At 70.2% G+C, this 57,671-nt stretch carries 41 protein-coding genes and 6 pseudogenes (1 of these 47 running past the window's edge); 18 read left to right on the top strand and 29 right to left on the bottom strand.

Translation table 11 applies throughout. The features are described from left to right. Together BCD49_RS34600 and BCD49_RS34595 are read left to right on the top strand one after the other, a co-directional pair. Positions 1-483 carry the final stretch of an integrase core domain-containing protein gene (locus BCD49_RS34600; protein WP_007515034.1) on the top strand. The gene continues 555 nt to the left of window position 1, outside the view, so only the last 483 of its 1,038 coding nucleotides appear in the window; the start codon falls outside the window, past its left edge; it ends in the stop codon at positions 481-483. 118 nt (positions 484-601) lie between these two features. After that, positions 602-1,114, top strand: coding sequence for an integrase core domain-containing protein (locus BCD49_RS34595; RefSeq protein ID WP_007515033.1), 513 nt, complete (start codon positions 602-604; stop codon positions 1,112-1,114). 53 nt (positions 1,115-1,167) lie between these two features. Here the strand turns inward: BCD49_RS34595 and BCD49_RS34590 are convergent, their stop codons facing one another. The 4 genes from BCD49_RS34590 to BCD49_RS34575 form a co-directional block, all read right to left on the bottom strand. Beyond that, complete coding sequence (locus BCD49_RS34590) at positions 1,168-2,670, bottom strand: FAD-dependent monooxygenase (protein ID WP_232794135.1); 1,503 nt, start codon at positions 2,668-2,670, stop codon at positions 1,168-1,170. A 384-nt stretch (positions 2,671-3,054) separates the two neighbouring features. Continuing rightward, positions 3,055-3,798 carry an integrase core domain-containing protein gene (locus tag BCD49_RS34585; protein ID WP_071042355.1) on the bottom strand — a complete coding sequence of 248 codons (744 nt, stop codon included), beginning with the start codon at positions 3,796-3,798 and terminating at the stop codon, positions 3,055-3,057. A 798-nt stretch (positions 3,799-4,596) separates the two neighbouring features. After that, positions 4,597-4,932: a MerR family transcriptional regulator gene (locus BCD49_RS34580; protein WP_007515027.1), complete on the bottom strand. Its 336-nt coding sequence runs from the start codon at positions 4,930-4,932 to the stop codon at positions 4,597-4,599. 472 nt (positions 4,933-5,404) lie between these two features. Continuing rightward, positions 5,405-6,130, bottom strand: coding sequence for a TetR/AcrR family transcriptional regulator (locus BCD49_RS34575; protein ID WP_007515025.1), 726 nt, complete (start codon positions 6,128-6,130; stop codon positions 5,405-5,407). Between the two features lie 121 nt (positions 6,131-6,251). Between BCD49_RS34575 and BCD49_RS34570 the strand changes: the two genes are divergently transcribed. Continuing rightward, complete coding sequence (locus tag BCD49_RS34570; protein WP_007515023.1) at positions 6,252-7,385, top strand: FAD-dependent oxidoreductase; 1,134 nt, start codon at positions 6,252-6,254, stop codon at positions 7,383-7,385. 94 nt (positions 7,386-7,479) lie between these two features. On the opposite strand, the gene BCD49_RS34565 is transcribed toward BCD49_RS34570, so the two are convergent. After that, the gene (locus BCD49_RS34565; RefSeq protein ID WP_007515022.1) at positions 7,480-7,848 is read right to left on the bottom strand and encodes a hypothetical protein; all 369 of its coding nucleotides are present in this window, start codon (positions 7,846-7,848) and stop codon (positions 7,480-7,482) included. A gap of 340 nt (positions 7,849-8,188) precedes the next feature. After that, positions 8,189-8,719: an integrase core domain-containing protein gene (locus BCD49_RS34560; RefSeq protein WP_007515021.1), complete on the bottom strand. Its 531-nt coding sequence runs from the start codon at positions 8,717-8,719 to the stop codon at positions 8,189-8,191. Positions 8,720-8,844: 125 nt separating this feature from the next. Here BCD49_RS34560 and BCD49_RS34555 point away from each other — a divergent pair, with 125 nt between their 5' ends. Both BCD49_RS34555 and BCD49_RS34550 read left to right on the top strand, forming a co-directional pair. Continuing rightward, a complete protein-coding gene (locus tag BCD49_RS34555) occupies positions 8,845-10,107 on the top strand; it encodes an ABC transporter substrate-binding protein (RefSeq protein WP_007515020.1) in 1,263 nt (420 codons plus the stop codon). Between the two features lie 523 nt (positions 10,108-10,630). Beyond that, the gene (locus tag BCD49_RS34550; RefSeq protein WP_007515019.1) at positions 10,631-10,936 is read left to right on the top strand and encodes a hypothetical protein; all 306 of its coding nucleotides are present in this window, start codon (positions 10,631-10,633) and stop codon (positions 10,934-10,936) included. Here BCD49_RS34550 and BCD49_RS34545 read toward each other — a convergent pair whose 3' ends face one another. From BCD49_RS34545 to BCD49_RS34535, 4 genes and pseudogenes are all read right to left on the bottom strand, one after another. After that, the gene (locus BCD49_RS34545; protein ID WP_241832455.1) at positions 10,937-11,983 is read right to left on the bottom strand and encodes an integrase core domain-containing protein; all 1,047 of its coding nucleotides are present in this window, start codon (positions 11,981-11,983) and stop codon (positions 10,937-10,939) included. Next, entirely contained in the window at positions 11,928-12,377 is a 450-nt protein-coding gene (locus BCD49_RS46010) for an enoyl-CoA hydratase-related protein (protein ID WP_269799835.1), read from the bottom strand. Before BCD49_RS46010 ends, BCD49_RS34545 begins: the two co-directional genes overlap by 56 nt. Before the next feature lie 56 nt (positions 12,378-12,433). Beyond that, a pseudogene (locus BCD49_RS46005) lies at positions 12,434-12,775 on the bottom strand (enoyl-CoA hydratase-related protein); the annotation flags it as partial. A 221-nt stretch (positions 12,776-12,996) separates the two neighbouring features. Beyond that, entirely contained in the window at positions 12,997-15,093 is a 2,097-nt protein-coding gene (locus BCD49_RS34535) for an MMPL family transporter (protein WP_241832454.1), read from the bottom strand. A gap of 635 nt (positions 15,094-15,728) precedes the next feature. On the opposite strand from BCD49_RS34535, the gene BCD49_RS34530 reads away from it, so the two are divergent. Next, entirely contained in the window at positions 15,729-16,124 is a 396-nt protein-coding gene (locus BCD49_RS34530) for a hypothetical protein (RefSeq protein WP_007515014.1), read from the top strand. A 207-nt stretch (positions 16,125-16,331) separates the two neighbouring features. Beyond that, a pseudogene (locus BCD49_RS34525) lies at positions 16,332-16,532 on the top strand (IS6 family transposase); the annotation flags it as partial. Between the two features lie 94 nt (positions 16,533-16,626). Here BCD49_RS34525 and BCD49_RS34520 read toward each other — a convergent pair. Continuing rightward, positions 16,627-17,052 carry a winged helix-turn-helix transcriptional regulator gene (locus BCD49_RS34520; RefSeq protein ID WP_241832453.1) on the bottom strand — a complete coding sequence of 142 codons (426 nt, stop codon included), beginning with the start codon at positions 17,050-17,052 and terminating at the stop codon, positions 16,627-16,629. 110 nt (positions 17,053-17,162) lie between these two features. Between BCD49_RS34520 and BCD49_RS34515 the strand changes: the two genes are divergently transcribed. Both BCD49_RS34515 and BCD49_RS34510 read left to right on the top strand, forming a co-directional pair. Then, on the top strand, positions 17,163-17,834 hold the full coding sequence (locus BCD49_RS34515; RefSeq protein ID WP_007515011.1) for an NADPH-dependent F420 reductase: 672 nt from the start codon (positions 17,163-17,165) through the stop codon (positions 17,832-17,834). A 126-nt stretch (positions 17,835-17,960) separates the two neighbouring features. After that, positions 17,961-19,019: an integrase core domain-containing protein gene (locus BCD49_RS34510; RefSeq protein ID WP_027140903.1), complete on the top strand. Its 1,059-nt coding sequence runs from the start codon at positions 17,961-17,963 to the stop codon at positions 19,017-19,019. A gap of 382 nt (positions 19,020-19,401) precedes the next feature. On the opposite strand, the gene BCD49_RS43825 is transcribed toward BCD49_RS34510, so the two are convergent. The 7 genes and pseudogenes from BCD49_RS43825 to BCD49_RS46630 form a co-directional block, all read right to left on the bottom strand. After that, complete coding sequence (locus tag BCD49_RS43825; protein WP_007515009.1) at positions 19,402-21,078, bottom strand: hypothetical protein; 1,677 nt, start codon at positions 21,076-21,078, stop codon at positions 19,402-19,404. 58 nt (positions 21,079-21,136) lie between these two features. Then, on the bottom strand, positions 21,137-21,283 hold the full coding sequence (locus tag BCD49_RS44620) for a hypothetical protein (RefSeq protein WP_206744938.1): 147 nt from the start codon (positions 21,281-21,283) through the stop codon (positions 21,137-21,139). A gap of 65 nt (positions 21,284-21,348) precedes the next feature. After that, entirely contained in the window at positions 21,349-25,548 is a 4,200-nt protein-coding gene (locus BCD49_RS34500) for a hypothetical protein (protein ID WP_007515007.1), read from the bottom strand. 5 nt (positions 25,549-25,553) lie between these two features. Then, the gene (locus BCD49_RS34495) at positions 25,554-29,675 is read right to left on the bottom strand and encodes a hypothetical protein (protein WP_071042353.1); all 4,122 of its coding nucleotides are present in this window, start codon (positions 29,673-29,675) and stop codon (positions 25,554-25,556) included. Further along, the gene (locus tag BCD49_RS34490; RefSeq protein WP_007510690.1) at positions 29,672-33,862 is read right to left on the bottom strand and encodes a DUF6603 domain-containing protein; all 4,191 of its coding nucleotides are present in this window, start codon (positions 33,860-33,862) and stop codon (positions 29,672-29,674) included. The genes BCD49_RS34495 and BCD49_RS34490 overlap by 4 nt, the downstream gene beginning before the upstream one ends. Beyond that, entirely contained in the window at positions 33,859-34,530 is a 672-nt protein-coding gene (locus BCD49_RS34485; protein WP_007510692.1) for a peptidoglycan-binding domain-containing protein, read from the bottom strand. Before BCD49_RS34485 ends, BCD49_RS34490 begins: the two co-directional genes overlap by 4 nt. A 357-nt stretch (positions 34,531-34,887) precedes the next feature. After that, positions 34,888-35,572 (bottom strand): annotated as a pseudogene (locus BCD49_RS46630) (integrase core domain-containing protein). Between the two features lie 350 nt (positions 35,573-35,922). Between BCD49_RS46630 and BCD49_RS34475 the strand changes: the two are divergent. Continuing rightward, entirely contained in the window at positions 35,923-36,939 is a 1,017-nt protein-coding gene (locus tag BCD49_RS34475; RefSeq protein ID WP_007510697.1) for a 2OG-Fe(II) oxygenase family protein, read from the top strand. Positions 36,940-37,222: 283 nt separating this feature from the next. Next, positions 37,223-38,017, top strand: a complete 795-nt coding sequence (locus BCD49_RS43820; RefSeq protein WP_007510698.1) for a hypothetical protein — start codon at positions 37,223-37,225, stop codon at positions 38,015-38,017. Between the two features lie 172 nt (positions 38,018-38,189). Here the strand turns inward: BCD49_RS43820 and BCD49_RS34460 are convergent, their stop codons facing one another. From BCD49_RS34460 to BCD49_RS34435, 7 genes and pseudogenes are all read right to left on the bottom strand, one after another. After that, on the bottom strand, positions 38,190-39,743 hold the full coding sequence (locus BCD49_RS34460) for a sensor domain-containing diguanylate cyclase (RefSeq protein ID WP_071042352.1): 1,554 nt from the start codon (positions 39,741-39,743) through the stop codon (positions 38,190-38,192). A gap of 236 nt (positions 39,744-39,979) precedes the next feature. Then, positions 39,980-40,183 carry a hypothetical protein gene (locus tag BCD49_RS34455; RefSeq protein ID WP_007510702.1) on the bottom strand — a complete coding sequence of 68 codons (204 nt, stop codon included), beginning with the start codon at positions 40,181-40,183 and terminating at the stop codon, positions 39,980-39,982. A 185-nt stretch (positions 40,184-40,368) separates the two neighbouring features. After that, positions 40,369-40,805 (bottom strand): annotated as a pseudogene (locus BCD49_RS42720) (aldehyde dehydrogenase family protein); the annotation flags it as partial. 57 nt (positions 40,806-40,862) lie between these two features. Next, positions 40,863-41,354: pseudogene (locus BCD49_RS34450) on the bottom strand (transposase); the annotation flags it as partial. Between the two features lie 821 nt (positions 41,355-42,175). Next, the gene (locus tag BCD49_RS34445) at positions 42,176-43,231 is read right to left on the bottom strand and encodes an aldo/keto reductase (RefSeq protein WP_007510705.1); all 1,056 of its coding nucleotides are present in this window, start codon (positions 43,229-43,231) and stop codon (positions 42,176-42,178) included. Then, positions 43,228-43,998 carry a TetR/AcrR family transcriptional regulator gene (locus BCD49_RS34440; protein WP_007510707.1) on the bottom strand — a complete coding sequence of 257 codons (771 nt, stop codon included), beginning with the start codon at positions 43,996-43,998 and terminating at the stop codon, positions 43,228-43,230. Before BCD49_RS34440 ends, BCD49_RS34445 begins: the two co-directional genes overlap by 4 nt. 32 nt (positions 43,999-44,030) lie before the next feature. Further along, a complete protein-coding gene (locus BCD49_RS34435; protein ID WP_071042351.1) occupies positions 44,031-45,101 on the bottom strand; it encodes a hypothetical protein in 1,071 nt (356 codons plus the stop codon). 134 nt (positions 45,102-45,235) lie between these two features. Between BCD49_RS34435 and BCD49_RS34430 the strand changes: the two genes are divergently transcribed. From BCD49_RS34430 to BCD49_RS34405, 6 genes and pseudogenes are all read left to right on the top strand, one after another. Then, positions 45,236-46,639: a hypothetical protein gene (locus BCD49_RS34430; protein WP_071042350.1), complete on the top strand. Its 1,404-nt coding sequence runs from the start codon at positions 45,236-45,238 to the stop codon at positions 46,637-46,639. After that, positions 46,640-48,133 (top strand): acyl-CoA reductase, encoded by a 1,494-nt coding sequence (locus BCD49_RS34425; protein WP_007510712.1) that lies wholly within the window; start codon positions 46,640-46,642, stop codon positions 48,131-48,133. 297 nt (positions 48,134-48,430) lie between these two features. Further along, the gene (locus BCD49_RS34420; protein ID WP_071042349.1) at positions 48,431-49,714 is read left to right on the top strand and encodes an aromatic ring-hydroxylating oxygenase subunit alpha; all 1,284 of its coding nucleotides are present in this window, start codon (positions 48,431-48,433) and stop codon (positions 49,712-49,714) included. Positions 49,715-49,742: 28 nt separating this feature from the next. Next, positions 49,743-50,069 (top strand): hypothetical protein, encoded by a 327-nt coding sequence (locus BCD49_RS34415; protein ID WP_007510716.1) that lies wholly within the window; start codon positions 49,743-49,745, stop codon positions 50,067-50,069. A gap of 168 nt (positions 50,070-50,237) precedes the next feature. Further along, positions 50,238-51,071: a TauD/TfdA dioxygenase family protein gene (locus tag BCD49_RS34410; RefSeq protein ID WP_007510718.1), complete on the top strand. Its 834-nt coding sequence runs from the start codon at positions 50,238-50,240 to the stop codon at positions 51,069-51,071. Positions 51,072-51,218: 147 nt separating this feature from the next. Next, positions 51,219-51,955: pseudogene (locus tag BCD49_RS34405) on the top strand (SDR family NAD(P)-dependent oxidoreductase). Positions 51,956-52,568: 613 nt separating this feature from the next. On the opposite strand, the gene BCD49_RS34400 reads toward BCD49_RS34405, so the two are convergent. From BCD49_RS34400 to BCD49_RS44450, 3 genes are all read right to left on the bottom strand, one after another. Then, positions 52,569-53,855 carry a cytochrome P450 gene (locus BCD49_RS34400; RefSeq protein ID WP_071042348.1) on the bottom strand — a complete coding sequence of 429 codons (1,287 nt, stop codon included), beginning with the start codon at positions 53,853-53,855 and terminating at the stop codon, positions 52,569-52,571. 922 nt (positions 53,856-54,777) lie between these two features. After that, positions 54,778-55,401: a DUF4982 domain-containing protein gene (locus tag BCD49_RS45515; RefSeq protein ID WP_007510726.1), complete on the bottom strand. Its 624-nt coding sequence runs from the start codon at positions 55,399-55,401 to the stop codon at positions 54,778-54,780. Beyond that, positions 55,365-55,778: a hypothetical protein gene (locus BCD49_RS44450; protein ID WP_007510728.1), complete on the bottom strand. Its 414-nt coding sequence runs from the start codon at positions 55,776-55,778 to the stop codon at positions 55,365-55,367. Before BCD49_RS44450 ends, BCD49_RS45515 begins: the two co-directional genes overlap by 37 nt. Positions 55,779-56,010: 232 nt before the next feature. Here BCD49_RS44450 and BCD49_RS45510 point away from each other — a divergent pair, with 232 nt between their 5' ends. Next, positions 56,011-56,268: a LacI family DNA-binding transcriptional regulator gene (locus tag BCD49_RS45510; RefSeq protein ID WP_007510729.1), complete on the top strand. Its 258-nt coding sequence runs from the start codon at positions 56,011-56,013 to the stop codon at positions 56,266-56,268. Between the two features lie 795 nt (positions 56,269-57,063). Here BCD49_RS45510 and BCD49_RS34380 read toward each other — a convergent pair. Continuing rightward, on the bottom strand, positions 57,064-57,671 hold a 608-nt coding region (locus BCD49_RS34380), incomplete at its 5' end, for an IS630 family transposase (RefSeq protein ID WP_116439458.1).

Below are 57,671 nucleotides of genomic sequence, written 5' to 3'. Positions count from 1 at the left end.
GTCATGGAGATCCAGACCCGCCGTGTCCACGTCCTAGGCGTAACCGCCCGTCCGACCGCGGCATGGGTCACCCAACAGGCACGCCACCTGGCCATGGACCTGGACGGACGCCTCGACCGGTTCCGGTTCCTCATCCGCGACCGGGACGCGAAATACCCTCAGGCATTCGACGACGTGTTCGTCTCCGAGGGCGTGCAGGTCGTGCGCACGCCGCCGCGGACACCACAGGCGAACTGCTACGCCGAACGGTTCATCCGCTCCATCCGCCAGGAGTGCACCGACCGGATCCTCCTCCACGGGCAATGCCACGCCACCGCGGTGCTCGACGACTACGCCCGCCACTTCAACGACCACCGGCCCCACCAAGGGCGAGACCAGCGCCCGCCGAACCACGACCCAGCCACCGTCATACCCCCCGACGGCCCGATCCGCCGCCACAAGATCCTCGGCGGCGTGATCAACGAGTACCACCGGGCCGCCTGACCAAACAGCGAAACCACAGGCCAGGCACCCGAATCGAGTTCCGGCACGCTACAGGCAGTTCCTACGATCCCTGGCCTCGACGACGCTGGCCGTTGACTTCTTCCACGTGGACTGCACGGTGACGCTGCGGCGTCTGTACTGCTTGTTCGTCATGGAGGTCGGCTCCCGTTACGTCCACATCGTCGGCGTCACCGCCCACCCGGACGGGCCGTGGACCACCCAGCAGATCCGCAACGTCCTCATGGACCTTGGGGACCAGGCAACCGAGTTCCGCTTCCTAATCCGCGACCGCGCCGGACAGTTCGCCGCCTCGTTCGACGCAGTCCTCGCCGACGCAGGCATCACCGCGGTGAAGATCCCGCCTCGAGTTCCTCAAGCAAATGCCTACGCGGAACGGTTCGTCCGCACGGTTCGGGCCGAGGTCACCGACCGCATGCTGATCTTCGGCGAACGGCGCCTGCGGGCCGCCCTGGCCGAATATGCGCTCGACTACAATGGGCGACGACCCCGCCGCAGCCGTGATCTCAAGCCGCCGCGGCCCGACCACCCCATCGCCGACCTGACCAGCGAACGGATCAATCGCCGGCCCGTCCTCGATGGTTTGATCAGCGAATACGAACGAGCCGCGTAAAAGCCCAGCTCAACGCAGGTGGCCGAGTTCTGGAACCCCACAGGTGCGGCGGCTCAGCTTCCCGTGCAGGTCGCGAGAGCGGTCTGGATGTCCGCGGACGGATCGGTGGATGCGGCTCGGCTGCGCCACGCGACATGTCCATCGGGACGGACGAGCACCGCCCCGTCGGGCGCGACGCCATACAGGCCCGGCCAGGTCGGTTCGGCGACGACCCGGCTGTCGACGAACGCCCCGGCGGTGCGCGCGGCGGCGTCGCGCCAGACGTGGCCAGGCTCTGCGGTGAGCAGCACGAAGCGCTGGTCGAACAGATCGATGGTGGACGTGCCGTCGGCCAGCCACAGATGCGGCGCCCGGCAGCCGGGGGCTGCGGTCGGCTGGTAGTCGGCACCGGGCGGGTCGGCGTCGGGGCTGCCGTCGTCGGCGACGACCGGCGACGTGTACTGATAGCCCATGTCGATCTGAGCCAGGCCGCGTCCGCTGAACGGCGCGCCGCTGCCGGCGAAGACCCGCGCCCAGGCAGCGCCAGTCTCGTCGGCGTTGCGCAGCCCGACCGCTTCCCGCTCGACGGCGTAGCTGTCCAGCAGCCTCTGGCCGCCATGTCCGCGGACGACGGCGGCGATCTTCCAGGAAAGGTTGTGCACGTCGTGCATCGCGGCGCTGACCCCGGTCGCGCCGACGGGCGGGAAGCGATGCGCGGCGTCGCCGACCAGGAAGACCGGGCCTTGCGCATACTGGTCGGCCGACTGGGCGCCGGCCGTCCAAAGGCCGGTGGCCGTTACCTGCACGGCCAGGTCGGGAAGGCCGAGGATCCGCTGCACGACCGTGGCCGGATCCTCGCCGGCGGCGATGGGGCCGGGTTGGTTGATCACCCAGCGATCGTCGGCGTGGGTCCAGATCAGCGCCGCGCCAGCGGCGGCGAGAAAGTAGATCCCCCGCGGCCGAGGACCGGTCAGCGCGCTCAGGTCGGCCCGGAAAGCGATCATCTTCTGCTGGCCGAGGTCGTCCGGCCCGTTCATGCCGATCTGCAGGTCCTGGCGTACGCCGCTGCGGGCTCCATCGGCAGCGATCATCCATCGGGCCCGGATCTGGACGCGACATCCGGACGCCTGCTCGACGACAGTGGCCTGTACACCGTCCTCCACTGCGCGGAACGAGTCCAGCAGCATGCCCGGGCGCAGCCGCGCGTGCGCGTGGCTGCGGGCGTGGTCTCGCAGGACCGCCTCGAACACGTCCTGCGAAACTGCCAGTCCCTCGCACGGGCTCACGGTGGTGGGACCGGGTGACGGCACGTCCTCGTGCAGCGGGGGGCTCGCCAGATCGACTCGCCATTCCGCGCCCGGGGTGATCGGCAGCTCCACTGCGCGCAGGTCCGGTTCGACACCGCAGACGCGCAAAATCTCCATCGCTCGGGAGTGCACGCCGCGGGCCCGGGGCAGCGGCGACGCCTCGAGCCGTTTGTCGATCAGCACGGAGTCGACGCCGTGGCGGGACAGCAGGAGGGACGCGGTCAGTCCAGCCGGGCCGCCGCCGACGATCAGCACAGTCGTCTCGACCACGCCAGAATTCATATCTCTGCTCGCTTCGTCAGAGTGCAACTATGATATCTGGCGAGATACTATCCGCCTCCGGAGGTCTACCACGCCCTCTTCATCGAATGGAGCTGGACTGCCGCGTGGTATGAACACTGGCTCGCCGGCACCCTGATCACAAAATTCATTTTCCAGAAACCCCGGCCTCGTCGGTACCCCGCGCAGGGACGGTCAGGCCGGCCATCGCCGCCGGGCGGCATTTCGGGTCAAAAATACACGATTGCGATCGGGGACCTCACCGCGAGTGGTCACGATGACCATCGTCTCGTCAGGAGAGTTCAACCGGGACGTGAACGCGGTCAAGCGAGCCTGAAGGGTGCAAGTGTGCGATTTCACCGGTCGGAGCCTTGATCATGCGGCTCGTTGGTATTCGTGGAGGAGGYCGCCGAGGCGGTCGATGCGTCTGATCGGGCCAGCCGGATCGCCGGTCGGGGTCTGCGCGGTGGGGGTGTCGAGGTCGATGCCTCGGTGAGGTCGAGCGGTGTTGTAGTGCTTGACGTAGGTCGACAGGACCTGGTCGGCGTGGCGCCGGTTCCAGATCAAGTTCCAGTCCAGGCGCTCGGCGCGGACGGTGCGGATCCAGCGTTCGGCGAAGGTGTTCGCCCGCGGCGCCTGGACCGGCGTCCTGAGGATCCGAATGCCCTCGTCGGTGAAGACCTCGTCGAAGCCGGCGACGAGCTTGGCGTCCCGGTCGCGGATCAGGAACCTGTACGGCCCGGCGGCGTTGTCGCCGAGCTGATAGGCGAGGTTTCGGGCTTGTTGAGTGATCCAGGTGGTGGTGGGGTGGGCGGTGACGCCGGCGAGCCAGACGTGGCGGCGGTCGGGCTCTACGAAAAACCGGACGTACAGCCTGGCCATGGTGACGGTGCCGAGGGTGAGGAAGTCGCAGGCGAGTATGCCGCGGGCCTGGCTGCGCAGGAACTGYGACCAGCTGGGACCTGCGTCGCGGCGGGGGGCCGGGCCAATACCGTGGCGGCGAAGGATGTTGCGGACCGACGTGGCCGACACGTGGACCTGCAGCTTGCGGCATTCTCCGACGATCCTGAGGTAGCCCCAGCGGGGATTCTCTCGGGCGAGCCGGAGCACGAGCTGCACGTCGCGTCCTCGAGCCGGCGACCGTGACGCCGCTGCGGGTGGGTCCAGTGACGCCGGACCAGCTCGCGGTGCCAGCGCAACAGGGTTGCGGGGGTGACGAGAAACGTCGACCAGCGTGGGCGGGGGAGGAGCTGGGCCAGGCTGGCCAGCAGCATCCGATCGGACGGCGAGTATCGCGGCCGGGCGACCTGGCGACGTAGCACCGCGATCTGATGGCGCAGGACGGCGATCTCGACGTCCTTCTCGTCCGGCCGCCCGCCCAAGCCGGCCATGCCAAGCAGCCTGCGCACCATCAGGAATACCACCGTCGACACCATGACTCGTCATGGTCCCCGACGACCATTCGCCCAGATCAGCGCCCCTGACCGTCCACCTGCACCCCCAGGACGGAGTGGTTCGCCGGCCTCGGAGCCCGGATGACCTACCAACCGGTGCACGATCTCAGCAGTAGCCGGACGAAACACCGGTATGTCCACACCGACTGCGCGCGACACCAGGGCGCAGTGCGATCCGCACCCCACAGCGCGGAGGAAGCACCGAGCGACGCGGCTTGAGCCCGATGCGGGGACGACCCGCACGTCGGGTTCTGAGGGAGCCCTGGCGCAGCAATGCGCCGGGGCTACCCGGCTCATCCGCCATCTCGGCGGACAGCGAAGCCGCAGGTCAAAGGGTCGCCCACGATGATCACGTACGGCGGCCGGTCGTCGATGTCGCCATCCACTCTCTGCACGGGCGACATCGACGGCCAAGCCGGGCGGATCGCTTTCCTGTTGTCAGTCCGTCAGGACGGCTCGACGGTCAAGGCTGACCGGCTGGCTGGTTGTTGCGTAGTTGTTCGTTGATCTTTTGGGCTTCCGCGAGTTGGTCTTCGAGGATGACGATGCGGCAGGCGGCCTCGATCGCGGTGCCCCCGTCGACGAGCTCCCGGACGCGGGCGGCGATGCGCAGCTGGTAGCGGGAGTAGCGGCGGTGGCCGCCTTCGGAGCGCAGGGGAGTGATCAGGCGGGCTTCGCCGAGGGCCCGCAGGAAGGCGGGAGTGGTGCCGAGCATGTCGGCCGCACGGCCCACGGTGTAGGCGGGGTAGTCGTCGTCGTCGAGGCTGTCGGCCGGTTTGCGGGTGGTTCCAGGAGTCACTGCACCTCTCGGGACACGTTGAAGGGGCCCTGGTGCCAGACGGCACCAGGGCCCTAAGGGTTCAACACCATCTACCGGCCAGGTGGGCCGGATTCCTGGGTCCGCGCCGCCTCAGAGGGAGGGTGCGCGGAGATCGCGTATGCGTGACCGGGAACCACCTTCCAATCCGGGGTCTGCGGTGCCCGAGCGGGCTAGACCATCGCCCGGGCGATCCTGGTGGCGTCTGCTCCTCTCGCTTTTCGCTGTCTATGGGTACCGCCGAACTTTCACGGTGGTGCTCGGCGGCCCGTCTGGCCGCCGTCCCGCTCGCGACAGTTCCTGTCTGCCGCGACCATGGACTCTCTTGCCTACGAGAGGAAAGCTACCCGGCGCAGGGCCCGATGTCTACTGCAGCGGGAGCAGATTTTTCGGCTCTGAGCAGACAGGTTTACCGCTGTGGCCGGGGCACGGCCGGGAGCTGAAGGCCTCAGGCTCAGGTGGCGGACGAGGTGCACACCTGTCCACCGGGCGGGTGCAGAGCGGTGACGCCGGTGAGGACGAGATCGATCCCGGCGAGGAACTGCTCGCGGTCGTCGTGGTCGCGCAGCTGGTCCGCGACGGCCCGGGTAAACGGGTAGTCGTCGGGGTCGAGCTCCTCCCATGCCGTCGACACGGAGTCGAGGAACTCGGCACGGTCCACGTCGGGCCCGACAACGCGGGCGTTCGCGGCGTTCTGGCCGGCGGCGCCGAGGATGTAATGCACCAGCACCGAGGTCGCCGTGAACCAGCTGCCCTCGGGCACACCGAGCGCGCGGACCTGCCGCCCGATGCTTTCGAGGATCCGCGGCGTCACCGACCCCCAGGGGCTGCGGGACAGCTGTGTCGAGAGCTGCGTGGCGAGCCACGGATGCTCGTCGATCGCGTCGAACAGGCCGAGCGCGACGGCGCGGATCTCGTCCTGCGGCGAGTGCGGAGATTCGGCGGGCTCGATGGCCAGAGCGGCGGCGACGACGGCGTCGGTGGCGGCGCCGAGTAGCTCGCCCTTGTTCGCGACATGCCAGTAGATCGCCCCGGGCCCGGTGTTGAGGCGCTCGGTCAGCACCCGGAAGGTCAGGCCGCCCTCGCCGGCCGCGTCGAGCAGCTCGACGGCGGCCTCGACGATGCGCTCGCGGGAGAGCGCCTCTGTGCGCCGCTGTGACCGGCGCGTCCGCGTTGCCATGCCGCCATCTTGACATGCCTGGAGCAGCGTTCCAATATGGAGCCCTGTTCCAATCTTGGAACGACATACCAGAGAGACTGGCCGAACCTCACCGGGCGGCCTCGATCCCGAAGGAGTCACGATGCGCACCCCCGTCACGATCATCGGCGCCGGACTCGGCGGCCTCACGCTCGCCCGCGTCCTGCACGTCCACGGCATCCCGGCCACGGTCTACGAGGCGGAGCCCTCCCCGACGGCGCGTACGCAGGGCGGGATGCTCGACATCCACGACTACAACGGCCAACCAGCTCTGCGGGCGGCGGACCTGATCGAGGAGTTCCGCGGCCTCATACTGGAGGGCCACGAGGCGACACGGGTCCTCGCCGCGGACGGGACCGTTCTGCTCGACGAACCCGACGACGGCACGGGTGGACGCCCCGAGGTGCAGCGCGGCGCGCTGCGACAGATCCTGCTCGACTCACTCCCGGCCGGCACCGTCCGGTGGGGCCACAAGGTCAGCGGCGTCCGCGCCCTCGGCGACAGCCGCTACGAGGTGACCTTCGCCGACGGCACCACCGTCGTCACGAGCCTGCTGGTCGGCGCGGACGGCGCGTGGTCACGAGTCCGGCCACTGCTCTCCGACGCCACACCCGAGTACGTCGGCAGGTCGTTCATCGAGACCTACCTGTTCGACGGCGACACCCGGCACCCCGCCAGCGCGAAAGCGGTCGGCGGCGGATCGCTGTTCGCGCTCGCGCCGGGAAAGGGGATCCAGGCCCACCGGGAGAGCGGCGGGACCCTCCACACCTACGTGGCGCTCACCAAGCCGCAGGACTGGTTCGCCGGTATCGATTTCACCGATTCCGCCGTGGCCACCGCGCGGATCGCACAGGAGTTCGACAGCTGGGCGCCGGAGCTCACCGCTCTGATCACCGACAGTGACACCGCGCCGGTCCTGCGCACCCTCAACGCCCTGCCCATCGGGCACCGGTGGGACCGGGTACCGGGGGCGACCCTGCTCGGCGACGCCGCCCACCTCTCGGCCCCGAACGGCGAAGGCGCCAACCTGGCCATGTACGACGGAGCCGAACTCGGCAGGGCCATCGCCGCGCACCCCGATGATGTCGAGGCCGCGCTCACCGAATACGAGCAGGCCCTGTTCCCCCGCAGCGCCGCGGCTGCCACCGATGGCGCCCACCTTCACGAGCTCCTCTTCGACGACAACGCACCCCACAGCCTGATCGACATGCTCACCGGACATGGACAGGCCCAATGAGCCATTCAAGCCCGAACTGATGCTCTCCTTCTCGCCCTCGCTCAACCCGCACCTCCTGGGCGTCTCCGTGCGCACGGCCCTTGACGGACAGGCGTTACAGAAGCGCCGAACCGGGCAGCCCGGCGGAGCTCCCCGACGGCTTGGGGAACACCGGCCTGGGCAGTGCCCAGGCCGTCGCGGGGCCCGAGGCGATCAGACCGAGGCACAGCGCCGATCCCGGCAGCGCGAGCCACCACGGGGCCCGGCGCGGCGAGCGGTCATCGCGTAGGGGCAGTAGCGGAGCGAGGGCGAACGAGGTGGCCGCAGCCGCGCCGACGAGTACCGGCACCACCTGCCAGCGCAGCCCCACCACGCCCAGCACCAATCCAGAGGGCGCGACGGTTGCCACCGAGCCGAACGTCAGTGGCCGACGGGCAGCCGCGGGGAGCCAGCGCGCCACCACCAGGGCGACCGCGCCGAGCACCAGCAGGACTTCCAGGGGGACATCCGCAGTCCCTCAACGATCTGGGTCACGTGCACCATGCTGGATCCTGTGAGGTGCCAGCACTGCGTCACGGGGTTGACCTGGGGTTTTATGCGGCTGGTTCGTACTGGTTGATCAGTCCACCGGGGACGGGTCGGCGCTTGATCCTTTTGGTGGTGAGGTCTGTGACGGGGTGATCGGGCCGGGGTGGTCGGAGATCGCGGCTGCGGTGGGGTCGTCGTCCGTTGTAGTGGGCTGTGTATTCGGTCAGGACGGTCCGCAGGTGCCTGTAGCGTGCCAGAACTCGATCCGGGGCGTGACCAGCGATGTCGCTGTTTGGTCAGGCGGCGCGGTGGTACTCGTTGATCACGCCGCCGAGGACCTTGTGGCGGCGGATCGGGCCGTCGAGGGGTGTGACGGCGGCCGGGTCGTGGTGCGGCGGATGTTGGTCTCGTCCTTGGTGTGGCCGGTGGTCGTTGAAGTGGCGGGCGTAGTCGTCGAGTACGGCGGTGGCGTGGCGTTCGCCGTAGAGAAGGATCCGGTCGGTGCACTCCTGGCGGACGGAGCGGATGAACCGCTCCACGTAGCAGTTCGCCTGTGGTGTCCGCGGCGGCGTCCGAACGACCTGAACACCTTCGGAGGCGAACACGTCGTCCCCGGGGTAGCAGTCGGGCCAGCGCGGCCAGGAGGGCACGGTCGGGCCAGCTGAACCGGGGCCGCTCGACCTGGCGACGCAACACGGCGACCTCCTGGCGCAGCACCAGCAGCTCCGCCGTCCTCGCCGCGTCGCCGCGTCGCCGCGGGTCAGCAGGACGAGCCAACCGAACACCCGGACCGTGACCAGATACACCAGCCGCACCACCACACCCACGATCATCCACCGCCACGGCGAACAGCGAAACCGCAGCTCAACACCCTGAATCGAGTTCTGGCACGGTACAAGGTTAGAGTCGACTCTCATTTTTCATGTGGATCATCCGATCGAGGGGACACCTGATGACTCGTCAACGTATAGGGGTGCGGACGACCACGGCGGCGGTCGCCGCAACACTGATCGGGTTGCCTGTCGCCCTCACCGGGTGCGGACAGTCGCACCCGCCCGCGACAGGCGCCGCGGCCTGCCCGATCAACGCCCCAGGCGTGACGGCCAACTCCATCAAGATCGGTTACATCTACCCCGACACAGGGCCCGGCGGGGTCGCGTCCGCTTTCAGAGACGCCCGCAGCGGCGCGCAGGCCCGCGTCGACCAGCAGAACGCGCAGGGCGGCATCAACGGCCGCCAGATCGACCTCGAGTGGCGCGACGACCAGTCCGAGCCGGAGACCTTCTCCGTAGTCGCGCACGACCTGGTCAACACCCAGAAGGTTTTCGGTCTCATCACGACCTCGATCGCGCTGGACAAGTCCGCCCCCTGGTTAGCCCAGCAGGGCGTGCCGGTCACCGGAACCGCCACGAGCGTCGCTTACAGCGACTACCCGAACATCTTTCACTCCGGCAACCTGTTCAATACTGGCGGCTCCACGATTTATGGGGACTTCGTCAAGGCCGCGGGTGGCCACAAGGCAATGATTCTCATTGACCCGACGGTCTCGACTTCCGCGACCCTCGCGGCGCAGCTCGCGCCGAGCCTGCAAAGTCGCGGTATCGAGGTCGTCGGCTCGGTCACCTACGTCGCGAACGTCACCGACACGACGCACGTCGCCCAACAACTGAAGCAGTCCGGAGCGGACACGCTTATCGGCGCTGCCCAGCCCGAGCCGTTCATCGACATCTACTCGGCCGCCAAACAACTCGGAGTGAACTTCACCGTCGCCCTGAACTCCAGCGGCTACAACGCGACCCTGCTCGCGACGCGGGGCACCGACATGGCCGGGATGTCGATCCCGTCCAGCATCGCGCCTCTGACGTCTCCTCCCATGATCGCCTATCGCACGGTGATGAGCACCTACGCCCCCGAGGTCTCGGACCCGACCGACGAACTGGCAGTCTCCGGCTATGTCGCCGCCGACGAGATGATCACGGGCCTGCAACGCGCCGGTACCTGCCCCACCCGCCAGGCATTCATCGCCAACCTCCGCAAGGAAACCGACTACACGGCGGGTGGCATCTCAGCGCCGACCGATCTCACCAAGCCGAAGCAACCGACGCTCTGTCGGATCTTCGTCAAGGTCGACTCGGCGGGCAATCAATTCATTACGATGCAACCGCCCGCCGCGCTCAATAAGGACGGTTACTGGTGCGGCGAGCCGCTCCAGTAGCACCGGCGGGGTCCATTCTGGGTAGCCGCGCGACGCGGCCACCCAGTGATCATGCCGGCTTGCGCCGGCCCCCTGTCCTGATGAGCCCGGTGGCGCCGTCCGGTCCGACGTCGTGGCGCCTTGGTGCTGTGAGCCCGTAGGTCAGTGTGGCGCGGAGGTCCTGAGGAATCCTGTCCTGCTGCCATGAGCGCGTACCTCAAAATCTTTGGTGACAGGTCCTCCCCGGGCGGTCTGTGTCGGTCGCGGGTCGAGGGGACGGAGCTGGTCTTTGATGGATGTGCTGATCGGCCGGGTCGCAGGGCTGGATGTGCACCGGGACACGGTCGTGGCGGCGGTGCGGCTGCCTGGGCGTGGGGGCGGTCGGCGGGGCGAAGTACGGACGTTCACGACGACGGGTGCCGGACTGGGTCGACTGGCCGACTGGCCGACGGCGCAACGCTGTGTGTGCCGATAATGCCATCCGCCCTGGTCAGGGTGGCCGCAGCCGTCGGGGCCGGTGGCTGCGCGAGGATGCCACCTCATCGTGCTTCGGCTGACCTATCTCGGTGTCACGAACGCGTTCGCGCTGCTGCGCCTGCTGCCCCGCAGCGATCACGACAAGGACATCGAGATCCTCACCCTGCGACACCAGATCGCCGTGCTGCACCGCCAACTCGACGGCCACCGGATCCAGCTCCAGCCCGCCGACCGCGCCCTGCTCGCCGCACTCCTGCACACGCTGCCGCGGCCAACCCTGCGCGACCTGCGGCTACTCGTGCGCGCGGAGACGGTGCTGCGCTGGCGCCACAACCTGATCGCTCTGAGGGGTGCAAATGGACGGTTTCGCTGATCAGGCCGCTCGCTGATATTCGTGGAGGAGGCCGCCGAGGCGGTCGATGCGTCTGATCGGGCTGGTCGGATCACCGGCCGGTGTCGACGGGTCGGGCGTGTCGAGGTCGATCCCGCGGTGGGGTCGGGCGGTGTTGTAGTGCTCGACGTAGGTCGACAGGACCTGTTCGGCGTGGCGCCGGTTCCAGATCAGGGACCAGTCCAGGCACTCAGCGCGCACGGTGCGGACCCAGCGTTCCGCGAAGGCATTCGCCTTCGGCGCTTGGACCGGTGTCCTTAGGATCCGGATGCTCTCGTCCGCGAAGACGCCGTCGAAGCCGCGGACGAACTTGGTGTCCCGGTCGCGGACCAGGAACTTGTACGGCCCACCGCCGTTGTCGCCGAGGTGGTAGACGAGGTTCCGCACCTGCTGCGTGACCCACGCGGCGCTGGGGTGTTCGGTCACGCCGGCGAGCCAGACCCGGCGGCGGTCAAGCCCAACGAAAAACAGCACGTACAGCCTGGTCAACGTCACGGTGTCGACAGTCAGGAAGTCGCACGCCAACACGCCCCGGGCCTGATCGCGCAGGAACTGCGACCAGCTCGGACCGCCACCGCGACGAGGCGCCGGACCAAGACCGTGGCGGCGCAGGATGTTGCGCACGGAGGTCGCCGAGACCTGGACGTGCAGCTTGCGGCATTCGCCGACGATCCGCGGATAGCCCCAGCGGGGATTCTCCCGGGCCAGCCGGAGCACCAGCTGCGCGACCACATCGTCGAGACGCCGGCCACGACGCTGCTGCGGGTAGGTCCAGTGGCGCCGGACGAGGTCTCGATGCCAGCACAGCAGCGTTGCAGGCGTGACGAGAAACGCCGACCAGCGCGGGCGGGGCAACAGCTGAGCCAGCGAGGCCAGCAGCATCCGATCAGATGAGGTGTACCGCGGCCGAGCGACCTGACGGCGCAGTACGGCCAGCTGATGGCGAAGGACCGCGATCTCGACGTCCTTCTCGTCAGGCCGCGCACCCAGGCCGACCACGCCGAGCAGCCTGCGCACCAGCAAGAACATCACCATCGACACCATAACCCGGCATGATCCCCGACGCGCTGTTCGCGCAGCTCAGCGCCCCTAACCGACTAGTTGCACCCCACACGGCCGGCGCAATGCGCGGCAGGGCCTGCAGCACGGCGAAGTTCGCCTGCGGGGCGTTACGGGCGATCTTCCGCGCGAGGTCGAGTGCCGCGGTGCCCACGGTGCCCGTCTCGACCACGTACTGCGTCAGGCCCGCGGCCTGGCCCTCGTCCGCCGTCAGGCGCCTGCCGGTGAGCATGAGATCCATGACCCGCGCCACGCCGATGAGCCCGGGAAGCCGCACCGACCCGCCCCCGCCGAGGAAGAGCCCCCGCTGTCCCTCGGGTAGGGCGTAGAACGCCGAGCGGTCGGCGACCCGGAGGTGGCGCACGCCGCCGCGAGCTCCGGCCCACCGCCGACGACCGCGCCTGTCAGGGCCGCCACGGAGGGGATCGGGCCGCCCTCGATCGCGTCCAGGGCGCGGTGCCAGAACTGCGAGTGGGCTACGCCGGCGAAGGCATCGCGGTCCGCGAGCTCATGAAGGTCAAGGCCGGCCGAGAAATGATCGCCGTCCGCGGCGAGGACCGCAGCGCGGTAGGCGGGAGCGACCTCCCGGAACACCCGTTCCAGGCCGTGGATGGTCGCGTCGTCGAGGGTATTTCGCTTATGCGGACAGGCAGGTGTCACGACGAGGACCTGGCCCTCCGCCTGCAGCCGCACGGACGCCGGCAAGGCGGAGGCCAGCGGTGGCGCCGTGGCCTCGACCTGCGACTCGACGTTCACCGCCATCGCCCACTTAATCAGGCTTCCTGTCTATTGTTCCGGAATCACGGCACAGCGACGCCCTCGGATCCACGGGTTGGCCGCGACGCCTGGTGCAGCCCGGACTCCGAGCGAGATGGATCAGCTCGGACGCCGCAGCTTCGACACCGCTCAGGGAAGGCTCCGACGGAGCGACAGCCGCTGCCGCGAACGCCCGCACTTCCGCTGAGCGGGTCGATCCATTTCGGTCATGAGGCCTCGGCGAGGACCCGTGCGGAGTCGGTGTCCGCCTGCTCCTGGGGTCCGGCTCCCTCGACGGACAGGTGGGGGGTGATGCGGTCGGCCCATCGGGGGTAGGCCCACACCCGCGCGTCGATCATCCGCATGAGGGCCGGAATGAGCACCATGCGGACCACGAAGGCGTCCACGATGACCGCGAGCGCCAAGCCGATGCCGATGCAGGCCACGATCCGCTGGCCGCTGAATCCGAACGAGGAGAAGACGCACAGCATGATCAGGGCGGCGGTTCCGWTGACCTTGGCGGTCTCGCCGAGGCCCACGCGGATCGCCCGGGTGTTGTCGCGGGTGTGGGTCCACTCCTCGTGCATGCGGCTGACCAGGAACACCTGGTAGTCCATCGAGAGGCCGAACATCACGCCGACGATCATGATGGGGACGATGTAGGAGATCGGCGCGCCGTCCCCGACGCCGAGCAGGTTGCTGGCCCAGCCCCACTGGAAGATCGCAGTGATCGCGCCGAGGCCGACGACGATCGTCGTGAGGTTGCTCAGGGCGCCGACCAACGGCAGCAGCAGGCTGCGGAACGCCAACGCCAGCAGCAGGAACCCGAGCACGGCGACCAGGCCCAGGTAAAGGGGCAGCTTGCTCATCAGCGCGTGCGCGATGTCGATGTCGGTGGCCGTCTTGCCGCCGACGTGCACCTGGAGGTCGCTGCCGTTCGCGGCGGCCGGGATCACGTCGGTGCGAAGGTGGCCGACCAGGTCGACGGTCGCCTTGGCCCCGGCGCTGCTCGTCGGGGTGACCTGGATGACCTCGAGCCCCGCACGGGCAGGGGTGGGGGCCGAGACGGCGGCGACGTCCGGCACCGAGCGCAGTTCGTTGGCCAGCGCGTCCAGCGCCTGGGTGGACCTGGCGTCAGGAGTCTCGGCGACCAGAAGGAGAGTGGCGTCGATGCCGGCGCCGAACGCGGGGCTCATGAGTTCGTAGTACTGGCGCGAGGCCGAGCCGGTCGGGTCGCTGCTGGCATCGGCCTCGCCGACCCGCATCGACAGCACCGGGACCGCCAGCGCGGCCAGCAGAATCAGGGCGAGTGCGGCCATCGGCACCGGCATGCGGGTCACCAGTCGGGCCCACCGGCCGGCCGGGGTACGGCGTAGGCCGGCCTCGGTGCTCGTCCCGGACAACACCTCCGAGGTCTCACCGGCCAGCAGCAGGCGGCGCTGGCGCTTGGACARCACACGCAGACCGAGGACGGACAGCAGCGCGGGCAGCAGGGTGATCGCCGCCAGCACGGTGAACAACACGGTGACCGCCGCCGCCTGGCCCATCCCGGTAAGCACGCCCATGCCGACGACGAATATCGCCAGCAAAGCGGCGATCACCGTCAGACCGGCGAAGATCACGGCTCGGCCGGAGGTGGTCACGGCCTGCACGATCGCCTCGGTGACCGACGCTCCGCCCATGACAGCCTTGCGGTACCGGTTCACGATGAACAGCGCGTAGTCGATACCCACGCCCAGACCGATCAGCGACCCCATCGTGATCGAGTCGCTCGACAGGTCGACGACGTGCGAACCGACCATGACGAGCAGCAGCGAGACGACGACCCCAGCCACGCCGGTCACGATCGGCAGCGCCGCCGCCCACACCGATCGGAACATCAGCAGCAGAACCGCCAGCGCCGCCAGAATGCCGACGATCTCCGCGATTCCACCCGACTTGGTTTGCGGCGCGAACGCCTGCCCACCGATCTCGACCCGCAGCCGGCTGCCGTCGATCGACTGTGCGGCCTTCTCGACCTGGTCCAGCTTGACGTCGTCGGTCGCGGTGACGAGCGCGTAGGCGGTGTTCTGGCCCGCGTTGAGCTGCCCGCCGCCGCCGGGCGCGTAGGGGCTCTGAACGGCCTTGACACCAGGTAGCGCCGCAACGTTCGTCAGCATGCCGGCGACCTCGCTGCGCACCTCGGCCGCATCCACCGCCTGCCCGGAGGTGTGCCAGACGATCCGGCCGACCTCGGTCGAGCCGGCCGACGTGCCCAGCAGCGCATAAGCATGGGCCGACTCACTGTTCGGCAGGTCAGCGACGGTCTTGAAGTTGGATCCCATCCCGACGACCAGGCCGACCAAGACGACGAGAATCCCAGCCCACCCCCCCACAACGACAAGACGATGGCGAGCACACCACCGGGCAAGAACAGACACGGAACTGCCTCCCAAGAGCTCAAATCTGGCAGTTCACGGTCCCGCGGAAGCCAGCCCGGCACATCCGCCAGGCGATGTCATCCCCCCGTACCACCAGCGCAGTACACCGACCCACCGCCTGCTCCGGCTGGCTCGCTCCAACCTCTTCGCATGCGCCCTCCTCGCATCCGGTGGCGGCCCCTGATGGGCCGAACGGGACGCCGATGCCTGGGCCGCGCGACCCGTGCGCAACGGTCGGCGGCCCGGCTCCGCGACGAAACCAACGTCACCTGCCAACGGTCTCCGTCACCGGATCCCGGCGCTGCCATCGGCTACGGCTGAGCCGGCTTGGAGTACCACGGGCGCGGTAGCCGGGATTGTCGGCACATACAGGACGTCGGATAGGCCTCAGCGAGACAGGATCGTCTCGTACACAACAACCGGACCTCCGAGCCGAAATCCCAGCACCGGTTCTCTGCCGGGCCCTCTGCCCGCATTACATGCCAGTCGGCTGTCGAGACCATGCGTCCGCGCAGCGAACGGCGCGGAAAGGAAAAATCATGTATCGGCGACTCATCCTCTTCGGCGTGGCCATCACGGCGTTGGCGGCATGCAGACCCGCGGACACACCGGTCGCCACCTCCGCCGCGAGTCCGACACCTTCATCCGTCACGACGTACGTGCCAGCGAGCCCGACAGCTGGGACCGGCGACCCGGACGACACCTCCGCGTATGTCAGCCAGTTTCGCCAAGAGTTTCCCGAGGTCGCCGACGGAAAGACCGACGCGCAGATCCTCCGCGACGGCGAGTCTGACTGCTCGGATATGGCCGCCAGCTGGAAGATAGTCACGCCTTCCATGGGACAGCGCTATAACCTAGGTAACTCGACAGCCGACCAAGCCGTTCTCTACAACATTGCGCTGCTGGACATGTTCGCTCTCTGCCCCGCCCGCTGATGTCTRTTGCGTTCGCGGATGCGGTGGTCGGGACCGGCGGCCAGGCATGATCGGATGGTGGCTCGCTGCCGTCCTCGTCCGCCGGTCCCGGTCGCGGAGTTCGCCGGCTTCCGGTTCCCACCGGAGGTCATCGTTCTGGGAGTTCGCTGGGCACTAATGCATGGCCGGGCCCAGCGGTCGAGCCGCCCGGTCAGGCATGATCGAGTAGTGCATCGTCGGCGTGTCCGTCCCGTGGTTGCGGACTCCGAGTTCGCCGGCTTCCGGTTTCCGCCGGAGGTGATCGTGCTGGCGGTGCGGTGGTACCTGCGCTACGGGCTCTCCTACCGCGACGTCGAGGAGCTGCTGTCCGAACGCGGCATCGACGTCGACCACGTGACGATCTACCGCTGGGTGCAGAGGTTCACGCCGGGGTCGTCGAGACCGGCAGCTCCGCGGCGCCGCGTGATCGTCCATCGCGTGTGCTGGTTGTCGTGCCGTGTTCAGGCCTCGCGGTGAGGCGTCGTCATTCGAACTCGTCGTCGCGGAGTGAGGCGGCGACGACCGTGTCGGCGTGTCGGAAGGCCCAGCGGCCGAGCGCGCAGATCGGTTCGAGCAGGTCGACGCCCGGCTCGGTCAGTTCGTACTCGACTCGTGGCGGGGCCTCGGCGTACCGGTGGCGGCGAATCAGTCCGACCCGTTCGAGGCGGCGCAACGTGTCGGTGAGCACCTTGTGGCTGATCTCGCCGATCTCGGCCTGCAACAGGCTCGGACGCTTCGGGCCGTCGCGCAAGGCGTAGACGACGACCGCGGTCCAGCGGCTGACGAACAGGTCTAGGGCCACCCGTGCCGGGCAGTCCGCGGCGAAGTCCCCGTACGGCGGGAACTCGGCGGGCGGGAGGCGAACGTGTTCGGAGGCGGCCGACTCGGAACGCATGTCGTTCAGTCTCATCGACCGACAGGCACCCGAAGGTGCGTATCGGCTTTCCTAGCGTCGTTCTGGCGACCCGTGATCCCGCGTTTCGCCAGAACGACAGAGATGACAGCCCCGAGGGAGATGCTGTGCGAATTGCCACGATCGGCGCCGGCGCGATGGCCGAGGCGCTTGGTGCCGGCTGGACGGAGGCCGGGCACGAGGTACTTGTCACGGCTCGCTCACCACAGCGTGCTGCCACACTCGCCGCGCGCCTCGGCGGACGGGCGGCGGCCGGGAACCTGCGTGAAGCGGCCGCCTTCGGCGAGGTGATCCTGCTCGCGGTGCCCGGCGAAGCGGCGACGGATGCGCTGACTGCCGCCGGAGCGGCCGACGGCGCGTTCGCCCGCCGTCCTCTGATCGACTGTACGAACGCTTTCGCCGCCGATGCGTTCACCGCGGCGCCGAACTCGTTCACCCTCGCCATGTGCACGGTCGCCGAACGGGTCGCAAAGGTCGCGGTCGACGCGCGCGTGGTCAAGGCGTTCAGCATGCTCGCCGCCGAGATCTGGCGCGGAGGTGAGCGCTCCTATGACGCGAGACCGCTGACGGTGCCGTTGTGCGGCGACGATCCGGATGCGCTCGCGACGGTCGGGAAGCTGGTCAGAGACCTGGGATGTCATCCGGTCGACGCGGGTGGCCTCGACCGGGCCCAATACGTCGAGGCGATGACAGCTTTCGTCATGGGGCTGTGGTTCGCCGGCCACGACGCCCGCGCCACACTGCCKCCGCTCGAGTCGGCCTTCGCGCACCCCGACTGAGAGAGCTCCGTTACCTACGAACAGCCGGGGCCGAACGGGCGGCGGACCCTGTAGCGTGCCAGAACTCGATTTCGGGTTGCTGACCTGCGGGTTCGTCGCTCGGCCCCGTGGCGCATGATCGTCCTCATGGGGCTGCGGCTGGTGTACTTGGTCATGGTGCGAGTGTTCGGCTGGCTCGTCCTGCTCACCCGTAGCGATGCGGCAAGGACGGCGGAGCTGCTCGTGCTGCGCCACGAGGTAGCCGTGCTGCGTCGCCAGGTCGGCCAGCCTCGGTTCACCTGGCCCGACCGTGCGGTCCTGGCCGCGCTGGCCCGGCTGTCGCCCCGGGAGGTCCGGTCCTGCCGGCTGGTGACCCCGGCGACGTTGCTGGCCTGGCACCGTCGCCTGGCCAGACGACGGTGGACCTACCCGCACCGGGTCGGCCGCCCGCCGGTGGACGAGGAACTGCGAACGCTGGTGATCCGCGTGGCCAGAGACAACCCCACCTGGGGGCACCACCGTATCCAAGGAGAACTCCTCGGCCTCGGTCACCGGATCGGCACGGGCACCATCCGTCGAATCCTCGCCCGCGCAGGCCTCGGCCCAGCGCCTCGCCGCCATGCCGACACCACCTGGCGTACCTTCCTCAAGGGCCAGGCCAGCGGCCTGCTGGCCACGGATTTCCTCCACCTGGACACGATCACGCTGCGCCGGCTGTACGCACTGTTCGTGATGGAGATCCAGACCCGTCGTGTCCACATCCTCGGCGTGACCGCTCACCCGACCGGAGCCTGGGTCACCCAGCAGGCACGCCACCTGGTCATGGACCTGGAGGGGCGGCTCGACGCGTTCCGGTTCCTGATCCGCGACCGGGACGCGAAATACACGAAGGCGTTCGACGACGTCTTCGACTCCGAAGGCATCCAGGTCCTGCGGACTCCGCCGCGGACACCGCGGGCGAACTGCTACGCCGAGCGGTTCATCCGCTCGGTCCGCCAGGAGTGCACTGACCGGCTCCTTCTCTACGGTGAGCGCCACGCCACCGCCGTGCTCGGCGAGTACGCCCGCCACTTCAACGATCATCGTCCTCATCAAGGACGAGACCAGCGCCCACCGAACCACGACCCGGTCACACCGCTCCACGGGCCGATCCGTCGCCGCAAGGTCCTGGGCGGCGTCATCAACGAGTACCACCGCGCCGCTTGACCGGGCAGCGAAACCGCAGGTCACGCCCCCAGATCGAGTTTTGGCACGCTACAGGCCAAGCTCAGGGGGCAAATCGCTCGCCGAGCGGACTGCATCGGGACCGTTACCATCGCCGGCCTGACCCAGGTCCGCGCTCGTGAAATAAGCTACCTAAATCCCCGTCGTCGTGAGCTGATCATGCGGCGCCCAGGCTGAATCGGGCTGATTCTGGGCGGGCTGCGGCACGCGACCCCGCGCCTGTTGGGTGCCAGAACTCGGCCATCGGGGTTGATCTGCGGTTCCAGGCGGCTGGTTCGTATTCGTTGATTAGGCCGCCGGCGGCGGGCCGGCGTTTGATCCGTTCGGCCGAAAGGAGGGCTCGCCGGCCGACGCCGGCGGGCGTTCAAGGCCTACGGGGGGTCGCGGTGTCGAAGGTGAGGCCGCTGGTGCCCTCGCCGCGGCCGGTGGTCACCCGGCGGGCGATCCAGCGGGCGTAGCGGCCGTCGGCGCGGCGGGCGAGCACGGGGACCCGGCGCACGGTGACGCCCTCGCGGGGGACCTCCTCATCGAAGATCGCCAGCGGCTGGCCCGGCGCGAGCAGGACGCCGAGTGGCTTTGCGGACGATCCGGACAGCTCGCCCTTGCGTAGCTCGATCGTGGCGTCGGCGCGGCGGGTGGGCACCAGTGGGACCCAGTTGCCGGGCACGGTGGTGGCCAGCAGGTAGTCCAGCTCGGCGCCAGGCTCGGTACCCGGCGTCGGCGCCGGCGGCGGTGGCTCGTCCGTGCGGCGGCGCGGCTGGCCGCTGGGGCCGGTCACGACCCGCTCGACCGCCCAGGCCAGGTTCGCGGCCTCGTCGCGCAGGTAACCGACCTCCTCCAGGGCCGGGCCTTCGAGGACGGCCGGGCCGGCCGGCGGGACGAGCAGGCCGGGCAGAGCGTCGACCTCGAACAGCTGGAACCGGCCGCGTTCGTCGGCGCGGGGCACCACGATCGTCTCGCCGAAGGTCGTCGTGTAGCTCAGCCGGTCGATGATCGTGAGCGCGCCGCGCGGCACGTCCAGCGGGACGACGAGCCAGTCCTGGCTGTGGACCAGCGCGAACTCGGCCAGGGCGAGGCGGGCCAGGTCGTGCGGCGCCGCCTCCAGCGCGCCGACGTTGACCTGGGCGTCCTCGAACTCCCAGTAGCGGTCGACCGGCTGACCGGGGAACGTCAGCGGGGTCGCCCACACCGGCTTCGCGGGTGTGCTGGTGGCGGACGGGGTGCCGCCGGGCGCGGTGGAGACGTGGCCGAGGTGGTACCAGTCGGGCCGGCCGCCGGGGAACGCGGGCGCCGTCAGCCGGTGCGGGCCGGCGGACAGGTCGAAGGCGTACTCCAGCCGGGCCGGCATCCAGCAGCCGGGCTCGTCGCCGCCGCGATACCAGCGTAGCCACGCGGCGGCCGTGGCCGCTGCCGCCGCAGGCAGCCACGGCGGCGGGGTGGGCGCCGCCAGCGCCGCCGCGATCCGCTCCCCGTCGGGGACCCGGTCGGCGAACACGTCCATCAGTACTGACGCGCCGGGGTCGAACGGGTCGGCGGGCGGGTCGGGCATCCGGCAGGCGGCGAGTACCGCGGCGGTGAGGCTGGCCGCGCCGAACCCGGCCTCGGCCAGGTCGGCCAGGAACTGGGCGCCCGCGTCGAACCGCGCGCGCAGGCCCGGCGGGCGGTGAGGCTCGCTCTCCACGGCCGCTTCGAGGAGGTCCCCCGGGCCGAGCGGGCGCATCGGCGCGCCACCGCCCGCGGGACTGGTGGCGGCGGCGGCGGTGCCGGCGCCGGTGCCTGGGCGCCAGCCGTCGACCGGGATGGACGTCCAGCTTGCCATGACCGACACCGGGCTGCCGGAGTCCTCGCCGCGGAACTCGCCGAGCTGCCACTGCCGGGCCAGCAGCCACGCCGGGTCGTGGACCCGTGCCTCGATGCCGGGGCTCGGGTCGCCGGACACCGACTGCGGCTCCAGTCGGACCCAGGAGGGCGAGTCGCTGAGGAAGACCTCCTTGAACTCGTCCGGCACGGGGCGCACCCGCGCGCCGTCGCACTCGTCCACAGCCCCGCCTCTCTCCGGTATCTCGGGTTTCTGTCCGGTGTTCCGCCGCGAACAGGGATCAGCTCGACGCACCCGCGAAGCCGACGGCGTCGGCACGGCGAGGCGCCAGCAGGCTGCCACCGCGGCCGCCAATGGCGACGTCCACTCCCACCAGGACGACGTCCAGAAGATCTGTCAGACGGTGCGCGTCGCCGGCGACGCGCACCGTCTGACAGATCTTTGGCTGCGATGGTGTGCGCGTGGTGGGTGGGAACGCTTGCGGGAGCGGCACTATATGTCCTCGACGAACGGCGCGGGGACGTCGAGCTCGCGCTCCGCCAGCGCCTGGAGGTCCAGCACCCGCTCGTTGCGCAGCGAGAAGCTGGCGAACAGCATCGCGGGCAGGACCCGGCCCAGCCAGGCGCTGAACTCCAGCGTGGTGGCCCGCAGCTTCGCCAGGTCGAGGGTCTGGGACAGGGTTGCGTCGAGCCGGTCGGCGGCCGTGTGAGCGTCGTCCGGGGAGACCGCGATGAGGATCGCCTGTGGCGGCCGGGCGTCGGGCGCGTCGGCGTGGACGGCGACCCCGCTGGCCAGGCGCTGGCCGGCCGGCCCGCCGCGCGGCACGACCTCCACCCACTCGTCGACGACCAGGCCGGTCACCGGTGCGGCCGGCGCCCCGCTGGCCGCACCGAGAACCAGGCCGTCGCCGACGTCGACGACGACGCAGGTCGCCGGCGCGTCCGGAGGCGGGCGGCCGGCGCCGAACTCCAGGCTCAGCCAGAACGTGGCGTCCGCGGTGCGCGGCTGCCCGGCGGCCGCGCCGCCGAACTGGCCGACGGAGAGCCGGTAGGCGGCCGCGGTCGCGGGCGAGGCGTCGAGGTGCAGCAGCGTCTCGGTGTGCCGCGCGACGGACGGGCGCACGCTGGCCGCGTCGCGCAGGAAGCGCGCGAGCCGGGACCGCGGCGCCTCGACGCGCCCGAGCCGGCGCACGAACGGGTCGCCCGCCGCGGCATTCACCGGTGACATCCGGGGCAGCAGCCGGAACTCGTCGCCGAAGACCGCCGCCGCTGCCGCGGCCCAGTCCGGCGTCGCGGCCGCCGTCGCTGCCCTGGCCTTCTCGACGCGCTGGCGGGCGGTGGCCTTGGCGACGTCGGCGCCTGCCGGATCGATGCCGAACCACACCAGCGCGGCGGCGTCACCGTTCGCGGCGGTGGCCAGCGCCGCGATCGCCGCCTCGACCCGCGGGCGCACGTCCTGCACGTCGACGGTGTGCGTGGGCTCGGAACCTGAGGCAGCCAGATCGGCCGGGGCGAGCAGGCGCGCCGCCGCCAGCAGCTGGCGCAGCGCCCGGGCATGCTGGACCAGCCGCCGCATCGGTGGGGCCAGCGCGCCGCCGGTGACCGTCGCGGTGATCGTCCCGGCGGTTCCCGCGGGTGCCGCCGCCGTGAGCAGCCGGGCCAGCGACGCGTCGTCGCCGCAGGCGTACACCAGGTCGGAGGCAGAGACACCCAGCTGGTCGAGGGTGACCGCCCCGGCGACCGGGACGCCGGCCGCCGGCCCCAGCCGCGCGCGCAGCCAGCGTTCCAGCCGGGGCTCGGCCGACGCCCGCGGGGTCCGCGACACCCAGCCCGCCGCGGGCGGTAGGTCGCCGGCGCCGGCGAGCAGCAGGACGATGTCGCGATGGGTGATCGGTACGCCGGTCGTCGGGGTGCGCGTGAACTCCGGCTCCGGCGGGGGCAGTGCGCCCGCGCCGGCCGCGTCCAGGGTGGCCGCCGCCCGGGCGGTGCCGCCGGTGACCAGCTGGTGCACGCTCTCGGCCAGCAACAGGTCCGCGACCGCGTCGTAGGCGGCCGCGGCGTCGTCGAGGACCGCGTCGACGTCGTCGGTCTCGTCCGTGCTGACGGTCCACGGCCCGGCAAGGAACGGATTGTCCGGGCGGCGGGCGAGCGCGGTGTGCACCTGCGCGCGAGGTACGCCGAGCAGCGCCACGCCGTCGAGGATGCCGGCGCGGGTGATCCCGTCCGGCGCGCCGCCGCCGGTCTGGGCGCCGGCGGCCAGCGGGGCGAGGTTGCGCAGCGTCGGGACGAACCGGGCCAGGCCACCCTCCTGGAGCGCCCGCTCGACCCGGTAGCCCAGGACCGCGCCCAGCGGCTGGCCGGCGCGCACGCCGTCGAGGATCCACGTCGCCGTGCGGATGCTGCCGCTGGACAGGTCCAGGTCGTACGCCTGGCCCTGGTGCGCGAGGCTCGCGCTGCGCAGCACGCCGGCCGTGGTCGCCTGGGCCAGGCTCGGCGCGTGGATGTACCCGCCGCGCGGCGGGCGGGGAGCGCCGGGGCCAGGCAGGTCGTCGACCCAGCCGTACGCGCCGAGCGTCAGCCCGGAGGGGTCGGTGGCGCGCACGCCGCGCAGCCGGGTGGTGGCCAGCGACGTGAGCCAGGCGTCCAGCCGGTGGGAGCAGCAGTCGAGCGCCTCGGCGACGGCGAGGCGGCGCTGCTCCAGCGGGGCGTCGGCCAGCTCCTGGGCCGCCTGGGCGAACCGCGACTGGTCGTAGCCGACCAGGAACGAGACCCCCAACGCCTTGCCGAGCAGCGTCTCGCTTTCCCGCGCGTCGGCGACCTGCAGCAGCGACGTGCGCAGCCCGGCGAGCGGCTGGTAGGAGGCCAGCGTGCTCGCGTCCGCCGGGCCGAACGAGTCACCGAGCGCCGCCGCGGCCCGGCGCAGCGCGTCGGGGCTGGGCGACGCGAGCGCCTGGCGGACGGCGGTGCCCAGCGTCGGGTCCCGGCCGGCGAGCAGCTGGTCGATCCGGAAGCCCAGGATCGCGTCGACGCCGGCCGCCGAGAGCGGCTGGTCCCCGCCAGTGGCGAAGCGCTGGTGGCGGCGCTGCGCCTCCAGGCTCATCTCCAGCAGCGCCTGCAGCACGGTCGAGATCGTGCGGTGCTCGCCGGCCAGCATCCGGCGGACGAACTCCCGGTCGCCGTAGCGGTCGTCACCGTCGGCGCCGGTGTCGACGGCGTCGCCGTCGGCGACGAGCGGGAGCAGCAGCGGGCGGGTGAGGCTGCCGAAGCTGATGTAGCCCAGCCGGCCGAAGTCCAGCCCGAAGTCCTTGGCGAGGATGTCGCGCATGACGACCTCGTTGTTGTACTTGGGTCGGTCGTCGCCCAGCGGGTCGTAGAACGTCAGGGCGTCCAGCAGCGCGTCCAGGTCGGGCAGGCCGGCGCGCATCCGGGTCCCGATCATCGTCGGCGCGGTGCCGAGCACGTCGAGCAGGCTGCTGGCGGCCGTCGGCGCGTCGGAGCCGGCGAGCAGCAGGCCGCGGGCCCTGGCCAGGGTCGGCTCCAGCCGGGGCATCGGGCCGGCGACCGGCGTCGGCCCGCCGGTGTCGACCACCGGCAGCACGCCGTAGGGCTGCCGGCCGATCCGCAGCGCCGGCAGCGGCCCGCGCCCGCGTACCACCTCCTCGAAGGTGGCGCGCAGCTGGGCGCGGGTGGCCTCGCCCATGGTCAGGCCCGTGGGCGTCGCCTGGACGAGGGCGTCGAGGTAGGTGTCCCAGGTGCCCGGCCACAGCGCGACGTGGGCGGCGGAGGCGAGCCGCTGGTCGGTCTGGTCCGCGCCGTCGACGCCGGCCAGGGCATCCGCGCCGATGCCCAGCGCGGCGGCCAGCAGCGGCCCGTCCGCGTCGGGCTCCGGCGGCGCCTGCGTGCCGTCCGGCGGCGTGGGCACGGTGCGCCGGTGCCACGCCGACCGGTCGCGTTCGGTGTTGTTGGTCGGCGTCCCCGGCGCCAGCAGCTCCACGCCGCCGGTGTGCCGGTGGGCGGTGAGCAGCTCCGTCAGCTCGGTCGTCCCGTCGCCGTCGCGCACGCCGTAGACCAGCAGCCGGAACGGGCCGGTGTGCCCGCCGAGTGGGATGGTGAACGCCATCCCGGCGGCGACGGCCGCGTCGAAGTCGACCACCCATTCCGCGCCGGCGCCGACGGTGAGGCCGGCCGCGGCGGTGAGCGCCCCACCGCGGCTCGGGCCCAGGACCAGCGGCCGGCGCACCGGCCCGCCCTCGCCGGTGGCGACGAGCTCGCCGGCCTGGAAGAGCCGGCCGGTGAAACGGTCGGGCAGGCCGCGGGCCACCGGGGGCGAGGACGGGATGCCCGCCGCCACCAGGAACAGCGGCTCGGGCGTCGGCGCGGGCGGGTGGGGGCGGGCGAACGGGTTCGCCGGGGTCATGGCGGTGGCGACCCAGGAGGCCCTGTCCGGGCGGACCGCGCCGCGCAGGCCGGCGCGCGCCTCGGCCACGGGCACGCCCCGCCACAGCTTGCGCCAGTAGTCGGCGCCGGCATCCTCCTCGGCCTGGTCGAGCGGGCGGTCGAGCTGGTCGACGTGCACGTCGTCGGGGTAGACGCGCACGCGCAGCCGGGTGCCGTCAGCGCTGTACCGGGTCTCGAGCCGCACGGGCAGCAGCACGAGCGGCCGGCGGCCGGGAGCGGTCGGTGAACTCGGCACGGCGCTCAGCCCTTCGCCAACGTGGGGCGGATGAGGTCCCAGGCGTCGAACACCGCGCGGACCGGGTCCTGCAGCAGCAGGTGCGCGGTGTCGCTGGCGGCCTTTCCCCAGCCGAGCGACGCCGGGCCGGCGGTGGGCACCGGGTCGAGGAACCCGTCGCCCGCCGGGGTCTGGCCAGTGAGGGTGAAGTGGTTCCAGGCCAGCGCGTCGCGGTCGGCGGGGTGGGGGTTGCCGCTGTAGACGTCCAGGCCGAAGCGGGGGGCCGACGGGTGCTCGGCCAGCACGAACCACCACCGCGTCGGGCCGGTGCCGACGGCGGACACGTCGGCGGCGGCCAGCTCGAAGCCGACGAGCAGGATGTCGGGCGCGCGGTGCTCGGTGAACACGATCGGCGCGACGGCGCCGTGCCCACCGAACACCGGCCGGCCGGCGGCGTCGAGGCTGTCCGAGCGCAGCGCCATGACCAGCAGCTCCGGGTGGCGGCGGACCAGCTCGCCGCGCACGACCAGGACGAGCATCCGGGCGTGCGCGGCGCCCAGGTGCGAGCCGAGCGGCCCGCCGCCCAGGGCGTGCACCGGCGCCGCCAGCTCGTCGGCCTCGCCCGACCAGAACCTGCGGAAGTTGGTACCGCGCGGGTCGGACGGATAGCCGCGCCACAGCAGCTCGCGGGACATCTCGTGGTTGAGGCCGACCAGGAAGGCCTCGACGAACCGCGGGTTGGCGGCGACCACGGTCACCAGGTCCGGCTCGGCGACGCTGTCGAAGCCGGGCAGCAGCCAGGACGGGTCCGCGTCGAGCAGCGCCTGGTACATCGGCCGGGTGAACACCGGCGCCGCCACCAGCGGGCGCACCTGGGAGCTGTCGAGCCAGCCGTCCGGCAGCCACTCGGGCGGCTCGCCGACCCGGTCGCGGACCTGTGCCGGGACGGTGACCGCCGGGTTGAGCTGGGCCAGTAGATGGGGCACGTCGACGGTGGCCGCCGGCCGCGGCGGGGTGGCCGGCCAGGTCTGCGCGACCAGCTGGCCGTAGAGCCGGCGCAGCCGGTCGACGGCCTCCTGCGGCGGCTGGATGGTCGGCAGCGGCTGGTGGACGTGCAGGTAGTTGTTGATGAAGAACTGCATGTCGGTGTCCAGGCCGCACAGGTCCGGCACGTCGTCCGGGGGCAGCTGCTTGCGGGCGAGCCAGGCCAGCACCGCCTCGACGATCGGGTCGGGGAAGAGGTCGGGCTCCTCGAAGCAGCCGTTGGCCAGCCGCTCGGCGCCGGGGACGCTGAAACCGCCGCCCAGCAGGCCGGCGAGGATGTCGTCGGGCAGGAACTCCCGCGCGGCGTTGACGAGCTGGCTCTCGTCGAGGCAGCCGATGGCGAGCTTGGCGAGCACCGCCTCGTCCGGGTTGCCGCCGGCCAGCCCCGCGAGCTGCTCGGCCGGCAGGTCGAGCTGGTCGAGCACCTGGGCCGGGTCGATGACCGGGATCAGGACCACGCCCCCGTCGATCCCGCCACCGCCGACGTCGATCCMGCCACCGCCGACGTCGATCCCGCCACCGCCGACGTCGATCCCACCGCCGCCCAGGTCGATCCCGCCGAGATCGATGTCGCCGCCGTCGTCGAAGGCGACAGGCTGGGCGGCGTCCGGCTCGCCCGCCTCGGCCCCGAGGTATCCGGCCGGCTCGGCAGCCGGGGACTCCGCTGCCAGGGTGGAGCTGGTCGTCGTGACCTCGCCGGTCGGGGGGGTGGGCGCTCCTGCGTCCACCCCGGGCGTCGCCGTGTCGATCACCACGACCTCGCCGGACGTCGTGGGACCCTCCGTCCCGACCACGATGATCTTGACGGGCGGCTCAACGAGCGCCGCGGCGGCCACCTCGAAGGCGTGCAGGTCCAGGGTGTCCTGGGCGGCCTGGGCGAGCGCGGCCTGGTCCTCACGGATGGCCGCGACCAGCAGCGGGGGATCGGCGCTGACCTTGGCCACCTCCGCCACCTCGGCCACGCCCAGGGTGCCGAGCAGGTCGCCGCCGTTCGTCGTCACGGCCTGGACAAGGGTCCGCTTGTCGAGGCTCTCGCGCGCCGCGGCGGCGAGCGCCGCCGGGGCCGGCCCCCGGTCGACGGCGTCCGCCAGCGGCAGCAGGTCGTTCGCCGCGGCCCGCGCGGTCGCCGGATCGGCGGACTTGGCGATCGCCGCGAGCGGGGCGAGCAACGCCGTGGCCCGGTCGTGCTCGGCGGCCGGGTCGGCGGGCACGGCGGCCTGCACGGCCTTCAGGTTGCGCTCGGCCACCCACTGCTCCAGCGGGAAGACGAACATGACCTCCGGCAGTACGGGCGCGTGCTGGACGGCCTTGGTCATCGCGTCGGCGAGCGTGTCGACGGTGGCGAGCTGTCTCGCGAGCTCGAAGACGGTCCCGGCACCCGCGCCGGGCTGGCCGGTGGCCTGCTCGACCGCGGCYGGGCTGACCGCCGCCGCGGCCCGCAGGGGCATCCGGCTCATCCAGCTGTCGTCGTACCGGCGCCGGAAGTCGGCCAGAGCGCCGCCAGGGCCGGTCAGGTAGGCGCCAGGGCTGGCAGGGCCGGCCGGACTGGTGGGGCCGGCGGGGCGGACACCGTAGCGGCCCGCGAGCCGGCGGAACGCCGGGGTGGCAGCCGCCTCGGCGGTGGTGGAGCGGGCCAGGTCCTCGGTCACGGTCGGGGGCTGGGCGACGGCGGGCCCGGCGGTGTCCCTGGCGGTGACGACACCGTGGACGGGCCGGGTGAGCTGTACCAGGTCGCCCGGCGGCAGCGGAGTGACGTGCCGGCGGTACAGCGACGCGCCGGCGGCCTGCGCCACCTGGGCGCCGCGCAGGAGCGCGTTGACGCCCTCCAGGTCGCCCAGCTGCGTCCAGGCGGCCTGCATCAGCGTCTCCTGGTCGCGGCGCACGACCTGGCCGCCGAGGCCGGCGGCGATCCGGTCGCCCGGCCGCAGGTTCAGCTGGCTGAACCAGTCGTCCGCTGTACCGGCCGGCACCCGCCTGCGGCCGGCGTGCACGCCGCCGTACAGCGGCGGCCCGACGACCGGGACCGCACCGGGCGCCGGCTCGCGGTCGGCGCGGTCGGCGGCCTCGTTCAGCCTGGCCCGCAGCTCCTCGGTGACCCGCGCCGACCAGCCGGGTGGCGCGGCGTCCGGTGGCCAGGGCGCCACCAGCGGCCCCGCGACCAGCTGCACCCGGCCGGTGTCGATGGCGGCGCCGGGCCACGGCGCGGACATGTCGACCCGGCGGTCCAGCGGCCAGGTGGCCGGGCGGGGCACGAGCCGGGCGGCCAGCGCCTCGAAGTCGCCCTCCAGGCCGGTCGCGAACGACCACGAGTACAGCACCGGCAGGTCGACCTGGGTGTCGGCGTCGCCGGGGCGGCGGGTCCAGGCCGGGCCGAGGGTCCAGCCCGTCTCGCCCGGCTCGCCGAGCGCGGCCCGCCGGCCGGCGTCGAACGCGGGCACGACGCAGGCCAGGTAGCCGCGGCCGGGCAGCAACCGGCGAGGGCACAGCAGCCGGGACAGGTTCGTGAGCCGGTACTCGTCGGTCAGCCGCCGGGCCACCGACGCGTCGTCGCCGCGCGGGCCGAGCACCTGCGCGTGCGCGAACGCCCACCCCTTGTCCAGCGGCTGCAGCTCCGAGCAGCGGGCCCGCACCACCGGCGGGAACCCCGGCCGGCCGGCCTGGGCCTCGTAGCACCCGTCCGCGAGGACCACGAGCGCGAGCCACGGCGCGAGCCCGATGCCACCGGCCGCGGGGGCGAACGGGGTGAACAGCCACGGCAGGTCCGGCCGGTCGAACTCGACGTGTGCCAGGTAGTTCGGGTCCACGCCGAGCGAGCCGGGCGCCGGGTAGGCGCGTACCACCTGGCGGGCGTCGAGGGCGAGCACGTCGGCCGGGCCGCGGACCGCCAGCCGCGCCCGGGCGTCGCCCGCCGCCGCGCCGTCGGCGAGGACCGGCACGGCGGCCTCGACCGTCGCGCGCAGCGCCCCCGCCGCCGGGTCGCGGACCGCCGCCGCGAGTCCAGTGCGCACGTAGGACAGGAATGTGTAGGCCGCCAGCGCCACGTCGCCGGGCGTGAACGGGACGTCGGGGGTCGCCGGCGAGGCGACGAGCGGGCCGTCGGTCACGGCATGTCTCCGATCGGGGCCAGGGGTGTGCCGGCGACGCGGTACGGGTTGGCGGCCGCGGCCCGGCCGACCGGGCTCGCGGCCAGCGCCTGGGCTGCCTGCTTCTGGGTGAGCTGCGCCGCGTCCCCCGCCACGGTGGGCAGGTCGGCGCGGTGCGGGAAGACGGTCTCCCAGCGGTAGTCGGTCTGCCTCGCCGTGCCGAACCGGGCGGCACCGAGCCCCGTGGCCAGGGCGCCGGAGGTGAACGGCTCGAAGGCGGGCCGGGACAGCTTCTGCTCGTCGGTCAGGTTCAGGTAGAGGCCGGGCGCGAACAGGTCCGTGACCGGGGCGGCGCCCGTGGCCGTGGCGCCCGCGGTTCCCGCGAGCGTCGGCGGGCCGAGCGTGAGCAGGTGCTCGCTCACGGGCCGCCCGCCGAGCTGGTCGATGCGCACGCCCAGCGGGACGGCCCGCTGGCGGACGCCCACGCCGCCGAGCGGGTGGGCGAACAGGCTGCCCGCCGCCGGGGTGGCGTCGCGCAGGGTGACCAGGTGCTCGGCGCCGTCCGGCGGCAGCACCTCCCAGGCCGACGGGCGGGCGAGCTCCGCGCGCAGCACCGCCAGCGGCGAGGCGAGCGGCGGCGGCGGGTCGGCGCTGGTGCCCCAGGTCAGCGGGCCGACCTCGAGGTCGATGTCCGGCAGGAACGACAGCTGGAGGGTGGCGGTGCCGTGCGCCACCCACCGGCCCGGGCCCTCCAGGTGCAGGGCGAGCGCGATGCTGGCGAACGTCTCGCCCAGCGCGCGGACGGCGATGCCGGCGCGGATGTCGACCTCGAAGTGGAACGGCGCCCACAGCACGATCGCGTCGAAGGCGAGGTAGCCGCGCGCGTCGGCGACCCCGAAGTCGATTCCCGCCTCGACCCGGGCGCCCAACATGAAGGCGTTGCTGGTCAGCGCGACGTACGCCTCGGCGCGCAGGGTCAGCAGCGCGGGCGGAGACATGTCCACGGTCACCCGGCGCAGGGCGGACAGCTCCGGCGGGCCGGCGTAGCCGGGGTGGAACCCGCCGGCGGAGACGGCGAACCGGGGGTTGGCGCCGTAGCCGAACAGCAGCCCCAGGTCGCCGCTGAGGGTGAACCCGGCCATGCGCGACCCGGCGAGCGAGACCAGCACCAGCGCACGTTCCGGGGTGATCTCGCCGTAGACGCCGGCCCGCAGGTCGACGATGGGTGCCTGGGGGCTCGGCAGGGCCACCCGCAGCGCGCCGAGCAGCACCAGCTTCGGCGCGGGCAGCTGCAGGAACACCCCGACCTTGGCGGTCAGGAACGAGATCGGGCTGCCCCAGCCGAGCTCGAACGCCGGGCCGACGACGACCGTGCCGGACCGGGCGGGGAACAGCCGTTCCAGCAGCCCCGCGTCCACGCGCTCCGGGTCGTCGGGGAACAGCAGCACGTCGGCCGTGCCGTCGCCGACGCCGGCGATCATGGCGTCGCTGGACAGCCCGCGGTTGACGGCGAGCAGCCCGCCGACGGCGTTGAGCGTGAACCCGAACGACAGCTGGATCGGCGCGGCGAACCGCGCGAACAACATCAGCAGCAGGGAGAAGTCCGGCTCGGTCCCGATCAGGACGATCGCCTGGGCGCGCACCGGGCCGATGACCAGGTCGAGCACGCCGTGGTAGGTGCTGCCGCGGCGGGCCGCGAAGCCGCCACCGCGCACCACCGCGGCGTTGACCTCCAGGCCGGCACCGTCCGGTGGGCGCGCCTTGACGGCCAGGGGCGTCGCCGCGGCGGGGTCGACGGTGAGGATGACTCCGGCGCCCTGGATGTGGACGGCCACCGGGCCGAGGCTGCCGGTCAGGTCGACGGCGAGCTCGAAGTCCCGCTCGGGCAGACCGAACGTGAGGTCTCGCAGCGCCAGCAGGGCGTTGCTGACGGTTGCGGGTAGGCGTACCCGGGTTGCGGTGCCGCCGCCGACACCGACGCCGTCGAACGAGTCGACCCTGACCGTCAGGGTGGCCTTCACGTCCGCGCCCGCGCCCGACGACAGCGCCCCGACCAGCGCGTCCGCCGCGAACCGGACGGTCGCCTCGGCGGTCAGCGTCACGGTTAGCCGGGGCAGCGCCCAGTCGAACTGGACGGTCAGCACCGGTCGCCGCAGCGCGAGCACGCCGGCGAGCTCGACCGGCGTGTCGGGCCCGTGAACCTCGGCGCGCGCCACCGGGCCGGAGACCGTCCACGGCCACGAGGCCGGCAGGCGCAGCTGCGCGGCCAGCCCGCGCGGTCCGGCGGTGGCCGACGTGATCGCCCTGGCGAGCGCCTGGTCGGCGGTGCCTGCCGCCGGCAGCGCGGCGGCGGCGCGCTGGCAGGCGGACCGCAGGGCAGCCAGCGCGACCGCCAGGTGCGCCAGGACATTGGTCGGGGCGCCAGTGGCCGCGGTCAGCTCGGCGCGAGCCTTCGCCAGGTCGTTCGCCACGTCCTGCGCCAACGCGGCCGGGACGGCCAGCGCCGGCGCGCCGGCGGCGGCCGGCAACGCGGGGAAGCCTGCGGCCCCGGCCACCGGGCCGGCAAGGGCCGGCGGCGTGTGGGAACCCGCCCCGCCGGCCGCGGGGCTGGCTCCCGCACCGCCGGTGAGCAGGTTGACCAGGGCGTCGGCGCCGGTATTGACCAGGCTTGCCAGCCGGTCGCGGGCGAACTGGAGGACGGAGGGCAGCAGGCCATGCTCGTCGTCGGCCGGGGCGGGGGTAGTAGCGGGGGTGGGGGTGGTGCCGGTGGTCGGCCGTGGGTAGGTGACATCGGCGAACCCGGGGAACGGTGGCGAGGCGGCGCCGTCGTCGCGTGTCACCACTACCGGGACCGTGCCGACCGGCCCCGCGGGTGCCTGGATCGTGAACGTGTCCTCGTCGGGGAAGATGAGTGGGCTTTGGACGAATGTCGACATGTCGGCCTGCACGCCGCCGAACGTCACCGATGTGACGCCGACCAACCCCTTCCCCACCACACGGACAGTGGTGCCCGCGCGGCCGAAGCGCGGCACGACCCCCCACACGACCGGGTCCCCGGTCGGCTGCGGGAAGTCGTCGACGACGAGCAGGAAGGTGTCGTCCACAGAGCCGGTCGACGGGCCGGCGCGGGTCACCACCCTCACGGTGTAGATCCCGTTTGGCACTCGTGGCACCAACACGCTCACCGATACGTGCAGCGGGTCGGCCGGGTTGACCGGGAGATCCGGGTTGGCCCCGCGCAGGTCGAACGCTGTCGTCTCCACGTCGTTGAACAGGATGGACCGGGTGTCCCAGAGGTTGTTGCCGGTGATGACGACGCCGGTGAAGGGACGTGCCGCGTGCGTGGACAGCTGAATGGTGGCGGGCCGAGCCAGGTCGAGCACGCCGTCCCGGTCGTCGTCCACCCAGCCGAGGTGCCCGGGCGACTGCGGGCACAGCGCGATGAGCTCGAGCTCGTTCATGAGACAGGGCACCTGGTGCGGGTTCACAACCGCGGGCAGGCCCGCGGACGGCGCGACGATGAACTCGCAGTTCTCATTCCGGGTGTCGAAGAAGCCGACATTGTCGCTGGCCTCGCACATCACCCGGCCGGTCTCGCCCAGGCCATACTCGTCCGGCGCGTCGAACAGGTGGGCCAGCTCGTGGGCGACCACCCGCCTGCGCCGTTTGCTGTCCCGCTCGCTTTTGGTCACCGGGGACATGCCGACCACGGCGTAGTCGCCGCCCTCGCTCACCGCCCAGGCCGAGTGGTGAACCGGGTACTTGGTGAGGAACAGGACCGCGGCGTCGGCGACACGGAGGCCGAACACCGTCGTCCGCCTCAGCTTTTGGCGCAGCTCGGCCATCTGCTTCGCGAGGTCGTCGGTGCCCAGCGAGAGCTTCGTCCTGAGCGCCCTGGCCGCCAGGGGGAGCCACACGTCGTCGCGCCTGGCCGGGACCTCGTCGGGAGCGATCTCCAGTTCATGTGGGTCGAGCGACAGCGTCACCGTCGTCGAGTCGACGGAGAACCCGAACATCTCGCGCACCGGCACCGGCTGCGCACGCGCCCAGTCCTGGCCGAGCTGGCGCAGAATCCCGAGGCCGGAGTACACGTCCCGCAGCGCGGCCGCGCTCTCGCCCGGCGCGAACCGGGCCGAGGTGCCTGGCGGCCCGTCGACGACCACCACCTGGATCAGAATGTGGCCGATCAGCGGCCGGAAGTGGCTCATCCTGCCGCCGGAATGCAGCCGCCGAGGTCGACGGACACGTTGTCGGCCAGCTTCGGGTCGGCCTCCTCGAGCAGGAACGCCGGGTCGAGCATCGAGATCCAGACGCCGACCAGCTGTGCCGTGTCCGGGTCCACGCCGTCCGGCACCCGCGGGTCCTCCGGTGTGACCACCCCCGCCAGCGCCGTTCCCACCAGCGCCGCCAGCGCCCGCAGTGTCGCCGGCCCACCGGTCACGGCCGCCGCGGCGGTGCCCAGGCCGAGCAGGAGCTGCCCGCCGGTCGCCGCGACGGCCGCGAGGGCCGTGGCGATCCCGGCCTCGCCCACCCCCGCGCCCGCCACGGCGACGACCCCGAGGGCCGTGCGGGTCTCGTCTGCGGCGGCGATCTGGTCGAGGCGGACGACGGTCTTCGGGCCGACGTCGTCGAAGAGATCCGCGGGCGGGACGGCGAGCACCTCGACCTTGAACCGGTGCACCGCCGCCGCGGTCTCCCCGCCGAAGGTGCCGTCGGCGCCATGGACCGGCAGGCAGGTGTGATCCCAGATCAGCAGCGCCGCCTGCACCTTCCGCACGGCCGGGTGGGTGGCGTTCTGAGTCTGGGAGATGCGTTCGGAGCCGCCGCGGGCGATGCGGTCGAGAAGGTCGTCACCAGCAAACAACTGCGAAAGCATCGCGCTCCCCCGCACACGGCCTTCACGGCTATCAGGCTCACCATCCTGGCAGCCGCCCGGCCCCGAGGGAACGGTCGATCCACACAATTATCCGAATGGGCGACCCGAGACGCGGCTCGGCGCCGCCGGCGCGGTCAGCCCGCTGAAGTCTCCATCACCGCAGGTCGAGGATCTGACCAGGCTCCCCGAGAGCGCAGGCGCGATCCCGGCGGCGCGGCCCGGCCCGGCCCGGGAAGTCGGGAAAAGTTCCCGCCGGGCGGGAAGGTATTCAGGCTCATTCGGCCGCGGCACTGCTCAGCGCACCGTCGGACAGCTGCGCCCGGGGAGGGGTACCTGCCGAAAATACATCCGGGCTGGTCAGGCAGCATGTTCGTACTCGCGCAGGATGCCGGCGAGCCGGTCGCGTCGGCGGACGGTGAGACGGGTCAGCCGGTCCGGGTCGGTGATTGGTTCGGGCGGCGGTTGGAGTGGTCTGGCGTTGGCGATGCCCTGGTGTGGCCGATGCGTATTGTCGAACGCCTCGTAGGCCCGGAGGGCGGTCAGGAGATGCCGCTGGTTCCAGATCAAGGTTCGGTCGAGGAGTTCTCGGCGGCAGGTCCGTACCCACCGCTCCATGATCGCGTTCATGCGGGGGACTGGATGCCGCTGCGCACGATCGTGATTTCTGCGTCGGCGAGGATCGCGTCGAACAGCGCTGGGTATTTGCGGTCGCGGTCGCGGTCGCGGATGAGGTAGCGGGCGGTCGATCCGGCGTCCTGCAGATCCATGGCGAGGTTGCGGGCGGCCTGGTCACCCACGCTGCGGTGGGGTGCGCGGTGGCGCCGAGGATCCGGACGCGCCGGGTGGCTTGTTTGATCACCGCGAGGATGTACAGGCGCGTCCCGGTCAGGGTCACGGTCTCTGGGAAGTCGGCGGCGAGCAGGGCGCGGTCGGTGGGCTGGAACTGGATGCGTTGGCCGTCGAGCTGGCGGTGCAGCACGGCGATCTGGCGGCGCAGGGTGAGGATCTCGATGTCCTTGGCACGGTCACCGCGGGGCAGCAGCTACGGCAGTGCGAACGCGTTCGTGAGGCCGAGATAGGTCAGGCGAAGCACCACGAACCGCCATCCTCGCGCATCGCCGGCCCGACGAGCGAGGGCCAGGCGCTGGGAGGACCGTGGTCGGCTACCGCAGCGGCGACCGCTCTGAGCAGGGCGGATGACATTTTCGGCAGCTACAGGGTCGTCCACAAGGCCGGACCAGGCATCGCCGCACGTGACACCCGTCATGGAACCCGTTCACGAGGCGGTGCCACGCTTTCGGTTCTATCTCGCTTTAGGCTCTGGTACACCTTTGGTGATGACCGTCGCCATTGTGCCGCGGGATCGATGCGTGGACCCCAGAAGGAGACCAGATGGCCGACCTCCGGACATTCCAGCTTCCCGACTTTGTGGACGGCACGAAGTCGGACATCCAATTGGCGGGCGAACTGATCGACGCGTGGCGGGCTGGCGGAATCCTCCAGGTGGCCGCCGAACCGGAGCAGGACCAGAGGACCAAGGCTGCCATAGAGTCCAGCGGGCGCTTCTTCGGTATGCCGACCGAGTTCAAACGCGACTGTATCAGCGGCCTGACCTACAGCGGATACATTGCGTTGGGAGAGGAGCGCACGGCGGGAGAGGCGGACTACTCGGAGATTTTTACCGTCTGCCCGGACGTCCGGCTGGATGATCCCCGGGTGCGGGCGCAGTGGCCGTGCCACGGYCCGGTTCCCTGGCCGGACGACGAGTACGAGCACGACATGCTGGCCTTCATGGCGGAGCTGGGTTCCATCGGCGAGAGGCTGTTGAGGCTGACGGCGCTGGGCCTGGGTATCGACGTCAAGGGCCTGACGGACCTGACAGCAGGCGGCTGGCACCATATGCGGGTGCTCCGGTTCCCGGCCCGGTCGGAGCACGCGAGCAGGGGCATAGGAGCCCACACCGACTACGGGCTGCTTGTTATCGCCGCGCAGGACGACGTGGGCGGCCTCTACATACGCCCGCCGGTCGACGGCGAGCAGCGAAGCAGGAACTGGCTGCCCGGTGAGAGCATGGCGGGCAGGTACGAGAACGAGGAGCCGTGGACGTTCGTGCCGCCGGTTCCGAGCGTGTTCACGGTCTTTCCCGGTGACATGCTCCAGCTCATCACGGACGGCTTCCTGCTCTCCACGCCGCACAAGGTGAGACTCAACACCCGTGAGCGCTTCGCCCTGGCCTACTTCCACGAGCCCAACTTCCAGGCCCGCGTCCGCCCGCTGTCCGGCGGGGGAGACGGCGACTACATCCACTACGGAAGACACTTCACCAGCATGTTCATGCGCTCATATCCCGAACGCGTCACCACGCGGCGGATCCTCGAGGAGGACCGCCTGTCGCGCCTGATCCCCTGAACGGTGGCGACCGCCTGACCCTGGTTCGGGACAAGCTCGAACGGCTCGATTTGGTCACGTGGATCCTCGGCTTGTTCGTCGTGCCAGACGCGTTCGCCGGACTCGGCGGGCCGCCCGAGCGGTCTCGTGCTCTGGTTCAGGTTCGCGCGTCGTAGACCAGGAGTGCGATCTGCACCCGGTGCAACTGGACGGTCAGGGGCGCTGAGCGGGGCGAACAGCACGTCAGGGATCATGACGGCATGGTGTCGACGGTCGTGTTCCTGCTGATCCTAGGCTGCTCGGCGTGGCCGGTCTCGGGGGCCGGTCGGACGAGAAGGACGTCGAGATCGCCGTCCTGCGCCATCAGCTTGCGATGCCGCGTCGCCAGGTCACCCGGCCGCGGTACGCCCCGTCCGATCGGATGCTGCTGGCCAGCCTGGCTCAGCTCCTGCCCCGTCCGCGCTGGTCGGCGTTCCTCGTTACCCCTGCCACTCTGCTGCGCTGGCATCGAGAGTTGGTCCGCCGACGGTGGACCTATGCGCAGCCGCGTCGCGGTCGCCCGCTTGAGGACGCGACGGTGCAGCTGGTGCTCCGCCTGGCCCGGGAGAATCCTCGCCGGGGCTACGTTCCGCATCGTCGGGAATGCCGCAAGCTGCAGGTCCCAGGTATCAGCCACCTCGGCGCGCACCCTCCTGCGCCGCCACGGCCTGGGCCCGGCACCCCCGACGTGGCGCCGGGCCGAGCTGGTCGCAGTAGCGCAGATCGCAAAAGAGCGGCTGCCGTACTAAAGCGGCGACTGGCGGATCATCTCGGCGCCGCGGCGGCACTCCACGAGTTCGACTTCACGACGGTTATAGCGCACGCCCCGAAACTCGCCGCCAGCGTCGACCCGCCACTGCCGGGCCGCGTGGCCGAGAGCGTGCTGCCCACCATGATCCGTACCGGCCGTCTGGCCGTCCGGGCACCGGAGATGTCGGGATGCTGGCCGGCTCTGGCCGCGCCGGTCGGCCGGCCCGGCGCCTACAACGTTGTGATCGCCGTGTACCGCCCCGGCCCGGACGCGGAGCCGTTCACCGACCGGGACGAGGAGTTCGTCTGATACCTCACGTCCTGGCCCGAAAGCCTGTCGCTTCCCTCCGGGATGGCGGAGAGTGAACGCGACGCGCTGCCGGGCAGGCCCCAACGGGACGCGCCCGCCGTGCCTGGTGATCAGCCGCCGTCTGGCCTTCGACCAGCAACGCGGTCACGGGACCCGATCGCGCAGGCGTCAATCACGAGCTTCGTGCGCCGTGCGGCGTCGCGTCCCGAGTGGGGCCGTCGAACAGCTGGTAGCGGGCTCGGCCGCGCCGTTTGGCGGTGTACATCGCAACGTCGGCGGCGCGTACGAGCTCGTCCGGGGTGGAGATCCCCAGTTCGGAAAGGGCGACGCCGATGCTCGCGGTCACGGAGGCCGTTTTTCCGTCGTGGGACCTGGTTGTCGACACCGCCGTGAGAACGCGGTCCGCGACCGTCTCGAGCTCGTTCACGGCAGCGATACCCTCGCAGACGACGGCGAACTCGTCGCCGCTGAGCCGGGCGACGAAGTCATCGGGGCGGACCGCCCGGCGAATCCGACGCGCGACGTCGCACAGCAGATCATCACCGGCCTGGTGACCGAGCACGTCGTTCACGACCTTGAAACCGTCGAGGTCGATGAAGAGGAAACCGACGCGCCGTCCATCTCGCCAGGCTTCGTCGAGCGCCTTTCCGAGGTGGTCGAAAAGCGCGCCCCTGTTCGGTAGCCCGGTCAGTATGTCGTGCAGCGACTGGTAACGCGCCTCGGCTGCCCGTGTTCGCGCCGCCTCGGCCGCGTCGGCCGACGAAGCGGCGCCGGAGATCTGGGCGGCTGCCAGGGTGAAGAAGGTGCGGTAGTCGCTGTCCAGCGGGAGCCAGTCGCTGATCCCGGCCACGAGCAGCCCGAGGGGCGGCTCGTAGCCACCCGCCGTGAGCGGGAGAATGATGGCGCGGTTGAGGGTCGGAATGTCTGTGGTGGGCCTGAGGTCGAGCCGCTCGACGAGCCGCCTTGAGATCATCATCCGGCCCGAGAGCAGTGAGTCGCGGAACTCGGGCAGGAGCCCGTCGGGGTCGAGCGTGCCCGGGCGGGACAACACACCCGGCACCGCGRCCAGTCCGGTCATCGCCACCGGCCGCGCCACCGGCCGGGCGGCATCCGGATCTCGCAGGACGATCATGCAATAGGGAACGTCCGCCGAGGCGCGGCCCATTGCCTCGGCCGCGTTCCTGAAGACCTCTTCGGAGGTCTGCGCGTGGACGGTGACACTCGCGATCTCGCGCAAGCGGGACAGTCGCCGCAGACCGACCACCTGCGCCGTCGTTTCCTGGGATGTCGTGAGCACCCCGAGCACCTCGGCCGATGAGATCCGCCGAATGGGGCTGTAGGAGAAGGTGAAGAAGCACTCCTCCAGGTACCCGTGCCGGTCGAGCAGGACCCGCAGGTTCTGCGACCAGGTCGCCCCGCCGCCGGACATCACCTGGCCGAGCAGCGGGTCAAGGATGTGCATGACCTCCGCGAAGACCTCACGGAACGGCCGACCGATACATCCCGGGTGTTTTCGCCCCACATGCGAGATAAGGGCGTCATTGTGCAGAACAATGAGCTCTGGCCCCCACAGAACCTGCATCGGAAATCGGGACTCGAGGCAGATACTCACCGCCATCCGAAGCTCGGCACACCAGCCGCGTACCGGGCCGAGAGGCGTGGCGGACCAGTCCATGGTCGACATCAGCTGGCCTACCTCGCCGCCGGAGGCGAAGACCTGAGCCATCCCATGCGCACCTTGCCGGCCACCTGACGCGAACCGACCGGCGTCGGAAGCTCTCAGGGGAGAGCCGTCACCCCCCGCGTTCTCTCTGGTCACTCCATGTCTTCGATCATCGGCCACCGGATACACGTCATTGGCACATCGCCGCCGATATTGGCCGTGCCCCGCGCCGCCACCACCGAAACGGCGCCATCGAGCCGACACGACGGCCGAGGCCGAGCATGGCCGTCACACCGCCATCACGCCGCTCCCGCACGGAGCAGGTCGCGAACCTCGGCGGCCTGCTCGATGCCCTCGTGGACGGTGTCGGCCACCGGTATCAGTGTCAGCGTGCGGGCACCTGCTTGGATGCACGGCGCCAGAAAGCCCGCGACGTCCTGCGCCGTTCCGGCGGCGCTGATGTGGGCGAACATCTCCGCAGGCGGGTTGTACAGCCGCGACATCCGCTCCCTCAGCGCGCCCCTTGCCGTGCCAGCGTCTCGGCCGAACCGGACCCAGACGTTGAGCCCCGCGAACGTCGGCGCCAGTCAGCCGGCCGCCGCACAGGCCGCCAGGATCTGCTCACGGGCGGCGGCATACCTCCGGGCCGAGCACCACATCCCGAGCCAGCCGTCGCCGTGCGTGGCCGTGCGCCGCACGCGGCCATCACCGCGCGCCCGGTGCGCGCCGAACCGGTGAAGGCGATCTTGTCGACGTCGGCGGCGCAGAGCGCCGCGCCGGTCTCGCCGGGACCGGACACGAGTGACAGGACCGCGGCGGGCCCCTAGGGGTTCGCCGCCGCCCACGCGTCGACCAGGTATCGGCCGATCGCGGTGGTGTACTCGCTGGGCTTGAACACGACGGAGTTGCCGGCGGCCAGCGCGTAGGCGATCGCTCCGACCGGTGTGTAGACCGGGTAGTTCCGCGGGCCGATGACCCGACGACGCCGAGCGGCCGGTGCTCGACCCGGGCGGCGAAGTTGGCGGTCAGCACGGTCGTCCGCACGCCGCGCCCGCGCAGTACCCGGCCGGCGTTCCTGGACGCCCAGCGGATGTGCTCGAGGGCCAGGACGAGTTCCAGGTAGGCACTGTCTGTTGCATTCGGAAGGTCTCGGGCGCGCGGAGGCCTTGGCAGGCTTGAGGATCAGACCGCCGCGGCGAGCTCGGAGAACGCGACCGACAGCCGCAGTCGCGGATCGGCGTCGGTGGCGAGTTCGTAGTGGCCGCGGCGGATGTTCTGGACCAGCGAGTGTCCGGTGCTGATCGTCTGGGCGGAGCGCAGCTGTTTGAGCCCGCGCATCGGCCGAAGCCTCGCCTTGAGCCGGCTGAGGTCGGACTCGATGCGATTGTTCTCCCGGGCGGCGTCGACGTGGCAGGCCTCGGGCAGCAGTTCGTCGAGGATCCGTGGGTAGACGGGTGCCTTGTCGGTGGTGACCTCGACCGGCCGGCACCCGTGGGTGAGCGCCCGTTCGAAGAACCGCCGCGCTGCGAGCTGGTCGCGCCGTGCGCTGGCGAGGACGTCGATGACCTGTCCGTGCTGGTCGACGGCCCGGTAGAGGTAGGTCCACCAGCCTGCGATCTTGACGTAGATCTCGTCGACATACCATCTGCTGGCCGGCCGGTCTCGGCACGGCCGTTCGGGACCGATGAGGCCGGCGGGTTTGTGACGGTCGATGAGTTCGGCCGTCCCGATGGCGATCCGCGAACGCTGGTCCTGGGTGAAGGGCGTTACGCGGGTCGGGGCCGTGACATATCTGTGTCGGGGGGCGGGCCGTGAGTCGCCGGCGGGGTGGACCGCTGCCGGGCGAGACCGCGTTGCCCTTCGACGATGGCCTGTTGGGCGTGGCGGAACCTGTGGGGCTTCTGGYCGGCGAGGTAGTGAGCACCGAAGGTCCCGTGTTGTCTGTCGATCCTGGCTGTGGCGGTCTGGCTGGTGAGGCGTCGCAGCTGGCGGGGGTTGATGTCCGCATCGACCCTCGGGGCATAGCGATACCTATGCGGCAACTCGCTGCGTTCCTGTGGTCTCCCCGGGCCCATTTGGCGCCTTCGATCTCGACCCTTGGCGGACGATCAACCGGACGGTGTTTGTACGATTCCGCCCCTTATTTCCGTTCCCCGCAAGGAACCTCACAAATAGGTCGATAACAGGTCAATAGAGCGGGCGGCCGGTAGCTCGTGGATCTCCGTCTGTGGTGCCAGAAGTCGGCCCGGTCCTGTGGGCTGGAATGATGTGGTTCAGTCTTGTGGGGCTCCTAAATCCGGATTTCGGCTTATGAGCTGGTACTGTCATTCCGGGCCAAGACGCAGCACCAGGGCGCGGATGGAACCGATGGAGTGGGGCCGACCGCGCTGCTTGGGGCGGGAGACAGCGGCGTAATGGCAGGCGATCAGCGTGCGGTGCCAGCGCAGGACGGTCTCCGTGTGCACCTGTAGCCGCAGACGCGGGCATAGCGCACGTCAGCGGCGGAGCCAGCTTTGCACGGTCGCGAGGAAGGCAGTGGGGTATTCCGCGGCGAGATCGGTGAGGTGGTCTAGTTCAGCCAGGGTTTCCTTGGGGACTTCGATGGTGAGGGCGGCGAGATTGTCTTCGAGCTGGGTCATGGTGCGGGCGCCGATGATGGTGGAGGTGACGGGGCGGGTGCGCTGCCAGGCGAGGGCGAGCTGAGCGGGGGTGCAGCCGAGCTCGGAGGCGGCTTTCGCGACGGCGGCGGCGATGGCGAAGCCGCGGTCGTTCTTGACGAGGGTGTCGAGTTCGACCTCGCGCTGACTCAACCGGGTGTCGGCCGGTGTCGTATCGCGGGTGATCTTTCCGGTAAGCATGCCGGCGGCGAGTGGGCTCCAGGCGATGAAGCCGAGTCCTTCCTCTTCTAGGAGCGGAAGGTGCTCGCGTTCGAGGGTGCGCACGATCAGGTTGTACTGGCCCTGGAGGGAGATGAACCGTTGTGTACCGCGGGCGTCGCTGGTCGCGAGTGCCTTCATGAGTCGGTAGGCATGGAAGTTCGATGCGCCGATGTAGCGGACCTTGCCTTCGTGGACGAGGTCGTCGAGGGTGTCGAGGGTTTCTTCGATCGGGGTGGTGGGGTCGTCGAAGTGGACCTGGTAGAGGTCGATGTAGTCGGTCTGTAGGCGGCGCAGACTGGTCTCGCAGGCGCGGCGGAGGTGGGTACGGCCGGTGCCCTTGTCGTGGGGGCCGCGTCCGGTGGGTAGTCCGGCCTTGGTCGCGATGATGGCCTTGTGTCGGCGGCCCTTGAGGGCCCGGCCGATGATGTCCTCGGAGGCGCCGTAGGCATCGGCGGTGTCGAGGAAGTTCCCGCCGGCGTCGAGGTAGCAGTGGACAAGCTGGACGGAGGTGTCCTCGTCGCAGCCCCAGTCCGGCATTCCGAACGTCATGGTGCCGAGGGCGAACGTCGAGATGTAGAGGCCGCTGCGTCCGAGTTGGCGCAGCGGGTTCCGGCTGTGCCGTGGGCGTGCGCCCGGGGGGACGGCGTGGCGTTGGGCGCCTGGCTCGGTCATGGTGTGCGTCCTTCAGGCGTGTCTGGGGTCGGTGCCAGCGGTCGACTGGGATCGGCGGTCGGTGGTGGGGGTGTGGCGGTGCCTGGGCTACGGCCGGCGAGGACGCCGTTGAGGAAGAGGGTGACTGCGTAGCGCAGGTGGCGTTCCTCGTTTTCGGGGGTGCGGGAGATGCCGAAGACGGCGAGCCAGGCGGGCATCGCGCTGACCAGGGTGAGGAAGTGCTCGGCCGCGAGCTCCAGGTCGTCGATCTGCACGGTGCCGGCGGCGGCGTGCCGGCGCAGCAGGTCCATGGCGGCGCGCATACGCGGTGACCAGGTCATGCTGTGCGAGCTGGCGGCGAACTCGGGGAAGCGGGCGGACTCGGCGATCGCCATCCGGCTTAGGCGGACGATGTCGGGGTCGACGGCGCGGGCCAGGTTGGTCCGGGCGATCGCCGTGAGACCGGCGACGAGGTCATCCGGGACCGGTTCGGTGAGGCGCTCGTCGCGCTCCTGGCGGGCGAGCGCCCACGAGATGACGGAGAGGAAGAGAGCGCGCTTGTCCGGGTAGCGGGCGTAGAGCGTGCGCTTGGTGATGCCGGCGGCCTGGGCGACCGTCTCCATCGTGGTGCGCTCGTAGCCCTGTTCGAGGAAGACGTCGACCGCGGCGCGGCGGAGCTGTTCGTTGAGTGCCGCGGCCTCGGTCGCTGTCGGTCGCCCGCGCGGCCGCCCGCCGCCGGAGGCGGGAGCTGTGCTGGCGGCGTCGGTGGTGGGCCGTGTCGAGTCCATCTAGAAATTGTACTGATCGGTATATTTTTGGGTCACGGTGCGGTCACCGCGGTCGCGTCGGTTCTGACTGTTCCGGGTGCGGCGGCCGTCGCCGCGGCGACCCAGGCGGCCCAGGTGTCGATGCGCTCCCACAGCAGCTGTCGGGTGGCGGCGAAGTTATGCATGTGCCCCATCCTCGGGCAGACGAAGAGGTCGACCGACCTCGCGGAGAGGTAGGCGCGGGGCTCACCTTTCGGGTCGGCGACGACGTCGCGTTCGCCCATGGCGACCAGTACTGGCGCGTCGACGGCGGCGGCCTCGGACGCGATGACCCCTGGGGTGAGGCACGACTTGACCACTCCTGGGTAGGTCGTGGACAACCAGGGTGGTGTATCGCCGCTCGGGGACTTGGATGGCCGGGGCGRGCCAGCGTCGGGGTCGCCGAGGTAGAACAGCCAGTTCGTCGCGGCTCGGGTGTCTGACGAGGTGAAGGTTCTGGCTCCGGCCGCGATCTCGGCGGCGTTCACGACAACCGGCGGGCGGCCAGGGTGGGAGTCGCGCAGAACCCAGGGCTGCATGATCGGCACCGCGCCCGGCGGGACCGGGGGGCGGGAGTGGACCACGCTGTACCCGAGGACGGCGATGCCGTCGTAGCAGTGGTGCTGGCCCTGCTGGACCACGGTCAGGCAGCCACCCATGGACTGGCCGAGCCCGAGCACCACGGGACTGGCGACCGGATCGAGCTCCGCGTGCAGAGTGCCTGACCGGAGCCTGTCGAGGACCTGGCGCTCCGCGGCCTGGGCCGCTGCCGCCAGCGTCGTGTAGTCGAGGCGTGCTGGGTCGTGATGGGTGCTGCTAGCGCCGACGCCGAGGTGGTCGACCGAAACGAAGATCCAGCCGCAGGCGGCATGCCACGCGGCTTGGCTGCCGGCTGCGGAACCCGCTCCGGGCAGGGCAGCAGTGAAGTAGCCGCGCGAGAGGCCCGCGCCTGGTTTGGCGAAGCAGACCATCCGCGGCAGGCCGCGCGGCAGGGGGTCCGGGATATGCACGGTGACCGCGATGGTGGCCGRCTCGCCAAGGCCAGCGGCGTCGGTGACGTCGATCTTCAGATCCAGACGTTCCACGCTGCCTCCACTGTCTAGCCGGCCCAGGTTCGGACCGCGGCCCCGTTGCCATCGCGCGCCGTCGCCGATCCGTTGACCGCAAGTATACGTATGCGTGTATTTTCGGTCCACGACCTGAGCACCAGGAGGGGCGGATGCCTCAGACCAGCCCGGCCATCGTGTTAGACCCGAGTGACCCGGCCGCGTGGACAGTCCACTCGGTCGACGAGCTGCTGTCGCTGCGGCGGGAGGGGGTCGATGCCGCGCAGCGCGCGGCGCTGTCCCGGCGGTTCGCGGCGCTGCGCCCGGCGGTTGACGCGCTCGACAAGCTGGCCACCAAGCAGGGCATCGAGCGGGTCGAGGAGATCGCGGACGTCGTGCCGGTGCTCTTCGACCATCGTGTTTACAAGGCATATCCGCTCAGCCTCATCGAGAAGCGGAATTTCAAGCGGCTGACGGCGTGGCTGGGCCGGCTGACCACCCACGACCTGTCCGCGATCCCGCTCGACGGGCTGCGGTCGGTCGACGCCTGGCTCGACCGCCTCGACGAGCATGAAATGATCATCGGCCATTCCACCGGGACGACGGGCAAGCTGAGTTTCATCCCGCGTTCGCAGGTCGAGTGGCCGGCGTGGAAGAACGCGTACTTCGAGGTGCTGCGCGCGGCGCTGGGCATCGACACGCGGGTGGAGAAGATCCCGAACCTGTCCGCCAGCGGCTACCGGTCGGGCCACCAGATGATGACCAAGATGGGTAGATTGTTCGGCCGCGCGTCGGCCGGCGGCGAGGCCAACCGGCACATGGTCAACGACTACCCGCTGTCCTCGGATCTGCTGTCACTCGCCGGCCGGCTGCAGGCGGCGGAGGAGCGCGGCGAGCTTGACCAGCTCACGCTTGACCCGGAGCTGCTCGCGGAGCGCCGGGCGTTCATCGAGGCGGCGGCGCACCGCGAGGAGGACCTGCAGAGCTGGTTCGTCAAGGTCGCGGAGGAGTTCCGTGGCCAGCGGATCCGCATCGGCGGCACCTACGCCGACCTGGTGCGCCTAGCGCTCAAGGGCCGCGAGCAGGGCATCGTCTGCGAGTTTGCCGAGGGCTCCCTCCTCATGGGCGGCGGCGGCTTCAAGGGGTACAGGGACGCGCCATCGGACTGGCGACAGTTGCTTATGGACTTCTTCGGGATCGGCCGAATCCACTCGATGTACGGGATGTCCGAGTGCATGGGCACCGCGCCGCTGTGCTCGGCCGGCTACTTCCACTTCCAGCCGTACGCCATCCCGATCGTTCTGGACGAGGACTTCCGACCGCTACCGGCCGACGGCGTCCAGACCGGTCGGCTGGCGCTGTACGACCTGCTCGCCGAGACCTACTGGGGCGGGTTCATCTCCAGCGACYGGGTCACCATGCACTGGGACTACGCCTGCGCCTGCGGATGGAAGGGCCCCCGGGTCGACCAGGACATCGCCCGGTTCGGCGAGCTGAAAGGTGGCGATGACAAGATCACCTGTGCTGGCACCGGCAAGGCGTACAGCGACTTCATGGACTACGTGGGACAGGCCTAGATGACCGCCGCACCGTTCGCGCCTGTGGCGGCCTCGACCGACATCGTGGAGATCCCGTTCCTCATCCGCGGGAAGGTCATCGAGCCGGGTGACGACGCCGTCGAGTACGGCGGCCGGACCGGAGGCCGATTCCGTACTCCCAACCCGCGCCGCTACGCCTCTCAGCTGGTGCTGGCCAACCCCAGCGACCTCGCCGACCTCGCCGCGCTGCCGATCGATGAGATCATCGACTTCCTCGCCGCGCTCGGCCCCCGGCTGGCCCTTGAGGACAACCCGCTGATGCAACGGGCGTACCGCATGGCGCTGGAGGCGGGCGAGCTGACCGAGCCGGTACTGCTGCCGGTCTACGAGAACGTCCCCGCGCTGTTCGACCGGTCGCGGCTGTCCGGGCGAATCGACCGGATCGTCGGCAAGGCCTACCTCGACGGCTGGGTCGAGCAGGGCCGGCCCGGCCTGTCGACGATCCGGCTGCGCGCCGTCGGCACCCGCAACATGCACATCATCGCCGGCAACGTACCGATCGTCGCTGCCATGACGGTCGTCAACTCGGCACTGACCAAGGGCGACTGCCTCATCAAGGCACCCTCGAACGACCCCTACACCGCCACCGCGATCGTCCGCACAATGATCGACATGGCGTCCGACCACCCGGTCACGAAGCACTTCGCGGTCGGCTACTGGAAAGGCGGCGACACGGCGGTCGAGAAGGAGATCTACCGGCCGTCACGGATCGAGAAGCTCACGGCCTGGGGCGGGATGTCCTCGATGACATACATCCAGCGCTACCTGGTCCCGGGCATCGAGCTCATCGCGATGAACCCGAAGCTGTCGATCTCGATCGTCGGCCACCAGGCGCTCGAAGACGACGCGTCTATGGCTACCGCGGCCCACGGGGTCGCGCTGATGGCCGGGCAGATGAACCAGACCGCCTGTTCCAGCACCCGCCTCGTCTACGTCGAGGCCAGCACCGAGGACGACGACCTGGACGCGCTCGAACGGTTCGGCCACGCGATCAAGCAGGCCTTCGAGGCACTTCCGCCGCACGAGTCGACCGCGCCCAAGCGGCCCGACCCTGAACTGGACCGCGAGCTGGAGGCGATCGCGCTCGACGAGGAGTTCTACCGCGTCATCGGCGACAGCTCCTCGTCCGGCGTCGTGGTGTCCCGGATCGACGAGCCGGTGGAGTTCGCCCAGCAGCTGACGAACCGGATCGTCAATCTGGTCCCGGTCGAGGACATCACCCAGGTCACGAACTGGGTCAGCGAGGAGACGCAGACCGTCGGGATCTACCCCGAGTCGCTGCGCGAGAAGCTGCGCGACGACCTCGCGCTGCACGGCGTCCAGCGCACGCTGCCTCTCGGCTCGTCGCTACGACCAGGCGTGCGGCGGGTGCCCGTCGACCCCGACCAGGCCAACGGACTACCGCACGACGGCACCTATCCGCTGCGCCGCATGGTCCGCTGGGTCATCGATGAATCCGACGACCCCCGCTGACCGGAGCAACCTCAGTCATTCCCCGGAGGTGCCAGCCTCAACGTCGTAAGAACGCCAGCTGACAAATCCGACGATCACCACACCGTCATTGTCGTACGTCGGAAGCGCCGCGGACCGGTAGGCTGTCGGCGCTTTCGATGCTGCCCAGGGTCATCTCTATCGATCGCTCCAGCGATGCGTTTGAAACCGCTCCCGGCGTCCACTTGCGCCCATCGCCGTCCATATGAGAATCTGCTTCTCGTAATCTGAGAGGGTTGCTATCGTGGCTGCCTGTCGGATACGGAAAGGATTGCGGACATGGCTCACTTCCCGAAGCCAGCTGAGGGCAGCTGGACCCAGCACTATCCCGACCTGAGCACGGCGGATGCCTCGTACGAGGACTCGATCTCGCCCGAGCACTATGAGCTCGAGCGCAAGGCGATCTTCGGTAAGACGTGGCTCAACGTCGGCCGGGTCGAGCAGCTTCCGAAGGTGGGCAGCTACTTCACCAAAGAGATCGACGCCGCTCGCTCSTCSGTGATCATTGTGCGGAACGCGGAAGGCATCCAGGCGTTTCACAACGTCTGTCGCCACCGCGGCAACAAGCTGGTCTGGCAGGACTTTCCGCGTGAGGAGACGTCCGGCACGGCGCGGCAGTTCATCTGCAAGTACCACGCCTGGCGGTACGACCTCGGCGGCGCCTGCACCTTCGTGCAGCAGGAGTCCGAGTTCTTCGACCTCGACAAGGCGAAGTACAGCCTCGCGGACGTGCGCTGCGAGATCTGGGAAGGCTTCATCTTCATCAACTTCGACAAGGACGGCACCCAGTCCCTCGTCGACTACCTCGGGCCCATGGCCGCGGATCTCGTTGGCTATCCGTTCGGCGAGATGACCCRGGTCTTCAAGTACAAGTCCGACATCGGCGCCAACTGGAAGCTGTTCATCGACGCTTTCATGGAGTTCTACCACGCGCCGGTGCTGCACGTTCGCCAGGCTGTTCCCAGCGAGGCGCAAAAGCTCCAGAGCTACGGCTACGAGGCCTTGCACTACCGCATCGAGGGACCGCACTCGATGGTCTCGAGCTGGGGCGGCATGTCCCCGCCGAAGGACCCCAGCATGGTCAAGCCGATCGAGAACGCGCTGCGCACCGGCCTGTTCGGCCCCTGGGACCCCCCGTTCGACATCGAACTCCCCCCGGGCGTCAACCCGGCCCGGCACAACGCCTGGGGCGTCGACTCGTTCCTGTTCTTCCCGAACTTCATGATCCTGGTCTGGAAGCCGGGCTGGTACCTCACGTACCACTACTGGCCGACCGCGGTGAACCGCCACACCTTCGAGTGCTCGCTGTACTTCGCTCCACCGAAGACAGTGAGCGACCGGCTTCGCCAGGAGATGGCCGCGGCGTCGTTCAAGGAGTACGGCCTGCAGGACGCCAACACCCTCGAGGCGACCCAGAGCATGCTCGAGTCCCGGGCGGTCAGCGAGTTCCCGCTGAACGACCAGGAGCTCCTCCTGCGTCACCTGCACCAGACCGCCCGCGCGTTCTGCGCCGAGTACGTCAAGACCACCCCGGGCGCCAAGCCGTCCCCGGCGCTGGTCTGACCGCCCGGCTGATCGAGAGGAGCCACCTGTGGCCAAGCTGCCCGCGGACTTCGCGGACCTGGAGCCGTTCATCGACTGGTGCCTCGTGACCGAGGACGAGCGGTTCGCCAAGCGGTACGTCTCGAACATGGACGAGATGCAGACGTTCTACGACGCGGCCTTTCCTCGCATCCAGGATGCGCTGAGCTACCTCGACAAGTTCGACCTGGACGACCTCCCCGAGGACACCTACAACCTGCTCCTCATGTACTACTCGCTGTGCACGATCTCGTTCCCGGTCGAGGCGTGGCGCCAGCCGCGCGTGCCGGACGCGGGCGCCGCGCACATCTCGAACGTCCTCGCCCCCGCCATCTAGCCCCCGCCTGCCGACCCAACCTGGGAACAGTGCAGGCCCCCGGCGCACGGGTTGTCTGGCCAGTGGTCGATCGCCAGCCACCAGCAGAACCCGTGCGCCGGCACACCCAAAACAGCCCCGAACGGCGGCTCTCGACCATCTCGGCCGAGACCAGACACGGGAGGAACGATGTCCGTCACTGTCAGCCCGATCAGCCCCGAGGTGGGTGTCGAGATCACAGGCCTGACCGGCAGTCAGCTGGCGGATCCCGCGGTCGCCGCGGACACACAGAAGTACCTCGATGAGCACGGTGTGGTGATCTACCAGGGGGCGCACATCGGTGACGCCGACCTGGTGGCGCTGAGCCGGTTGCTCGGCGAGGTGGTCGTCGCGCCGATGGGCGGGGAGAAGGAGTACCCGGAGGTCTCCGCGATCACTCTGGACCCGGCGCAGAGCGTGCTCGCCGCCTACCGGGCTGGCACGTTCTACTGGCACATCGACGGCGCGAACGACCTGGTTCCGCAGAAGGCAACGCTGCTGACCGCGCTGGAGGTCGCCACGGAGGGCGGCGACACCGAGTTCGCGAACCTCTACGCGGCCTATGACGGGCTCTCCGACGAGGAGAAGGCCAGGTTCGGGGAGTTTCGCGTAGTACACAGCTTCGCCGCGGCGCAGCGGCTGGTGCACCCCAATGCGTCGGAGAAGATGCGGGCGTCGTGGGACAAGGTTCCGTCCCGGGAGCACCCTATGGTCTGGACGCGACGTAACGGGCGCAAGTCACTGCTCGTCGGAGCGACCGCGGACCACGTCGTCGGCTTACCGGCCGAGGAAAGTCGGGCGCTGCTCGACCGACTGCTCGACTGGGCGACCCAGCCCCGGTTCGCGCTGCGCCACCACTGGCGCCTCGGTGACCTGGTGATCTGGGACAACACCGGCATCCTGCACCGGGCGCAGCCCTACACGGCCGAGTCCCGCCGGCTGATGCACCGCACCACCCTGGTCGGCGAGGAAGCCGTGGCTTAGGCGGAGCGCCAGGGTGCCCCGACGAAGCCAGAGCGGCCCCGGGCCGGGGAGGTGGCGCCGCGCCGACGGCGGYGTCGCCCAAGGCAGGGGCGTCACCGACCGAACTATCAGAGATCAAGCCTGACACCGAAGGGAAACGACGCGCGGATGACCGCGGCACCCAGCGATAGCCTGGCTGGCAAGGTCGCGATCGTCACCGGTAGCCGCTCGGGCATCGGACGCGGCTGCGCGCCGCGCCTCGCCGCCGACGGCACCAGGATCGGCGTCTTCGACCTGGACCCGGGCAACGCCAAGGCGGTCGCCGACGAGATCGCCGCCGCGGGCGGCGAGGCGCACCCGGTCACCGTCGACGTCACCAGCCGCGAGCAGATCGACGCGGGCGTCGCCGAGATCAACGACCGGTTCGGCCCGGCCGTGATCCTGGTGACGTCGGCCGGCCACGAAGGCTTCCGCTGATTCCTCGACATCAACGCCGAACAGTGGAACGCGCTGGTGAACGTGAACCTCACCGGCACGTTCCACAGCTGCCAGGCCGTCGTCCCCGATATGATCGAGGCCGGCTGAGGCCGGATCGTGACCATCTCGTCGTCGTCCGCCCAGGGCGGCCAGCAGTAGTTCATGACGCACTACTCGGCGTCCAAAGGCGGCGTCATGACCTTCACCAAGTCCCTGGGGCTGGAGCTCGGCGAGCACGGGATCACCGTGAACACGATCCCGCCCGGCTTCATCATCACCCCGATAACCGAGCGTAACGTCGCCAAGGGCTTCCCCGGCCCCGGCGCCAAGCCGAGGACGTCGCCGCTGCCTGCTCCTTGCTCTGCCGTGACGAGGCCAGCTACATCACCGGCCAGATCATCGGCGTCAACCGTGGCCGCAACACCTGAAGCTCAGTGCAGAGGACCGCCGGCTCGGGCAACCGCCACGAGCCGACACATGGTCTGCCGCACGTGCCGATCAACTGACCTGTGCGCCCGTCACCCGGCCGCGGCCCGTGATCCGGGATCACAGCGCCACTCCAGGCGCCMATCGTCAGATCGCGCCTCGGCCGCCGACGCGGACAGCGGCCCCCGCTCGTACCTTGGGCTCCGGCCAGCTCGTCAGCTCGGTCGCGGCCGTGACGAGGAACGCCGACCAGCGTGGGCGAGGGAACATCTGGGCAGCGCCGCCAGCAGTATCCGATCGGACGGGGAGTACCGCGGCCGAGCGACCTGACGGCGTGGAACGGCTAGCTGGTGGCGCAGGACAGCAATCTCGACGTCCTTCTCCAGAGACCGGGTGCCGCTGGAGCCGGCAGGTGTCGATCTTTTGAATACCGCGGCTACCTCGGCGTGTCACCCACCAACCCGCTATCAGCACCACAAGTACGATCGATTCCGTTGGACGGCAACTTTGCCGGGGCCCTGTCGACGACAGCGACGCGATGTCCGTCGGTGGCGAATCGTCGCACGATGCCGAGTCCGGTGCCGGACGCGCCGCCGGCGACGAAGGCAGCGCGGCTCACTGGTCACCGCCGACGGGCGTGAATACCAGGTGCAGCTCGGTGAGCCCCCGCTGCATCCAGCTCGGCGCATACGTGAAGCGCCGGGAGTCCGGCGACCCGTGATGCTCCTCGGAGAGCCGGATGTCGCGGGTCCGCGCGAGGATTCGCTCAAGGCTGATGCGTCCTTCGACGCGGGCCAGCGGCCCGCCAGGACAAGAGTGAATTCCGCGCCCGAAGGATATGTGCTGTCGGACGTTCTTTCGATCGATGCGAACTTCGGCCGGGCATTCGAAACGTCGCGGATCGCGGTTGGCCGCGCCGTTGAGTAGCATGACCGGTGTGCCCGCCGCGATTTCGACGTCGCCGATGGTGGTTGCTCGCCTGGCCAACCGGAAGTCTGCCTTGACGGGACTTTCGACGCGGAGTGTCTCTTCGATCAGGTCAGGGATCAGCTCAGGGTGCTTCCGGAGCTCGTCCTGCGCTTCGGGGTTTTCGGCCAGGTATTTGAGAGTTGAGGCGAGCAGCACCGCGGTCGTCTCCTGACCGGCGGCGAAGAGGAATGTCGATACTCGAACCACCGCGATCACCTCAGGCGTGCTGCCATCAGGGTAGGTCGCCTGTGCCAGGCTGGTTAGCACATCATTGCGTGGTTCCCGTCGCCGGTCCTCGATGTACCRTGTGAACTCGGCGTCGAGCCAMCCGAGCGGGTTGGATTCTCCGTCGTCCTGCTCGCCGTCACCGATCTGACCAAGGTTGCCGCCGGGACCGAAGCCCTCGCGGAACCTCTGGTGGTCGGCCTCGGGCACGCCGAGCACGTCGGCGACAGCGAGCATGGCGAAGGGCTTTGCATATTCGCCGATGAACTCACAGCTACCGTTATCGATGAATTCGTCGATCTGTTGATCAGCCAAGCGCCAGATGAAGGATTCATTCTCCCTGAGCCGTCTCGGCGTCAGAAGTCGCATAAGGAGTTCACGCTCGCGGGTGTGTGCGGGCGGGTCCATAGTGATCATGTGTTCATGTAATGGAATAAGGTCACGGTACCGGTCGATGATACCGCTCACGTCATCGCCGTCGAGCGGTACGGGGAACGGCGCGAACGGGCCGACCGCCGAATTGCACGACGAGAAGGTTTCGGCGTCCCGGTACACCTCAGTCGCTTCGTCGTAGCCGGTTACGGCTACGACTCCAAGGTGCGGCAACGGTAGGACTGGACACACCGAGCGCAACTCGTCGAAGTAGGGATAGGGGTCGTCGACGAGCGACTCATCGTTGAAGAAGTCAACCGTCTTCCAATCGGGCAACTCTCTCTCCTTCCAACATCAGGCTGTCGGCGCCGTGTGTCGATAGTGCCGAAAGCCAACCAGACTTCCTGCATGCCCAGCGCGGAATTGAGGTTCCGCTATGCAACAGTGTGACGGCCGACAGCAAGCCTGCTCGGTTGTCCCGTCAACCACGGCGGACCAGGAACTCGTTGCGACGGATGCCCGGGTCGAGTTCGCCCACGGGACAAACCCGCCGAACCAAGGGTCGTTGGATCCGTGGCTCGAGCCTTGCGTCCTCCCTCGTGAACGCGAAGCGGGTCGTCCGCCCCTTCTCGATCTGCGCATCACCAGCGAGGTGGGCCGCCCGCCTCGATTGATATCATGGAGGCGCAGTACGATGCTATACGATCGTATATTTTTTTTCAAGGGTGCCCCACGAAGACACCACGACGACCGCCCAGCCCACGGCCCGCCGGTTCTGCGCCACAGCAGTGGCCCGCCGGTTCAGTGGGATGACGCAGCGCTCGAGGCGGTCGGCCAGCATCCGCCGGTAGGGGGCGAGCGCGGTTCGGGAGAAGGAGCCTTCCTCCGCTCGATCATCACCCGTTTCGCCCCGAGGCGATAGGCTCTCGGTCCGAGATCCGAAACGATCGGATGTCTTCGGCAGGCCGGTGAGAGTGGTCGCACGCGTCGACGGACGTTCGACGAAGGTCGATCCCTCGGCCGWTCACCTGGCCACATGTCGGCGTTGACATCGCCGCCGTCGACTTGGTGGGTGGTGGTAGCAGCACCCACCAAGTCGACGGGGAATCGACTTAAGGTCGCAGGCCTCCCAGCGTGCGGCGCGGCGCGGTTGGTCTAGGTGGTGGCGGGCGGGTGATCCCGGCCAGCTGATATCGCCGAGATTATTTATGCGGTCGTCACGGCGGTGGCCCTGGCGAGTACTGGTCGAGTGGGCCGACTACCATTCGGGCGACCAAGGTGTCACCGCGTCGTTCGACTGCGGCCCAGTGGTCGTCGTCCACCCGACGGTCAGGCAGGCGTCGCCGTTGGGGATCAATGCGGCAGCCTGCCAGTGCTGGTCTCGGGTTCGCACCGCGAGCAGGTGGCGTGCTTTGCGTGCCTCAGATGCCCGGCCGGCGGCGAGGACGGCGCCACCGTCTTTTCTAATGCGGGCGAATGTCTGTGAGTTGGTTTCGGGCGAGATCCACCGGGGGTGCAGCGCCGGTGCGGGAACGCGTCGGTGAAGGACGTGCGCGGTGCCGACGCTGTGAACCGGTCCTCGACGACGGTGGGCCACTCTCCGGCCCACTCGATGCGGCCAGGAAGGTCTCGCGACCGAGGTCGGTGTCGTCGGGGCGATCCGGGCGCGGTCGGCGGTGGTGCGCAGCCGGACCTCTGTGGCCGCCGACCGAAGTGGGCTGCGGCCGGTCTCGGCGCCGCCGGTATAGGCGACGGTGATGATTTCCCCGGGTTCGTAGACGGTGCCGAACTCGGCCTCGAATCGGTTCTTCTCACCCGCCGGGACGGTGCCGGCCCAGCGCCCGTTCACCGGCAGGTCGACCTCATCGGCGTCCGAGTCCACCTTGATTCTTCTTCGCCGTGCCTCACCAGCCGGTCGGCGTGGACGAAGATGTTGGAATAGCCGTAGTCGCATTGGGCCGCGAAGTCGCCGTTGAGGTAGAGCCGGGCGCCCCGGTCCACGCCCTCGAATTCGGCGGTGACCCGCCGGCCTCGGTATCCTGTCGGCACGAAGAACGTCTTCTTTTGCTGATGGGTGCCACCCTGCTGGCTACCGCGCCGGCCCGCCTCCGGGGCGGTGCCGTCGCGCCCGCGCTCCACGGTCGCGTCGTGGGGCAGCCCGACCTCGCCCCGAGGTGCGTCGTCTCGGCCGAGGATGTCCGGTAACGCATCGCTCTTCCGGCGGATCAACCAGCCGTTGTTGAAGGACGTACGGATCAACCGAACTCTCCTGCTTGCGCTCCGGGACGATCAAACGAGCCACGCGCGGTCGTCACGACACATTGGGCACGGCCCGACGGTGCGTGTCTCATATCACTAGCGCGCGCTGAGCTGCCTCGGCGGAGGCTACCACCACATCGCTAGCGCGGGCAAGTCCCGAAGGTTCACCTAGCGGGACGGAGCTGGGCTGGTGGCGGGGTCAGAGGCAACGGCGTGGAGGCATGTCACAGCCATGGACGTGGCCCAAGCGGCGGGGGTGTCGCGAGCGACCGTCGGATTCGTCCTCAACGACACCCGTGGGCACCGCATCTCCACGAAGACCCGCGAACGACTATTGGCCGCAGCCCTCCGCCTCCGCCACCGGCCGAACAGCGCCGCGAGGGCACTAGCCAGCGGCCGCAGTGGGGTCATCCTGGTCGGCCTGCCAGACTGGCCGCTGGAGTTCACCTTCCGCAACTACCTCGACGAAGTGTCCCTTGTGCTGGACTAGTCCGGCTACTCGCTGGTCACCAACATCCGCCGCTCCGACGGGCGACCCGCCCGCTCCGGGAGTCACTGAACCCGGACGCCGTCTTCGGGCTCGTCCCCTTCAGTTCGGACGAGCTCGCCTCCATGCAGGGCTGCGGGATCCGGCGGATCCATCCCGACCCCACTCGGCTCAACAACGCCGACCTCGCGATGGCGATCCGTACCGGGCCCGAGTTGCAGGTCACGCACTTGAACGAGCGTGGTTGCAAGAAACTGGTATTCGCCGCCTTCGGGAACCCGGGCCCGAACTCGCTGGTGGAGGCACGCTACCGCGCCGCCTGCGACTGTGCTGTCTCGCTGGGTCTGCCGCCGCCGGAGCTAGCGACCTGGCCGGCACCGGCGACGAGACCCCGCCGATGGCATTCTCGCGGCCCCGGCGGCCCGGCGGGTGGCCGCCCAGCCGGGTGTGTCCCGGTCGGTGTCCGGCCGCTTCCTCCCGTGGAGGTACTCGGGATCGACGATCGTCGTCGTGGCCGATCCCAATGGCACAGAGACAGTAGCTGCCGCCGGGCCGACGACGCGGATCGTTGGCAGACCGAGTTCGTCGACTCCCGTGGCGGCCACGGCCTGCTCGGCGTCGTCGATGACCGCACCGCCGTCGGCACCGCCGGCTGGCGGCCGGCAAAACTCGTCTACCGGATCGCCTTCGGCCTACGCAACGTCGCCGACCGAAAACGCCGTGCCCGCTACATCGCCTCGCGCTTCACCCGCCCACCTGGCCACCTGGCCACTTCCCGTCACCCGCGAAGGGTCGTATCTAGTGTTCCCCGTCAGAAATCTCGCTGGCCAGGTTTGCCTTGTTGTTGGCTGCCGATGGGTTGATCTTGGTGAGGTAGTCGGCGAGGGAGGCGAGGATCTCGTCGGCGGTCTTGGTCCAGGTGAAGGGCCGGGGGTCGCGGTTCCAGGTGTCGATCCAGGTGCRGATGTCGGTCTCGAGGGCCTGGACGGAGGTGTGGACGCCTCGGCGGATGAGCTTGTCGGTGAGCAGGCCGAACCAGCGTTCGACCTGGTTGATCCAGGAGGAACCGGTCGGGGTGAAGTGGACGTGGAAGCGGGGRTGGCGTTCCAGCCAGATCCTGATCTCGGGGGTGTTGTGGGTGGCGTAGTTGTCGCAGACCAGGTGCACGTCCAGGCCTGCCGGGACGGCCTTGTCGATCGAGACCAGGAATTTGCGGAACTCGATGGCGCGGTGGCGGCGGTGCAGTTCCCCGATGACGGTGCCGTCGGCGATGTTGAAGGCGGCGAACAGGCTGGTGATGCCGTGGCGCAGGTAGTCGTGGGTGCGCCGCTCGGGCATGCCGGGCATCATCGGCAGGACCGGCTGGGAGCGGTCGAGCGCCTGGATCTGGCTTTTCTCGTCGACGC

This window comes from Pseudofrankia sp. EUN1h, from assembly GCF_001854645.1.
Lineage (GTDB): Bacteria > Actinomycetota > Actinomycetes > Frankiales > Frankiaceae > Pseudofrankia > Pseudofrankia saprophytica.
The sequence above is the reverse complement of the archived record's forward strand: the minus strand, read 5'-3'. Positions and strand labels throughout refer to the sequence as shown.

What these genes read in the sequence shown, in the direction of transcription:
- BCD49_RS34490 (WP_007510690.1), bottom strand. Translation starts at nt 33,862, where the DNA reads ATGAGCCACTTCCGGCCGCTGATCGGCCACATTCTGATCCAGGTGGTG.
- BCD49_RS34425 (WP_007510712.1), top strand. Translation starts at nt 46,640, where the DNA reads ATGACCGCCGCACCGTTCGCGCCTGTGGCGGCCTCGACCGACATCGTG.
- BCD49_RS34530 (WP_007515014.1), top strand. Translation starts at nt 15,729, where the DNA reads ATGTATCGGCGACTCATCCTCTTCGGCGTGGCCATCACGGCGTTGGCG.
- BCD49_RS34555 (WP_007515020.1), top strand. Translation starts at nt 8,845, where the DNA reads ATGACTCGTCAACGTATAGGGGTGCGGACGACCACGGCGGCGGTCGCC.
- BCD49_RS34545 (WP_241832455.1), bottom strand. Translation starts at nt 11,983, where the DNA reads ATGTTCTTGCTGGTGCGCAGGCTGCTCGGCGTGGTCGGCCTGGGTGCG.
- BCD49_RS34440 (WP_007510707.1), bottom strand. Translation starts at nt 43,998, where the DNA reads ATGGACTCGACACGGCCCACCACCGACGCCGCCAGCACAGCTCCCGCC.
- BCD49_RS34410 (WP_007510718.1), top strand. Translation starts at nt 50,238, where the DNA reads ATGTCCGTCACTGTCAGCCCGATCAGCCCCGAGGTGGGTGTCGAGATC.
- BCD49_RS34575 (WP_007515025.1), bottom strand. Translation starts at nt 6,130, where the DNA reads ATGGCAACGCGGACGCGCCGGTCACAGCGGCGCACAGAGGCGCTCTCC.
- BCD49_RS34445 (WP_007510705.1), bottom strand. Translation starts at nt 43,231, where the DNA reads ATGACCGAGCCAGGCGCCCAACGCCACGCCGTCCCCCCGGGCGCACGC.
- BCD49_RS34455 (WP_007510702.1), bottom strand. Translation starts at nt 40,183, where the DNA reads ATGTCGCGGCTGTACAACCCGCCTGCGGAGATGTTCGCCCACATCAGC.
- BCD49_RS34485 (WP_007510692.1), bottom strand. Translation starts at nt 34,530, where the DNA reads ATGCTTTCGCAGTTGTTTGCTGGTGACGACCTTCTCGACCGCATCGCC.
- BCD49_RS34570 (WP_007515023.1), top strand. Translation starts at nt 6,252, where the DNA reads ATGCGCACCCCCGTCACGATCATCGGCGCCGGACTCGGCGGCCTCACG.
- BCD49_RS45510 (WP_007510729.1), top strand. Translation starts at nt 56,011, where the DNA reads ATGGACGTGGCCCAAGCGGCGGGGGTGTCGCGAGCGACCGTCGGATTC.
- BCD49_RS34520 (WP_241832453.1), bottom strand. Translation starts at nt 17,052, where the DNA reads ATGAGACTGAACGACATGCGTTCCGAGTCGGCCGCCTCCGAACACGTT.
- BCD49_RS34510 (WP_027140903.1), top strand. Translation starts at nt 17,961, where the DNA reads ATGGGGCTGCGGCTGGTGTACTTGGTCATGGTGCGAGTGTTCGGCTGG.